General features: G+C 66.4%; 49 protein-coding genes and 1 pseudogene (1 of these 50 running past the window's edge). 31 read left to right on the top strand and 19 right to left on the bottom strand.

Annotated features, from left to right (window positions below; translation table 11 throughout):
• Positions 1-338 carry the 5' portion of a RidA family protein gene (locus tag HZB53_05385; protein ID MBI5877065.1) on the bottom strand. Its footprint begins 133 nt before the window's first position, so 338 of the gene's 471 nt are visible here — the first part of the coding sequence; its start codon is at positions 336-338; the stop codon falls past the left edge of the window.
• Between the two features lie 292 nt (positions 339-630).
• On the opposite strand from HZB53_05385, the gene HZB53_05380 reads away from it, so the two are divergent.
• The 6 genes from HZB53_05380 (at position 631) to HZB53_05355 (ending at position 9,558) form a co-directional block, all read left to right on the top strand.
• Positions 631-975 (top strand): GIY-YIG nuclease family protein, encoded by a 345-nt coding sequence (locus tag HZB53_05380; GenBank protein ID MBI5877064.1) that lies wholly within the window; start codon positions 631-633, stop codon positions 973-975.
• A gap of 482 nt (positions 976-1,457) precedes the next feature.
• Positions 1,458-3,695, top strand: coding sequence for an ABC transporter permease (locus HZB53_05375; protein ID MBI5877063.1), 2,238 nt, complete (start codon positions 1,458-1,460; stop codon positions 3,693-3,695).
• Between the two features lie 46 nt (positions 3,696-3,741).
• On the top strand, positions 3,742-4,068 hold the full coding sequence (locus HZB53_05370; protein ID MBI5877062.1) for a diguanylate cyclase: 327 nt from the start codon (positions 3,742-3,744) through the stop codon (positions 4,066-4,068).
• A gap of 11 nt (positions 4,069-4,079) precedes the next feature.
• Positions 4,080-8,141 carry a PAS domain S-box protein gene (locus HZB53_05365; protein MBI5877061.1) on the top strand — a complete coding sequence of 1,354 codons (4,062 nt, stop codon included), beginning with the start codon at positions 4,080-4,082 and terminating at the stop codon, positions 8,139-8,141.
• Positions 8,138-8,743 carry a hypothetical protein gene (locus tag HZB53_05360; GenBank protein MBI5877060.1) on the top strand — a complete coding sequence of 202 codons (606 nt, stop codon included), beginning with the start codon at positions 8,138-8,140 and terminating at the stop codon, positions 8,741-8,743. The genes HZB53_05365 and HZB53_05360 overlap by 4 nt, the downstream gene beginning before the upstream one ends.
• Before the next feature lie 14 nt (positions 8,744-8,757).
• A complete protein-coding gene (locus HZB53_05355; GenBank protein ID MBI5877059.1) occupies positions 8,758-9,558 on the top strand; it encodes an ABC transporter ATP-binding protein in 801 nt (266 codons plus the stop codon).
• A gap of 431 nt (positions 9,559-9,989) precedes the next feature.
• Here the strand turns inward: HZB53_05355 and HZB53_05350 are convergent, their stop codons facing one another.
• Positions 9,990-10,970, bottom strand: coding sequence for a diguanylate cyclase (locus HZB53_05350; protein MBI5877058.1), 981 nt, complete (start codon positions 10,968-10,970; stop codon positions 9,990-9,992).
• 295 nt (positions 10,971-11,265) lie between these two features.
• On the opposite strand from HZB53_05350, the gene HZB53_05345 reads away from it, so the two are divergent.
• The 3 genes from HZB53_05345 to HZB53_05335 all read left to right on the top strand — a co-directional run bounded on the left by HZB53_05345 (position 11,266) and on the right by HZB53_05335 (position 12,708).
• Complete coding sequence (locus HZB53_05345; protein MBI5877057.1) at positions 11,266-11,853, top strand: hypothetical protein; 588 nt, start codon at positions 11,266-11,268, stop codon at positions 11,851-11,853.
• A 278-nt stretch (positions 11,854-12,131) separates the two neighbouring features.
• Positions 12,132-12,431, top strand: coding sequence for a BrnT family toxin (locus HZB53_05340; GenBank protein ID MBI5877056.1), 300 nt, complete (start codon positions 12,132-12,134; stop codon positions 12,429-12,431).
• An 82-nt stretch (positions 12,432-12,513) separates the two neighbouring features.
• Positions 12,514-12,708, top strand: a complete 195-nt coding sequence (locus HZB53_05335; GenBank protein MBI5877055.1) for a hypothetical protein — start codon at positions 12,514-12,516, stop codon at positions 12,706-12,708.
• Between the two features lie 100 nt (positions 12,709-12,808).
• Here HZB53_05335 and HZB53_05330 read toward each other — a convergent pair whose 3' ends face one another.
• On the bottom strand, positions 12,809-13,621 hold the full coding sequence (locus HZB53_05330; protein MBI5877054.1) for a creatininase family protein: 813 nt from the start codon (positions 13,619-13,621) through the stop codon (positions 12,809-12,811).
• Positions 13,622-13,872: 251 nt separating this feature from the next.
• Between HZB53_05330 and HZB53_05325 the strand changes: the two genes are divergently transcribed.
• The 3 genes and pseudogenes from HZB53_05325 (at position 13,873) to HZB53_05315 (ending at position 16,761) form a co-directional block, all read left to right on the top strand.
• Positions 13,873-14,631, top strand: coding sequence for a hypothetical protein (locus tag HZB53_05325; GenBank protein MBI5877053.1), 759 nt, complete (start codon positions 13,873-13,875; stop codon positions 14,629-14,631).
• Positions 14,632-14,696: 65 nt separating this feature from the next.
• Positions 14,697-15,434 (top strand): hypothetical protein, encoded by a 738-nt coding sequence (locus HZB53_05320; GenBank protein ID MBI5877052.1) that lies wholly within the window; start codon positions 14,697-14,699, stop codon positions 15,432-15,434.
• A gap of 52 nt (positions 15,435-15,486) precedes the next feature.
• Positions 15,487-16,761, top strand: a pseudogene (locus tag HZB53_05315) (ATP-grasp domain-containing protein).
• A gap of 28 nt (positions 16,762-16,789) precedes the next feature.
• On the opposite strand, the gene HZB53_05310 reads toward HZB53_05315, so the two are convergent.
• Positions 16,790-17,101 carry an oxidative damage protection protein gene (locus HZB53_05310; protein MBI5877051.1) on the bottom strand — a complete coding sequence of 104 codons (312 nt, stop codon included), beginning with the start codon at positions 17,099-17,101 and terminating at the stop codon, positions 16,790-16,792.
• A gap of 91 nt (positions 17,102-17,192) precedes the next feature.
• Here HZB53_05310 and HZB53_05305 point away from each other — a divergent pair, with 91 nt between their 5' ends.
• The 4 genes from HZB53_05305 (at position 17,193) to HZB53_05290 (ending at position 22,647) form a co-directional block, all read left to right on the top strand.
• Positions 17,193-18,089 (top strand): hypothetical protein, encoded by an 897-nt coding sequence (locus tag HZB53_05305; protein ID MBI5877050.1) that lies wholly within the window; start codon positions 17,193-17,195, stop codon positions 18,087-18,089.
• Between the two features lie 21 nt (positions 18,090-18,110).
• Positions 18,111-21,542, top strand: coding sequence for a tetratricopeptide repeat protein (locus HZB53_05300; GenBank protein MBI5877049.1), 3,432 nt, complete (start codon positions 18,111-18,113; stop codon positions 21,540-21,542).
• A 126-nt stretch (positions 21,543-21,668) separates the two neighbouring features.
• Positions 21,669-22,070, top strand: a complete 402-nt coding sequence (locus HZB53_05295; protein MBI5877048.1) for a hypothetical protein — start codon at positions 21,669-21,671, stop codon at positions 22,068-22,070.
• 220 nt (positions 22,071-22,290) lie between these two features.
• Positions 22,291-22,647: a hypothetical protein gene (locus HZB53_05290; protein ID MBI5877047.1), complete on the top strand. Its 357-nt coding sequence runs from the start codon at positions 22,291-22,293 to the stop codon at positions 22,645-22,647.
• Positions 22,648-22,664: 17 nt separating this feature from the next.
• Here HZB53_05290 and HZB53_05285 read toward each other — a convergent pair whose 3' ends face one another.
• From HZB53_05285 to HZB53_05275, 3 genes are all read right to left on the bottom strand, one after another.
• Positions 22,665-24,392 (bottom strand): ABC-F family ATP-binding cassette domain-containing protein, encoded by a 1,728-nt coding sequence (locus tag HZB53_05285; GenBank protein MBI5877046.1) that lies wholly within the window; start codon positions 24,390-24,392, stop codon positions 22,665-22,667.
• Between the two features lie 240 nt (positions 24,393-24,632).
• Complete coding sequence (locus HZB53_05280; GenBank protein MBI5877045.1) at positions 24,633-25,022, bottom strand: hypothetical protein; 390 nt, start codon at positions 25,020-25,022, stop codon at positions 24,633-24,635.
• A gap of 20 nt (positions 25,023-25,042) precedes the next feature.
• Positions 25,043-25,528 carry a hypothetical protein gene (locus tag HZB53_05275; protein MBI5877044.1) on the bottom strand — a complete coding sequence of 162 codons (486 nt, stop codon included), beginning with the start codon at positions 25,526-25,528 and terminating at the stop codon, positions 25,043-25,045.
• A 223-nt stretch (positions 25,529-25,751) separates the two neighbouring features.
• Here HZB53_05275 and HZB53_05270 point away from each other — a divergent pair, with 223 nt between their 5' ends.
• The 13 genes from HZB53_05270 to HZB53_05210 all read left to right on the top strand — a co-directional run bounded on the left by HZB53_05270 (position 25,752) and on the right by HZB53_05210 (position 41,831).
• Positions 25,752-26,798, top strand: coding sequence for a BMP family ABC transporter substrate-binding protein (locus HZB53_05270; protein MBI5877043.1), 1,047 nt, complete (start codon positions 25,752-25,754; stop codon positions 26,796-26,798).
• A gap of 93 nt (positions 26,799-26,891) precedes the next feature.
• Positions 26,892-28,022: an ABC transporter permease gene (locus HZB53_05265; protein ID MBI5877042.1), complete on the top strand. Its 1,131-nt coding sequence runs from the start codon at positions 26,892-26,894 to the stop codon at positions 28,020-28,022.
• The gene (locus tag HZB53_05260) at positions 28,022-29,074 is read left to right on the top strand and encodes an ABC transporter permease (GenBank protein ID MBI5877041.1); all 1,053 of its coding nucleotides are present in this window, start codon (positions 28,022-28,024) and stop codon (positions 29,072-29,074) included. The genes HZB53_05265 and HZB53_05260 overlap by 1 nt, the downstream gene beginning before the upstream one ends.
• A 22-nt stretch (positions 29,075-29,096) precedes the next feature.
• Complete coding sequence (locus HZB53_05255; GenBank protein ID MBI5877040.1) at positions 29,097-30,641, top strand: ABC transporter ATP-binding protein; 1,545 nt, start codon at positions 29,097-29,099, stop codon at positions 30,639-30,641.
• Positions 30,642-30,651: 10 nt separating this feature from the next.
• A complete protein-coding gene (locus tag HZB53_05250) occupies positions 30,652-31,974 on the top strand; it encodes an extracellular solute-binding protein (protein MBI5877039.1) in 1,323 nt (440 codons plus the stop codon).
• Positions 31,975-32,843: 869 nt separating this feature from the next.
• Positions 32,844-33,191, top strand: coding sequence for a thioredoxin (gene trxA / locus HZB53_05245; protein ID MBI5877038.1), 348 nt, complete (start codon positions 32,844-32,846; stop codon positions 33,189-33,191).
• A 4-nt stretch (positions 33,192-33,195) separates the two neighbouring features.
• Entirely contained in the window at positions 33,196-33,528 is a 333-nt protein-coding gene (locus tag HZB53_05240; protein MBI5877037.1) for a metal-sensitive transcriptional regulator, read from the top strand.
• Between the two features lie 174 nt (positions 33,529-33,702).
• The gene (locus tag HZB53_05235) at positions 33,703-36,471 is read left to right on the top strand and encodes an AAA family ATPase (GenBank protein MBI5877036.1); all 2,769 of its coding nucleotides are present in this window, start codon (positions 33,703-33,705) and stop codon (positions 36,469-36,471) included.
• A 392-nt stretch (positions 36,472-36,863) separates the two neighbouring features.
• Entirely contained in the window at positions 36,864-37,820 is a 957-nt protein-coding gene (locus tag HZB53_05230) for a J domain-containing protein (protein ID MBI5877035.1), read from the top strand.
• A 29-nt stretch (positions 37,821-37,849) separates the two neighbouring features.
• The gene (locus HZB53_05225; protein ID MBI5877034.1) at positions 37,850-39,058 is read left to right on the top strand and encodes a trypsin-like peptidase domain-containing protein; all 1,209 of its coding nucleotides are present in this window, start codon (positions 37,850-37,852) and stop codon (positions 39,056-39,058) included.
• A 61-nt stretch (positions 39,059-39,119) separates the two neighbouring features.
• Positions 39,120-40,343, top strand: a complete 1,224-nt coding sequence (locus HZB53_05220; protein ID MBI5877033.1) for a hypothetical protein — start codon at positions 39,120-39,122, stop codon at positions 40,341-40,343.
• Positions 40,344-40,350: 7 nt separating this feature from the next.
• A complete protein-coding gene (gene yccX / locus HZB53_05215) occupies positions 40,351-40,629 on the top strand; it encodes an acylphosphatase (protein MBI5877032.1) in 279 nt (92 codons plus the stop codon).
• A complete protein-coding gene (locus tag HZB53_05210; GenBank protein MBI5877031.1) occupies positions 40,626-41,831 on the top strand; it encodes a FecR domain-containing protein in 1,206 nt (401 codons plus the stop codon). Before yccX ends, HZB53_05210 begins: the two co-directional genes overlap by 4 nt.
• 62 nt (positions 41,832-41,893) lie before the next feature.
• Here the strand turns inward: HZB53_05210 and HZB53_05205 are convergent, their stop codons facing one another.
• From HZB53_05205 to HZB53_05190, 4 genes are all read right to left on the bottom strand, one after another.
• Complete coding sequence (locus tag HZB53_05205) at positions 41,894-42,643, bottom strand: class II aldolase/adducin family protein (protein MBI5877030.1); 750 nt, start codon at positions 42,641-42,643, stop codon at positions 41,894-41,896.
• A gap of 7 nt (positions 42,644-42,650) precedes the next feature.
• The gene (locus tag HZB53_05200; protein ID MBI5877029.1) at positions 42,651-43,661 is read right to left on the bottom strand and encodes a PrsW family intramembrane metalloprotease; all 1,011 of its coding nucleotides are present in this window, start codon (positions 43,659-43,661) and stop codon (positions 42,651-42,653) included.
• 236 nt (positions 43,662-43,897) lie between these two features.
• Positions 43,898-45,223 carry a carboxypeptidase regulatory-like domain-containing protein gene (locus tag HZB53_05195; GenBank protein ID MBI5877028.1) on the bottom strand — a complete coding sequence of 442 codons (1,326 nt, stop codon included), beginning with the start codon at positions 45,221-45,223 and terminating at the stop codon, positions 43,898-43,900.
• Between the two features lie 76 nt (positions 45,224-45,299).
• Positions 45,300-47,018, bottom strand: coding sequence for a CDGSH iron-sulfur domain-containing protein (locus tag HZB53_05190; GenBank protein MBI5877027.1), 1,719 nt, complete (start codon positions 47,016-47,018; stop codon positions 45,300-45,302).
• Between the two features lie 311 nt (positions 47,019-47,329).
• On the opposite strand from HZB53_05190, the gene HZB53_05185 reads away from it, so the two are divergent.
• Both HZB53_05185 and HZB53_05180 read left to right on the top strand, forming a co-directional pair.
• On the top strand, positions 47,330-47,743 hold the full coding sequence (locus tag HZB53_05185; GenBank protein MBI5877026.1) for a TIGR03667 family PPOX class F420-dependent oxidoreductase: 414 nt from the start codon (positions 47,330-47,332) through the stop codon (positions 47,741-47,743).
• Positions 47,744-47,766: 23 nt separating this feature from the next.
• Positions 47,767-49,854, top strand: a complete 2,088-nt coding sequence (locus tag HZB53_05180; GenBank protein MBI5877025.1) for a hypothetical protein — start codon at positions 47,767-47,769, stop codon at positions 49,852-49,854.
• Between the two features lie 15 nt (positions 49,855-49,869).
• Here HZB53_05180 and HZB53_05175 read toward each other — a convergent pair whose 3' ends face one another.
• From HZB53_05175 to HZB53_05140, 8 genes are all read right to left on the bottom strand, one after another.
• The gene (locus HZB53_05175; GenBank protein ID MBI5877024.1) at positions 49,870-51,657 is read right to left on the bottom strand and encodes a HAMP domain-containing protein; all 1,788 of its coding nucleotides are present in this window, start codon (positions 51,655-51,657) and stop codon (positions 49,870-49,872) included.
• A gap of 8 nt (positions 51,658-51,665) precedes the next feature.
• A complete protein-coding gene (locus HZB53_05170; GenBank protein MBI5877023.1) occupies positions 51,666-52,346 on the bottom strand; it encodes a response regulator transcription factor in 681 nt (226 codons plus the stop codon).
• Between the two features lie 117 nt (positions 52,347-52,463).
• Positions 52,464-52,880, bottom strand: coding sequence for a putative toxin-antitoxin system toxin component, PIN family (locus tag HZB53_05165; protein MBI5877022.1), 417 nt, complete (start codon positions 52,878-52,880; stop codon positions 52,464-52,466).
• Positions 52,864-53,118 (bottom strand): hypothetical protein, encoded by a 255-nt coding sequence (locus HZB53_05160; GenBank protein ID MBI5877021.1) that lies wholly within the window; start codon positions 53,116-53,118, stop codon positions 52,864-52,866. The genes HZB53_05165 and HZB53_05160 overlap by 17 nt, the downstream gene beginning before the upstream one ends.
• Before the next feature lie 21 nt (positions 53,119-53,139).
• Positions 53,140-53,589 (bottom strand): D-tyrosyl-tRNA(Tyr) deacylase, encoded by a 450-nt coding sequence (locus tag HZB53_05155; GenBank protein ID MBI5877020.1) that lies wholly within the window; start codon positions 53,587-53,589, stop codon positions 53,140-53,142.
• Positions 53,590-53,683: 94 nt separating this feature from the next.
• Positions 53,684-54,535, bottom strand: coding sequence for a hypothetical protein (locus HZB53_05150; GenBank protein ID MBI5877019.1), 852 nt, complete (start codon positions 54,533-54,535; stop codon positions 53,684-53,686).
• A 49-nt stretch (positions 54,536-54,584) separates the two neighbouring features.
• Positions 54,585-56,369, bottom strand: coding sequence for a methionine--tRNA ligase (locus HZB53_05145; protein MBI5877018.1), 1,785 nt, complete (start codon positions 56,367-56,369; stop codon positions 54,585-54,587).
• A gap of 311 nt (positions 56,370-56,680) precedes the next feature.
• Positions 56,681-57,478 carry a glycosyltransferase family 2 protein gene (locus HZB53_05140; GenBank protein MBI5877017.1) on the bottom strand — a complete coding sequence of 266 codons (798 nt, stop codon included), beginning with the start codon at positions 57,476-57,478 and terminating at the stop codon, positions 56,681-56,683.
• Positions 57,479-57,671: the final 193 nt, after the last annotated feature.

The raw sequence follows: 57,671 nt of genomic DNA, 5'->3' as shown, positions 1-57,671 counted from the left end.
ATGACGGCGGGATGCCGGTCAAAGTCGGGCGCCGCGTTGACCATGCCGAAGACCTTGACGATGCGCGTGATGCGATCCAGGTTGCCCAGGGCTTGCTTCAGTGATGCGAGCATTAACAGCATCGTCGCGCGCGCGGCGGCATAAGCGTCGGTCTCGCCCAGGTCGCGGCCCACCTGACCCCGGTAGAGGATCCGCCCGTCCGCCAGTGGTCCATGGCCGGAGACGTACGCCGTGCGTCCGTGAAGCGCCACGGTGACGAAGTTGAACTGCGCCGGCACGTTCCACGGCGACGGCAACTCGATCGCCAGTTCTCGTATGCGTTGCTCGATGACACCCATAAAAATCCCTCCGCGATAGCGTGCAGCCAGTATAGCATAACCGCAAGGCGTCCAATCACGCCTAGAGCGATTTCCAATTGGCTTTGTACTGCCGGTACACCAACTCGTCACTCCGGCGAAAGCCAGAGTCCAGAACAGCCCGTCTGGATGCCGGCCTTCGCCGGCATGACGAACTGATCGCTCGCAGCATAACTATGAACTCAATCGGAATCTGCTCTAACGGTTGGGATTTGGAAGTTGGGAGTTGGAATTTGGGCTTTGGGATTTTACCCACTATGCTTGCCGCACTGACATGCCCCACTTCGTTTACATCGTTCGCTGCGCCAACGGCGCGCTCTACACCGGCTACGCCGCGGACGTGGAGGCGCGGGTCGCCAAGCATAACGCCGGCAGGGGCGCGAAATACACGCGCATGAACGGCCCGGTCGCGCTGGTTGCCGCGTGGGAGGCGAGCGACCGTATGAGCGCGCTCAAACTGGAGCGGCGCATCAAGGCGCTGCCGCGCGCGCAGAAGGACGCGCTGCTGGCGGGCGCGCGGGCGCTGCCTGCCATAGACGGCATGGCCGACGCAGCGATCTTCGTTCGTCGCAAGCCGCGCCGGAGCGGGCGGGCGCGAAAAGCGCGCAAGTCCGACTAGACCGACCGCTCCGGCACCTCAACCCCGCGCGTCAGCACTGCGTTCTCACCGCGCATAGGGCGTCCCCTGGAAAGGCCTGGCGAAAAAACTCCGGTGCATTTCAGTTCTGGGGCGGCTATTGGGCCAACAAGCCGTCATGCCCGCGAAAGCGGGCATCCAGAGGTTCTGTTCTGGACTCCCGCCTTCGCGGGAGTGACGATGGTGGCACCTGTGTGGCAGCTTAGTTGTTCTGCCCTACATCTGTGCACCCAAACTCCGCCCGCACTTCATTTTAGACTCCAAATGCGCTACAATTGACCATAGGCCACTTTGGATAGCGACCGCCAGGGGGACCTTTCCAACACGCGCCACGTGATGTTGCCCGATACGTTTTATGGCTCGTGCACCCCGCATGTGTCACAGGGAGAGTTTGCGGCGGCGACAAGGTCGACTGATCTCTGTACGTGCCGTGCTGTCTATCTGCCTTCACTCATGATCCACCCATGATTCTGAAGAATCTGTGGCGGCGCAAGACCCGCACCTTACTGACCGTGCTCGGCATCGCCGTCGGCGTGGCCGCCGTGGTCGCGCTCGGCGCGTTCGGCGAAGGGATGGCCGGCGGGTTCAAGACCGTGTTCACCTCGGCCAGCGCCGACCTGATGGTTGCCGAGGAAGACGCCATCCTTGCGCTGATGAGCTCAGTGGATGACGCCGTCGGCGAGGAACTGCGCGGCATGCGCAACGTGGACGCGGTCTGCGGCACGGTGGTCGGCATGCTCACCATGCCGGACATCCCGTACTTCTTCGTGATCGGCGAAGACCCGCGCGGCTTCACGCTGGCGCACTACCGCGTGATCGCCGGCGAGCCGCTGCGCACCCGGCGCGAGGTGATGATCGGCAAGCTAACCGCCGGTAATTTCAAGAAGACGGTCGGCGACCGCTTCCGCATCGGCGAAAACTCCTACACCGTCGTCGGCATATACGAGACCGGCGCCGCGATCGAGGATGGCGGCGCCGTAATCACGCTGGAAGATGCCCAGCGTTCGTTCGGCAAGCCGCGCACGGTCAACTACTACAACGTGCGGCTTAAGGATTTGCGGCAGATCGACGCGGTGCGGGCGGAGATTGAAACGCGCTGGCCGGACCTGGCCGCCACGCGCTCCGGCGAGCAGACGCGCCAGACCGAAATGCTGGATCTATACAGCAGCTTCGGCTGGTTCCTCGGTGTGTTCGGCGTCCTGGTCGGCGGGCTTGGCATGATGAACACGACGCTGATGAGCGTCATCGAGCGCACGCGCGAGATCGGCGTGCTGCGGGCGCTGGGTTGGCGCCGCCGCCGCATTCTGGCGCTGATCCTCGGCGAATCGCTGGCGCTGGCCGCGGCCGGTGGGCTGGCGGGCATTGCCCTCGGCTGGGCGCTGATCGAGGCGGCGCGCCTCTCGCCGGCCACGCAAACGATACTGAGCGGCACGCTGACGCCGGCCATGATGGGCCAGGCGATGGTGATTGCGCTGATGCTCGGCACGGTCGGCGGCATGTACCCGGCCTGGCGCGCGGCGCAGTTACAGCCGATCGAGGCGATGCGCCGCGAGTCGGGCGTCGGCGGCGAGCTTGGCCCCGCCAGCCGGCTGCTCGCGCGCCTCACCGGCAGCGCGCTGCGCAATCTCTGGCGTCGCCCCGCGCGCACGCTGGTGACGACGCTTGGCATTGGCATTGGCGTCGGCTTCATCGTCGCGCTGATTGCCATCGTCAACGGCTTCACCGTGCTCTTCACACAACTGGGCGGCGCCGGCCAGATCGACCTGCTGGCCGAGGAGGCGGGCGTCTCCGATGCGTCGCTCTCGAAGATCGATGAGCGCATCGCCGACCGGATCGCCCTGCGGCCGGACATCCGTTCCGTGTCCAAGCTGGTGATGGGCGTCACATCCGCGCCCGACATGCTGTATCTGATCGTGTGGGGCGTCGATCCAAGCGACGAGTACCTCACGCATTACCGCCTGCGTGAGGGGCGGTTGATCGAGCGCCCGCGCGAGGTGATGCTCGGCCGCTTCCTGGCGCGCAGCGCCAAGAAGAACATCGGCGACAAGCTGCAGATCGGCGGCTCCGGCTATGAGGTCGTCGGCATCTACGAGAACGGCGTGTCGTTCGAGGACGGCGGCAGCGTCATCACCCTGCGCGATGCGCAGGAGCGCTTCAACAAGACGCGGCAGGCGTCGTTCCTCGGCTTTCGGGTGGCCGACCCGGCTCGCATCGATGCGGTCGCGCTGGCGCTGGAGGCCGAGTACCCGGAGATCATCGTCTCGCGCCCGTCCAATTTCACCCAGCGCATGAACGACATGGCCGTAACCTACGCGACGCTCAACGCGCTGATCGTACTGACCGTGATCGTCGGCGGCATCGTGATGACCAATGCGATGCTGATGAGCGTCTTCGAGCGCACGCAGGAGATCGGCGTGCTGCGCGCGCTCGGCTGGAGCCGCGGGCGGGTTGTGCGCATGGTGCTGGTCGAGTCGCTGGCGCTGAGCGTACTGAGCGCGCTGGCCGGCATCGCGCTCGGCATGGGGCTGGCCGGGCTGTTCACGCTGGAGCCGACGATGGGCGCGATGCTCACACCGGCTTACTCGGCGGAGATGTTCGGGCAGGTGTTCTTGCTGGCGGTCGCGCTCGGCGTAATCGGCGGCGTGTACCCGGCGTGGCGCGCGGCCAACCTGCGGCCGATCGAGGCGCTGCGTTACGAATAGGCGCGGCCCTGCACCGGACGATGAAACGCGGCGAATCACGACGACATTGAACGCACCCACCCGCCGGCTCGCACCACCGGTCCTCCCCGGCGACGAATTCGTGCTCCTGCTGCCCCGCACGGATACGGAGCGCGCCGACCAGGTGGCGACGCGCATCCGCGCCAGCCTGACGGATGCGAACCGGGCGCAGCCGCCATTGCCGCTCGGCCTCTCGACCGGGGTCGCGACGGCGGCGTCTGGCGCGCTGCCGGACGCATTCACCCAGGCCGACGAGCGCATGGTCACAGACACGCGCGCCCGCAAGATCGTCTCGCCGGCCGCCGCGCTAACCGGCATCCACCATCGACGCCAAACGACATTGGACACAGCGTGAGGCCGCACCCCATGATCCACCGACTACGCCGCTGGCTGGCCGCACCGGTCTTCCCCGACGCCGAAGCAAAGTCCTATCGCGCGAGCATCCTCAACTATGCCTTGAATATCCTGCTGTTTACCGTGCCCGTGGCGATTGCGGGCAATCTGATCGGCGGCCGCACGCCGTGGGAGGTCAGCGCCGTCGACGCGCTGCTGGTGGTCCTGGTGCTGTTGGCGCGCTTCCTGATGCGGCGCGGGCGCGTGCAGATGGCGAGCATCATGCTGGCCGTCGCGGCGTTGTTCACGGTGGCGGCGGCCGTCGTCGCGCTGGGCACAATCCGCACGCCGGTGGCGATGGGCTTCGGCGTGCTGGTGGTCGGGTTCGGACTGCTGTTTGACCTGCGCGGCCTGGTGGTCGGAATCGTGCTGTCATCGCTAACCATCCTCGGTCTGATCGGCGCCGAAAACGCCGGCTGGCTGCCGCGCCCGGACTACACCTTGACGGTGACGCAGTGGGTGACGTTTACAGCTTTGCTGGTGGCGCAGGGCGGTCTGACATTTCTGGCGCTCCGTTCCACGCGCCAGGCGCTGGCCGAGCGCCAGCAGGCCGCTGCGCAACTGCGCCAGAGCGAAGCACGCCTGCAGTCCGTGCTCGCCACCATGGGTGATGGCGTGCTGGTGCAAGATGCCCGCGGCGTCATCACCGCCTGCAACGCCGGCGCCGAGCGCCTGTTGGGGCGCCCGGCCGACCAGATCGTTGGGCAGGGGTGTGCGACACTGTGCGTGGGTGCAATCCGCGCCGATGGATCGCCGCTGCCGCATGACGAGCACCCGGCATCGATCACCTTGCGCACCGGCGAACCGCAGCAGAGCGCGCCCATCGGCATCGAACGGCCGGGCGGCGAGTGCTCGTGGCTGCTGCTGAACACGCAGCCCATCCGCGCCTCGGGCAGCGACGCGCTGCAATCCGTGGTCACCACCCTCACCGACGTCAATGCGCAAGTGCGGCGCGAACACGCCGTGGAAAAGGAGCGCGAGCGATACGTGCGACTGATGCGGGTCGCGCACGACGCCATCCATGTGATTGACCGGCAGGGACGCCTGCGCGAGTGGAACGACGCATTTCTGTCGCAGCTGGGCTACACGGCCGACGAAGCGCGCGCGCTGACGGTTGCCGACTGGGACGTCAGGTGGAGTGGCGCTGAACTGATCGAGCAGGTCAACCGGTCCATGGATCACCCCAGCACGTTCGAAACCCGGCACCGTCGAAAAGACGGCGGCATTCGGGACGTGGAAATCACGGCGACCGGGCTGACATGGGACGGCGAGCAGCTGCTGTACGCATCCGCGCGGGATATCACCGAGCGCAAGCGCCTGGAACGCGAGTTGCAGCGCGAGCGCGACTTTGCGCTGGCCGTCGTGAACACGATGGGACAGGGGTTGACGGCCACCGACGCCGATGCGCGCATCGAGTACGTCAACCCGGCCTATGCGCGCTTTATCGGCTATGCGCCTGACGAGATCATCGGCAAATGCCCGGTCGACTTTGCCGCGCCGGGCGACGCGGGCATGCTGGCGCAGGCGCGCGCCGACCGCATGCAGGGCAAGACCACGTCGTACGAAGCGCGCTACCGCCGCCGCGACGGGGCGATCGTGACCGCGCTGGTCACCGGCGTGCCGCGCTGGAGGGACGGGCAGTACGCGGGCGCGATCGCCGTGGTGACCGACCTGACCGAGCGCAAGCGCCTGGAACAAGAACTGGAGAAACAGCGCGACTTCGCGCTGATGGTTGTAAACAACATGGGCGAGGGGCTGGCGGTGACGGATGCCCGGGCCGCGTATGAGTTCGTCAATCCGGCCATGGCGCGCCTGCTGGGCTGCGCACCAGCGGACGTGATCGGCAAGCAGCCGAGCGACTTCGTCGCATCCGGCAGCATGGCGATGCACGCGCAGCTGCGAGCCGATCTCGCGGCGGGCGGCACGGCGACCCACGAAATCAACTACCGGCGCGGCGACGGCGGCATTCTGCAAGCGCAGGTCACCGGTGTGCCGCGTTTTGTGGACGGCCAGTTCGCCGGGGCGATCTCTGTGGTCACGGATTTGAGCGAACGCAAGCGCATGGAGCAGGAACTGGAGCGTCAACGCGACTTCGCCATCGCGGTGATCAACGCCATGGGCCAGGGCGTGGCCGTCCTCGACCGCGAGGGCCGCTTCGAATTTGTCAACCCGGCCTGTGAGCGGCTGCTGGGCTATCCGCGTGCTGCGTTTCCGGGCCAGCCGCTGGCAGCCATGCTGCACTCCGCAGACCGGCGGGCGCTGGCGGACGTGCTGGCGGCGTGGCGCGCGGGCCGCGAAGCCACCTGCGAGGTCCGCTGTGTCCGCGCCGACGGGAGCCTGGTGCCCGTGCTGCTCGGCGGCGCACCACGGCATGCCGCGGGCGCCAGTACCGGCGCCATCGCGGTGCTCACGGACCTGACCGAGCGCAAACGGAGCGAGGATGCGCTGCGCGAAAGTGAAGCGCGCTACCGCCAGATGTTCACCGAGCATTCGGCCGTCATGCTGGTTCTCGACCCGGAGACCGGCGCGATTGTGGACGCCAACCCGGCGGCCAGCCGCTTCTACGGCTACCTGCTCGACCGCCTGCACACGATGAACATGAAGGATATCAACGTACTCGCAGCAGCCGAGCTGGATCAGAGTATGCAGCACGCCAAGAGCGGGTTGCTGCGACACCTCTTCGTGCGCCAACGCATGGCGTCCGGCGCGGAGCGCGATGTCGAGGTCTATACGACCCCGGTGCGCAGCGGCGGGCGCAACCTGCTGTACACCATTGTCCATGACGTGACGGAGCGCAAGCAACTGGAGCGTGAGCTGGAGGTGCAGTTCCACTTCGCCACCTCGGTGCTGAATACCATCGGGCAGGGCCTGACCGTTACGAACGCGCAGGGCTGCTTTGAGTACGTCAACCCGGCGTTCGTGCGCACCGTCGGGCGTTCGCCGGAGGAGATCATCGGCAAGCGCCAGGCGGATATCGCCGCCCCCGACTATGAGCAGGAACGGGCGCAGGCCGCCAGCGACCGCCGGCGCGGCAAGATCACGACGTGCCCGGCGGTATATCTGCACCGTGATGGCCGCCGGGTCGAGGTGCAGATCACCGGCGTCCCGCGCTGGAACGGCAAGGAGTACGGCGGCTCGGTGGCGGTCATTAGCGACATGACCGAGCAGAACCGCCTGAAGCAAGCGTTGCAGGCACAGCGCGATTTCGCCATGACCGTGGTGAACACGATGGGGCAGGGACTGTTTGTAACGGATCGCGAGGGCCGCATCGAGTTTGCCAACGCGGCGTGCGCACGCATGCTGGGCTATGCCCCCGAGTCGTTCTCGGGCCAATGGCCGGACGAGTTGGTTGCCCCCGCAGACCGCGAGCGGCTCGTCGCGGCGCGCGCGGCGCGGATGGCCGGGCAGCCCAGCACATACGAGTTGTGCTTCGTCTGCGCCGATGGCCGGCTGTTGCCCGCCCAGATTGTTGCCGTGCCGCGCGACCCGCAGGGCGGCGCCGCCGGCGCGATCGCCGTCATCACCGACCTGACCGAGCGCAAACAGACCGAAGACCAACTGCGCTATATCAGCACGCACGACGCATTGACGGGTGTATATAGCCGGTCGTTCCTGGAAGCCGAGTTGGAACGCCTGGCGACGAGCCGCGATTTTCCGATCAGTATACTGGTCGCCGACCTGGACAACATGAAGACCACCAACGACCGGCTCGGCCACGCGGCGGGCGACGAGTTGTTGAGACGCGCAGCGCGCGTGCTGCAATCGGCGTTCCGCGCGTCGGACATCCTGGCGCGGATGGGCGGCGATGAGTTCGTGCTGGTGCTGCCGGAAACCGATGCGGAGTGCGCCGCGCAAGTGATGGGGCGCATCCGCGAAAACGTGGCGTTGGCGAACCGGGCGCAGGCCGGCGTTCCACTCAGCCTGTCGCTGGGGACTGCGACGGCCATGCACGGCGATTTGCAGGAGGCGCTGAAGCTGGCCGATGCGCGGATGTACGAGGACAAACGCGCCCGCAAGGAAACACCGGGCCTATGAACACGCCAGACCGCGATACGCCGTTCGGGATCGCGCGGTTGTTGAGCGCCTACGATCGCGCCGTCATGACGCAGTTCGCCAATGCGCGGGTGCTGCTGCCGATCGGGCTGTTTGCGCTGTTCACACTGGCCGTGTTTCCGGCCCTGCGCGCCTGGGCCGGGCCGGCCGCGCTGGCCGTCGTGCTGCCCGACACGCGCTGGTCGTGGACGGCTGCCGAGGGGTATGCGGCGCTGGATGCGCTCGGCGACGACGGGCGGCGACTTTACGCGCTGTCGGTCGCCGTTGTCGATATGCTCTACCCGCTCGTGTCGGCGCTCATGCTGGGCGCGCTGATCGCGCTGGCCTGGGGCGCCGCCCGGCCGGGCCGCTGGGACCGGCGGCTGGCGCGCCTGCCACTGGTCTATCTGCTGGCCGATTACTCCGAAAACGCGGGACTGGTCGTGATGCTGGCGAACTACCCGGCGCGCATGGCTGGCATCGCCCAGACGACCGCAGCGTTCACCACTCTCAAGTGGGCGCTGGTTGGGTTGTGCGCCGTCGTGATTCTGGCGGGCACGGCGGCGGCCGTCTTCCGGCGGCTAACGAACAGGGGGCTGTCATGAGCGAGGCACGGATCATCGTCGAGACGACGGGGCTGACCAAGGTGTACGGCGACGGCGACAAGGTTTATGCGCTCAACAACGTCGACCTGGTGGTGCGGGCCGGCGAGTTTGTAGCCATCGTCGGCCCGTCGGGCTCCGGCAAATCGACCCTGCTCAATATCATCGGCGCGCTCGACCGCCCCAGCAGCGGCATGGTGGCGATTAACGGCACAGCGCTGGCTAAAGTGCGCAACCTCGACCGCTTCCGCAACCAGACGATCGGTTTCGTGTTCCAGATGCACAACCTGATCCCGACGCTGACGGCGGAGGAGAATGTCGAGGCGCCGCTGTACGAGATGCCGCTGAGCGCGGGCAAACGGCGCGCACGCGCGCGGGAGATGCTGGCGCTGGTCGGGCTGGCGCACCGTATGCGCTTCCTGCCGAACCAGCTGTCGGGCGGCGAGCGCCAGCGCGTGGCGATCGCGCGCGCGCTGGCCAACCACCCGGCGATCGTGCTGGCCGACGAGCCAACCGGCAACCTCGATTCCAAGACGACCGAAGAGATTATGAAGCTCCTGAACGAGCTCAATCGCGCGCAAGGTACCACGCTGATCGCGGTCACGCACAACCACGAGGTTGCCAGCGCCACGCGGCGCATCATCACGCTGCGCGACGGCCGCATCCAGAGCGACACGGTGGTGACCGACGCTTTTGCGCGCGACCTGATCGACTTCAAGAGTTCGCCGCTGGGGCAGGCGATCATGTCCGGCGAGGAGTTGCCGCCCGGCTACCGCGACAGCGCGGCGGCCATGCGGCGCCTGCTGGAACAGGTCTAGCGCGGGTTTCAGAAACAACCGGCCCGGCGCGCGGCACGCCCTGACGATCAATCGAATCCAACACAAAAGCACCAAGCACATCTGCAAGGTTTTTTTCTTTGTGCCTTTGTGTTGATATCCCAGCAATTCTCATTTTGGCTTTGGACGGGTACTTTCCAATGCCGGCTTGCTATGAACTGGCCCTCCTGGTGCTTATCACGCAAGCTGGCTCGACAAGAAAGCGGCGTTGCCCTCCCCGTTAGCTTTTCCCCTTCTCCCCCGCGCGCGCGGGGGAGAAGGGGCCGGGGATGAGGGGGCAACCTGGTGGACAGACTCCAAATTGAGAATTGCTGTTGATATCCTGTGCACCGCGAAATGGTTGAGCGTGCCCGCTATGCCTGAAGGTTGCTGTAAGCCGTCCGGCCTGGCGCTGTAACGGGAGCCACGCGTGCCTACGGCGCCGGTATGACCTGATTGCGGCCGCGCTGCTTGCCGCGATAGAGCGCATTGTCGGCGGCAGTTATCATCTCGTCGGTGCTGTCGCCCTTCTGCGGCTGCCGGGTTGCCGTGCCCACGCTGATTGTGACGTAGCTGCTGATGACCGATGCCGGGTGCATGATCGCGAGCGACTCAATGCGGCGGCGCAGCCGCTCGCCGACGAAGTACGCGCCGCGATCGTCGGTGTCGGGCAGCACGACCGCGAACTCCTCGCCGCCGAAGCGACTGGCGAGGTCACCCGGGCGGTTGAGGCTGTCGGAGAGCGTGGTCGCGATGCGCCGCAGGCAGATATCGCCGGCCTGGTGGCCGTAATGGTCGTTGTACGCCTTGAACCAGTCCACATCGACGATCAGCAGAGAGATGGATGCGCGGTTGCGCACGGCGCGCCGCCACTCGACCTCCAGAAAATCCTCGAACGTGCGCCGGTTGGCAATCCCGGTCAGCGGGTCGAGCGTCGCGAGCAACTGCAGTTCGCGGTGAGCGGCTTCCAACTGGCGCGTCTTTTCCAGCAGTTCGCGCTCGCGCTGCTTGCGTTGCTCGCGCTCCGCGTGCAGGTTCAGCGCGGCGCGCGCACGCGCCAGAAATTCGTCCGGCCGGAGCGGACCGGCCAGGTAGTCGGTGACGCCGGCTTCGAACGCGTTCCGAAGAATCGCGGTGTCGTAATCGGTGTTGAGCACGATGATGGGGATATCGGCCAGGCGCGGTTCGCCTTTGATGCGCCGGCACACTTCCAGTTCATCGGTCCCCGGCGGCGTGAACTCGATCACGATCAGCGACACGTCCTCTGCCGGCGTTGCCTGGCCGGTAATGCCAAGCTCCTCCAGTCCGGCCTGCGGGCCGCCAACGAGCCGTACGCTGGAGTAACCGGCCTGCTCCAGCATAGTTTGCAGCGGCTCGCCGCTGCCCGGCTCGTCACAAATGATCAGAATGTTCATGGATAAGAAAACGCACCGATATGTCGATTGGTATTGTGCTATTCTACTTCAACATCGGCGCGGCAGGTATAAGACATCTGTCCCGCTCGTCATAACGTGCAATGCAATTGTTACAACGCTGTAATGTTTCGTTAACAAAATCACTCTTGAACTTTGGCGCCGATCGGCATATAGTGATACCAACGCGTTGGTCATTGCCCGTCCGGGCTGTGCACGTACTACGGGAGGCGTCTGACATACTTGGGTCTGGCAATCCACGTCACAGTCACCTGATACCCGATGCGAGGAGCATCCAATGATCCGTCCAACAATCATCCTGATGCTGGTTCTGTTGCTTGCTGCGTGCGGGCCGCTGGCGCCCGCGCCGACGGCGACCCCCGTGCCGCCAACCGCTACGCCGGTTCCGCCTACGGCGACGCCGGTGCCGCCGACCGCCACGTCGACTAACACGCCGACGGCCACCGCAACCAACACGCCGCTGCCGACGGCCACGCCGACGAGCACGTCCACGCCAACGCCGCTGCCGCCAACCGCCACGCCAGTGCCGCCCACGGCAACACGGGTACCGCCGACCAACACGCCGCGCCCGCCCACGGCGACGCCGACGTCGCCTCCGCCGGTGAACACGCCGGTCAACCCGTACTATATTCCGCCCGGCAAGAGCGGCCTGCTGGTTCGCAATTATACGGGGCGCCCGCTGAACTTCAATGTCAACGACAGGGAGTTCGTGGTTCCGGCTTCGCCCGGAACCGGTGTCCCCGGCGAGCAGTTCATCATCCTGAATCCGGGCAAGTACACCTACTCGGCCAACATCATCGCCGGTTCCACCTCCGGCGAGGTGACGCTGCAAGTCGATCGCGGCACCATCCTGGGCTTCCGCTAACAGTCGCTTGCCGGGCATGGTCAACGAATGCGGGGGCTGCGTCAACCTGACGTGCCCCCGCGTTTCCCGCTTCCACGCGATGTAGTATATCTATCCATGAAGGTCGACGCGCGTGCGCACCGGCATCTGCCGGTGCTCGCGCAGCAAGTCGACTGGGCGACGAGTGCTGTCTCGACAGGTAACGTACCCCAAAGTGACGCGGCGTTGATCGGCACAACGGCTTTGCATTCTTGAAATAGTATGATATATTCAAGGCGTAGCCAGCCGAGACCATTCGTATGAGTCAGGACGACTTCTCTTTCGAGTGGAACGTTGCCAAGGCGCGGGCCAATGTGCGGAAGCACGGCGTCAGCTTTGAAGAAGCGGCAACCGTGTTTGACGATCCGACGGCCTACACACAGGCGGATGAGCGCCACTCCGACGACGAGCCGCGGGAATGGCTCATCGGCTATTCATACGACAATCGCCTGCTGGTGATTGCATTTGTCGAGCGTGCCGCGCATCGAATTCGCATCATCAGCGCACGGCGCGCCACGCAAACGGAGCGAAGCATCTATGAGGAACGTTTCCACCCGTAAGCGCGCCCCAAACCGGGCGCGAGCGACGGCCAAGTTGGACGCATACGAACTGCCGCTGGAAATTCCCCTCGACCCCGCCAAGATGAAGCCCAACCGCTTTGCGGGGCGGGTCAAGGTGCCACACGGCGGCAAGCGCGCGGGCGCAGGGCGTAAGCCCGCCGTTGAGACGGTTGAGCGGCACACGGTCACGCTATTCAAATCGCAAGCCGACTACCTGCGCACGCTCGACGCTAACTTATCGAAGGCGATCCGCGCACTGGTTGAGCGCAGCCGCTAGCGGCCACCGTCTCCAAGCGCCTCGCTTTGACGAAAGTTCTGCGTGACCCGGACTGCATGTATCCCATCCGCCTGATGGGTTGAAGTGCTGACCGTCCCCATCAGTGATGATCGACGCGCGGCCGCACCGGTATCTGACGGAACTCGCGCAGCAGCTCGACCATGCGGTTGCACGTCTCGTCGTACATGATGCGCCCGAACTCGGCGGTCGCTACGGTTGGGTCGCCGGCGATGCCGCTCTGTGAGAAGCGGCTCCACCAGTCCATCCATGCATAGGCGGCCGGCTCCGGCTGGTCACCCCAGTTGAAGTATTTGGTCGCCAGTTGGCCCGTCTCGCGGACCGCCTTGTCCATCTGCACGAGCTCGGGTCGCAGGTGGAGCATCATCGCCGTCTCGTACTCGCAGGCGTGGCCGATGCCGCCGGGGGCGCTGGCGCGGTGCTGCGCCAGCAGGTCGCGCACGAGCGCGTCGTTGACGGCGGCGTTGCCGGCCATCGCGCCGACGATGGCGCCGGTCGCCAGCACGGCCTTGCGCGTGGCCAGTTCGCAGACGCTGGCGTTGCTGCCGTGCCCGTTGACGATCATGATGTGCTTGAAGCCGTGGCGGGCGAGGCTGATCGCGCACTGCGCCAGGTAGGCCAGCAGCAGTTCCATGTCCACGCTGACCGTGCCGGGGAAGTCCATGTGGTGCTCGTCGAGCCCGACCGGCACGACCGGCAGCGAGAGCACGTCGCCGCCTGAGCGCCGCGCCGTCTCGAAGCAGACCGCTTCGACGATGACGTTGTCGGTGTTCAGCGGCAGGTGCGGGCCGTGGTCTTCGATGGCGCCGACCGGCACCAAAACGACCACGTCGCGCGCGACCGCCTCTTTGACTTCCGGCCAGGTGAGATCATCATAACGGTGAGTGAACGCCATAGCCACCTCGCATGGTAGGGATTGCGCCGATTATAGGACGGGACGCCGGCTGGCACAAGGCCGCGCAGAGCAAGCCATCACACCACAAAGACACAGAGACACAGAGAAAACCATTTTGGTGCTCTGTGCCTCTGTGACTCTGTGGTGGATTCGTCTTCTGACTCGTCGTCCCGCGATATGGGCGACTCCGCGCTATAATGAGCGTGGACGCTTTCGTTACGATGCCGCGCCGCTCAGCCAGGAGTCCCATCGTGAACACCGTAGACGCTTTCACCGCCGTCGGTCAGTGGCTGGCACGGCCGTTCGGTTTCGCGCTCTACCGCTTCGTCAACGGCCGCATCGGCCGCTGCCGGTTCGACGTGCGCGGCGGCGAGCACCTGCGCGCCTGCGGCGGCGCGGCGTTCATTCTCGCGGCCAACCACGTGCAGGTGCCGAACACCGGCGCGGCGCGCTGCGGCCCCAGCCCCGACACATTCATCCTCGAGCGGCTGGTGCGCGAGACGACCGGGCAGACGATGCGCACGACGCCGCTCAACCGCATCGACGACAACACCGACATGGCCTGGCTGCGTTCGCCGTTCGCGCGCGACGTGATCGACGGCACGCGCAAAGGGCTGGTGCTCGGGCTGGGCCACGTCCCGTTCCAGCACGGCGATCCGGCCAGCGTGCGCGCCATCTTCCGCGCCATTGAGCACGACATTATCCCCGGCAAGCGGTTCCTGCTGATCTACCCGCAGGGCCATTGGGCGCCCGACCTGCTGCCCGACGAGCCGCTGCAGGACGGCGCGGCGTTCCTGGCGATCCAGTTCCAGTTGCCGATCCTGCCCGCGTTCCTGCGCGGCTGCGACACGTGGGAGCTTCCGGCACGGCGCGAGCCGGTCGTCGTGGCGTTCGGCCCGCCGCTGATACCGCCGCCGAAGAACAAGCGCACGCTGCATGGCGACACGGCGACGCTGATGGCGGCGCTGCGGGCAAGCTTGATGGAATCAAGGGCGAGCATGGCGACGTAGGCCGTGCGGCCGGCGTGCCAATGGCTGCTGCGGTGCCACACGACCGGCAAATCGAAGGAGAGTTGATGCCTGCGTCCATTACGCGTTGGTTTGAAACGGAAGATCTGCTGCTCACCGCCTGGCTCATCGTGGTCGAGCCGCTGGCGAACCGGCTACTTGGCGGCGCATTGCACAGCACAAGCGCCGGCGCGCCGCTGCTTTCCCGCCTGTTCGTTGCGGCGTTTTACCTCGTGGCCGGGCTCGGCGCGGTCGCCTGCCTGCTCACACGGTCGCGCAGCGCGCCGCCTCCGGAACCGACCGCGGGCGGCGACCCGGATGTCAGCACGCCGTCGGGTTACGCGCGCCTGCCGATGATCGTTGTGCTCGGCCTGCTGTTCGACTCGGCCGGCAGAGCGCTCCAGTTGCCATTCGGTGATTGGTTGTTTGCGGGGTCGATGCTGGCATGGGGCGTGTCGTTCTTCCTGCAGGCGAAGTTACCGCCCGCGCCGGACCTGCTGCGGCGGGTGCTGATGACCCCGGCCATCATCGCCATGTCGACCGAATTCACGGGCGCCATGAACGGCGGGCTGGACGGCTTTAACCTCGGCAGCGTGCTGGCGGCCTACGGCACGCCGGAATGGTCGATGGTCTCGTTCGTGGCGTGCATGGGTTCTGCTGCCGTGCTCGTCATGTACGTTATGTTCGTATTTGCGCCGCGGCAGATCGCCGGCTCGGGCGGCTCGTGGCGGCACTGGGCGTTGCGCTTCTTGCTGTACGTTGTGGGCGTATTGCTTAACATCGGGCCGCTGAAGGTCGTAGGATAAGCCAGGGTGCAAAACTGCTTGACACGCCCCGCCAGCCTTGTACAATAGAGCCATGTCTGCCGAATCGCAGAGCAAGCGCGTCATCCTGCTCTCCTCGAGTCTGTCGTACCGCGCCGAGCCGTTTCGCGCAGCCGCCGAACGACTGGGCCTGCGCGTCACGCTGGGCCTCGACATGCCGGACCCGCTGGCCGAGTACTGGAGCCCGACGCTGCCGGTTGATTTCAAGCTGCCGCAACCGGCTGCACAGCGCATCTTCGAGCAGGCGCGCGCAGACCCGATTGCCGCAATTATCCCGGTGGACGACGGCGCGACCATCATCGCCGCGCTGGCGAGCGAGATGCTCGACCTGTCGTATAACTCACCCGAGGCGGCGTACAACGCGCGCAACAAATACGCCATGCGCCAGGCGCTGACGCGCGCCGGTGTGCCCTCGCCGCACAGCACACTGGTCAGCGTGGACGACGACCCGCACGCATTGGCGGCGCAGGTGCGCTTCCCGTGTGTCGTCAAGCCGACGATGCTCTCCGGCAGCCAGGGCGTCATCCGCGCCGACAACGCCGAGGAGTTTGTGCGTGCTTTCCAGCGCGCGGGGCGCATCGCGCGCAACAGCGGCGGCGCGAACGACGAGAACGCCGACCGCGAGTACCTGCTGATCGAAGAGTATATCCCCGGCTTTGAAGTCGCGTTGGAGGGGATTCTACTGCACGGGCAGATGACCGTGCTTTCGCTATTCGACAAGCCCGATCCGCTGGACGGCCCGTACTTTGAGGAGACGATCTACGTCACGCCGTCGCGCTTGCCGGCAGCGACACAGGACGCCATTGCGGACTGCGCCGCGCAGGCGTGCCGCGCCATCGGGTTGCGCGAGGGGCCGGTGCACGCCGAACTGCGCGTCAACGAGCGCGGGCCGTGGGTGGTGGAGGTGGCCGGCCGATCAATCGGCGGCCTATGAGCGAAGACGCTGCGCTTCGGTTCGAAGCGCACCACGCTCGAGGAACTGATCTTGCGCCGTGCGCTCGGCATGGATATCGAGTCGTTTCAGCGCGAGCAGACGCCCGGCGGTGTCATGATGATCCCGATTCCGGGCGCGGGCATCCTGAAGAAAGTGGAGGGGCTGGCGGAGGCGCAGGCAGTGCCCGGCATCGAGCAGATCGACATCACGATCCCGCTCGATAACCGGGTGACGCCGCTGCCGGAAGGCAACGCCTATCTCGGCTTCATCTTTGCGCGTGCGGAGACGATCGCCGCCGTCGAAGCTGCCCTGCGCGAGGCGCACCGGCGGCTGTCGTTTACGATTGTGCCGGACTTTTTCCTGCGCGCGCCGTAGGCGGCGCGGGCGTTCAATTGAACGCCCCCTACTTCTTGCGTGGCGCGGGGCCGCCGCCTTTGGTCGGTGTAGCGCCTTCGGGCGACCAGCCTTCCGGCATCTGCACCGCGTCTTCAAAAAGGAACTTTTCCATCTGCTGGCGCAAGAACTTCTGCGCCTCCGGATCGAGCATGTTCAACCCGTAGTGGTTGATCAGCAGGGTCGATTGCTGCTTCCACATCTCCCACGCCTGCTGTGAGATGTTCTCATAGATACGTTTGCCCATTTCGCCGGGAATCGGCGGGCGCTCCAACCCGGGCAGTTCCACGCCGAGTTTCGCGCACTTCACCATGCGAGCCATAGCCTGTCAGTCTCCCCATCCATGATCAAAGGTCGCCACAATGCCGCCGCGGCGCGGCAGTCAGCATAACAGCACCACGAACGGATGTCAATTGGCGCTCAACGTCCTGTACTTTGGCATGCTGGGGCCGCTGTCGTCCATCCCGCTAGCGCGCCTGATTGAAGCGGGCGTGCCGGTGCGCGCCGTCGTGCTGCCGGACGAAGACGCCGCCGCGCCGGCGATGGTCATCGCACCGCCGCCGGCCATGCCGCGCGCCGCCATCGTGCTGCAACCGGCGCAGCCGGATATCGCCCGCCTCGCGCACCAGGCGCGCATCCCGCTGGTGCAGGCCGGCGACCTACGGCATGCACACACGCTGCGCCTGCTGGGCAGCTACACGGCCGACGTCGCGCTGGTCTCCTGCTTCGCGCGCCTTATCCCGCGCGCGCTGCGCGACTTGCCCCGGCACGGCTTCCTCAACCTGCATCCCTCCCTGCTGCCGCGCCTCCGCGGCCCGGCGCCACTCTTCTGGGTCTTTCGCGAGGGGGCCGGCGCGGGCGTGGCCGTGCATGCGATGAGCGGGCGGCTCGATGCCGGCGATATTGTGGCGCAGTTGCCGCTGGATTTCCCGGACGGCGCGACGTACGCCGAGGCCGAGCGTATTTGCGCGCAGCACGGCGTGCAACTGATGCTCGATCTACTGGCGGCGCTTGCACGCGGCGCGTTGGCGCGCCAACCGCAGGATGAGCTGCAGGCAACGTACCGTCCCGCGCCTGGCCCGGCCGATTTCGTCGCGCCGCCGGACTGGCCGGCGCGCCACGCGTTCAACTTCATGCGCGGCGTCGAGGGCTTCGGCCATGCGCGCGCCATGGTAGACCACATGGAACGCACTGTATTGCATGCGATCGAATGGCGGCCGGATGCGGCGGCCGGCCCGGAACCTGGCGACACGCGCTGGCTGCGGTTCGCGGACGGCGCGGTGCGCGCACAACTGGCGCCCGTCGGCTGAGGCGCGGCACGGGATACTCATATGAACGACACAAACGATACGGTTGGTCGCTACACGCTCACGACGAAGCTGGGGCAGGGCGGTCTGGCCGAGGTGTACCGCGCGCACGATCCGCAGCTCGATCGCGACGTGGCGGTCAAGCGGGTGAACCCGCCACTGGCCGGCGATCCCGACTTCGCCGCGCGCTTCGCGCGCCAGGCCGCCGCGGTCGCGCGCCTGCGCCATCCGAACATCGTGCAGGTGCACGATGTCGGCGTCAGCGACGGCCGGCCGTACATGGTCATGGAGCTGGCCGCCGGCCCCACGCTCAAGGACCGGCTCAAGGCCCTGCACGATGCCGGCGGCGTAATGCTGCCCATCGAGATCATCCGCGTCGGCACGGCCGTCGCCGATGCGCTCGACTACGCGCACGCGCAGGGTGTCGTGCACGGCGACATCAAGCCGTCCAACATTTTGTTTACGCCGCAGGGCGAGCCGCTGCTGGCCGACTTCGGGCTGGCGGCGCCGGGCACGACGCCGGCCTACAGCGCGCCGGACCCGGATCAACCGACTGCCGCCGCCGACCGCTATGCGCTGGCTATCGTGCTGTACGAGATGCTGGCCGGGCGGCCGCCGTTTACCGGCGACTCGCCGGATGAGGTACGGGCCAGCCACCAGACCGAGCCGCCGCCCTCGCCGCTCGCTTTCCGTCCCGAACTGCCGCCGGCGGTCGCCGAGATATGCGCGAAGGCATTGGCCAAAGCGCCCGCGGAGCGCTTCCCGTCCGCGAAGGCGCTGCTTGCTGCGCTGCAAAGCGCGCTGTTGCCCGCCCCACTGCCGACGCCTGGTTCGGCTGCGCCGGCCGAAATCCGTAAGCCGGCGGCCGGGCATGTGCCCATCGCCATCGAGGCGCTCGGCTCGGCGGCGGCGGTGCTGGCGCCGTTGATCGGCCGTGAGCGCCTACCGCTCAACACCAGCGCCGAGAACCGCCGCACCATTGCCGCATCGCTGATGGCGATTCTGGGCGTCTTCCTGGCCGCGCTGCAATTCATCGCCAGCGCATTCGATCTCGTCTCGCGCACGTTCGCGCCGCTGTTCCAACTGCTCCCGCTGGCAATCATCACCGCGCTGGCGCTCGGCGGGCTGGCCACGTTCAACCTGCGGCGCCGCTCGACGACGCCGCGTCGCCGCCGGCAGTCGGCGCTGCTGCTCGGTCTCGTGGTCACGGGCGCGCTCGGCTGGGGCGGCTGGCAACTGTATGACCGCACGCGGCCGCCGGCCGGGCCGATCGTCGTCGTTGCCGATTTTGCGCCCTGCAAAGGCTGCGCCGAGATCGATTTCGGCAAACGCATCTTCGAGCGCGTCAAGACCGAGACCGACCGGCTGAAACTGCCGAACCTCGAAGTGCGCCACGTGCTGGAAACCTACACCGACATCAACACCGCCCGCGCGCGCGGCGCTGACTACAAGGCGACGCTCGTCATCTGGGGCACCTACGACAGCGCGGGCATCATGCCGCGCATCGAGGTCTTGCGCGGGCCGGACCTGTCGCTCGCCAGCGGCATTCTGCCGGGCGGCAGCCCGCAGCAGGTGCCGGGCGCATTGCCCGCGCGCATGTTGCGGCCGGATGAGCTCTCGACGACCGATTTTCACCTGCAGGGCGGCGACCGCGAGACGGCGTTCCTCACGCTCGTCGCGCTTGGACTGATCCGGTTCGCGGAGGAAGATTTCGCGACGGCGTTGAGCGTGTACGATGCGGCGCTGCTCACGATCGGCGACGACCCCGCGCGGCCCGCGCCCAATGCCGAGATCGCCTACTTCTATAAGGCGCTGGCGCAGTACGCCAGCGGCGAGCAGTGGACCGACATCACGGCCAACCTGAACCGCGCGGCGGCGCTCAAGCCGAACTGGTCGGAGCCGCACTACATGCTGGCGCTGGCGTCGCTCTGGAGCTGCAAGCCCGACGGCTCGAACGCGCTGGATGTCGCGCTGGCCGAAAGCGAAGCGGCCGTGCGCCTGCGCGCCGACGCGGACAACCTGTGGATACGCGGCGCGGCGCTGGCGCAGTTGCATCGCTGGGCCGACGCGGCCAAGTCCTACGAGCAATCACTCAAGCTGCGCGATGACTCCGGCGTGCGCAGCGATCTGGCGACTGCCTTTCGCAAGCTCGGCCGCGATGCCGAGGCGGACGCGCTGTTGAGCCGCACCGCGCCCCCGGCCGCGACCACGCTCGACGAGATTGACACGCTGCGCGAGAAGGCCGGCGCGTTGTACGTGCAGGGCGACTATGCCGCAGCCGCCGCCGGCTATCAGCAGGCGATCACGCGCGCCGTGGCGCTGAATGCGCCGCCGCTGCGTCTCGCCGGGCTGTATATAAACCTCGCCAGCACGCAGAGCGCGCTGGGACAGTACGACGCGGCGATTGCCAGCTACCGGCAGGCGGAAACGCTGTGGGGCAAGAACTGGCTCGGCTATTACGGTCTGGCGTATGCCTACAACGGCGCGGGCCGCACCGATGACGCGATTGCGGCGTACCGCAAAGTGCTCGAGAACATCCCGTGCGACGCCACGGCGCGCAACGCGCTGGCGCAGCTTTACCTGACGCAAGGCCAGACCGCCGCCGCGCTGGAGCAGTATCGCCGGGCGGCCGCGATCGACCCGTCCGACGGCATGGTGCTGGTCAGTATCGCAGGCGTGCTGGAGATGCAGGGGCAGAGCGCAGAGGCGCTGACGGCCATGCGCCAGGCGGTGCCGCTGCTGGAGGAGCAGGCGCGGCAGGAGCCGGCCAACACGCGCCTCGTGTTCATTCTCGGGCTGACCAGTTACCGCCTGCACGACTATACCGCCGCGCTGGCAGCGATGCAGAAGTATACTGCGCTGGCGCCAAGCGACGCGTCGGGGCACGAGTGGGTGGCGCGCACATTCGAATCGCTGAACCGCCATGCCGATGCGGTGCCGGAATGGCAGAAGGCGGCGGCGGGCTACCAGCAACTGCTGTCCAAAGACCCGAAGGATCGCAAGGCACTGCAGGGCCTGGCCGCGGCGCAGGACATGCTGCAGAATTACGCCGAGTCGGTAAAGGCGTGGGAGGCGCTGGTCAAGCTCGACCCCACTGACGCGCAGTCGCACACGCAACTGGCGTTCGCGTATGCCAACTTGAGCCGCACCGCCGAGGCGCTGGCCGAGTTTCGCGCGGCCGTCGCCGCCGCACCGGGGCAGGCGTACTACCAGACGAACCTGGCGCTGGCGCTCGTAACACTCGGTCAGAATGACGAGGCGATCACCGTCGCGCGCGCGGCGTTGCAGGCCGACAGCAGCCAGTTGCTGGCGCACTACGCGCTGGCGCTGGCCTACCGTGCGAAGGGCGATGCTGTGTCGGCCGTCGCCGAGTATCGCATTCTCGCGCAGAGCCCGGCGTCGAACCCGGCGCTGCGCGCAGCGGCGGAGCAGGCGCTCAAGGAGATGGGGCAGTAGTGCGCCGCGTGTAACCTCGCGCCGCGCCGGCGCATCTAACATATAGAGCGACGGGCGCGCCTCCGGTCTGGGACCGTCCGGCCGCCGGGGCCGCGCACTATCTTCCCTCCTGGAGTATCTGGCCGTATGAACGTCCTGACCTCGTTGCGAACCCTCGTCTCGGCCGCCCTTTTGGGGCTTTTCGCCGTTCTCGTGCTTTCGGCCTGCGATGCGAACACATTCACATACGTCGCGCCGACGCCGACGCCGGCCCGCTCGCGGCCGCCCGACCTGTCGTGGAACGGTTCGGTCGGCGCGCTCTTCTTCAACAAGTGCAAGTCGTGCCACGGCGGCGTGGCCGGCATGTTCCTAACGTCGTACAAGGACGCGATGAAGGGCAGCATGCGCGGCCCGGTGATCGTCCCCGGCGACCCGGTCAACAGCAAGCTCGTCATCAAGCAGTCGACCGGCAGCCACCCGGGGCAGTTGAGCGACGATCAACTGGCGCGTGTCAAGGCGTGGATCGCCTGGGGTGCGCCGGAGAACTGAGGCTTGTGAAACCCGCCGGCTTTGACGAACCGACATGGGCACATCTCGGTTTGAGCAGCGTTGAAGTCGATACCACCGCTTGTCGGGTTTGTCATACGATTTCATCAAGACGCGCGTATAATGACGGATGAAAAGAACTCTCTGCCACTGACTTGATACATGTCAGCATTACAAATTCACGGGGACGCTATCAAATCAAAACAGTATTAGGAGAGCGATTATGCCGCTTTATAGTCTTGACGACAAAGAGCAAAGGGCCATCGGGCAACGGGACCACTGGGATCTATTTCGTATCTTCCAAGGCTCACCATTTCATTTGGCCATCGTCCGGGAACTAGAGCCCTATCTGAGTGGTGAAAAGATTTACTCGGTGGAGGCAGGAAGTAGCATACTGGCAAAGCTCGAAACCGAAGTGCCCCACGTGGTGGAAGCCTATCCCCACGATGTAAGAGGTGGCTTGTTTGGAATGACCCTCTGGAATCTGTTGGCGCAACGTCAAGAGGACTGGTACTTTTCTGGTATGACAAATGCTTTGGATGAACCATGGGGCTACGCCTACTTCCGTAGAGGTAGATAGCTTGTCTCCATGACAACTTACACACTAGTGCGTTTAGGGGTTTTCTTTTTCGCCGCTTTGGCCTGCCGCGCCAGGTCGGCCTGCCGTTCGCGCTCCAGCGCGAGCACCCGGCGGCGTTCCTTCTCCTCGACGTAGTACGTGTAGTTGCCGAGGTACTCCGTGAGCGCGCCGTCGGCCAGTTCGACCACCCGCCCGACGATCCGGTCGAGGAAGTAGCGGTCGTGGCTGATAATCAGCACCGTGCCGCCGTAGTCGTCGAGCGCGTCTTCCAGCACCTCGGCCGACGGGATATCGAGGTTGTTGGTCGGCTCGTCGAGCACCAGGAAGTTGGCGTTGCCCATCATCAGCTTCAGCATCTGCAGGCGCGCCTTCTCGCCGCCCGACAGGCTGCCGACCTTCTGGTTCCAGCGTTCCGCGCCGAACAGGAAGCGCCCCAGGATGCCGGCCGCCTCGCGCTCGCTCATCGGCTTCAGCTTGCGCACCTCGTCCATGAGCGTCGCGTTGTAGTCGAGCGTCTGGTGCTCCTGCGCGTAGTAGCCGGTGACGTTGCTGGGCCCCAGCTTAATCTCGCCGCTGGTCTGCGCCTCCTGCCCTAGCACCGCGCGGAAGAAGACCGACTTGCCCGCGCCGTTCGGCCCCACCAACCCGACGCGCTCGCCCTGCCAGATCAGCAGGTTCACGTCGCGCAGCACCTCGGCGCCGTCGAACGACTTGGCGAGGTGCTTGACCTCCAGCACCTTGTTGCTGCCGCGCCCGGCCGCGTTGAACGCCAGCCCCATCGTGCGGCGCTCGAGTATCGGCTTGTCGATTCGCTCGATGCGGTCGATGCGCTTCTCGATGTTGCGCGCGCGGCGCACGAACTTCTCGCTCTGCCCCTTATTCCAGCCCATCAGCCGCCGCATCGACATCTCCAGGCGGTTGATCTCCTTCTGCTGGATCTCAAACATCTGCTGCTGGCGCATCAGCGTGGCGCGTTTGGTGTATGCGTATTCGGAGTAGTTGCAGTTGGCCCAGAAGGTGATGTGATGGTCTTCGACCTCGGCGATGTCCTCGACGACGACGTCAAGCAGGTAGCGGTCGTGACTGATGATGACGACCGCGCCGGGGTAGTCGGCGATGAACTGTTCGAGGAACTGCTTGCCGGCCAGGTCGAGGTGGTTGTCCGGCTCGTCGAGCAGCAACAGGTCCGGCTGGGAGACGAGCAGTTTGGCCAGCCCGACCAGCTTCTTCTGCCCGCCGCTCAACGCGGCGCACGAGAGCGCGAAGTCGGCGTCGCTGAAGCCAAGCCCGCGCAGGTTGGCGGTGACACGGTTCTCGTGCGTCAGCCCGCCCTTGTGCTCAAACTCGTCGACCAGCGCGGCGTGCTGCTCCAGCACGCGCGCGAGCTTCTTCTCGTCGCCGTGAACCGCCGGATCGTCCATCTGCACTTCGAGTGTCCGCATCTCGTGCTCGATGCGCTGCAACTCGACCCCCGCGCCGCTGCGCACTTCCTCGATGATCGTGTAGCGCGGGTCGGGGCGCGGCTCCTGCTCCATGTAGCCGATCGTCAGACCGCGCTTCTTCGAGATGAAGCCGCCCTCGGGCTCGTACTCGCCGGCGATGATCTTGAACAGCGTCGATTTGCCCGCGCCGTTCGGGCCGACCAGGCCGATGCGCGCGTAGGTCTGGATGTCGAGCGACACCTTGTCGAGCACGACCGATGCGCCCCAGTATTTCGATACGCCGTCCAGTGTGTAGATAATCATGCAGTCCAATGTCCCGCGACATTATCAGCGGAGGCCGCAGGTTTGTCAAAACAGTTCCCGACAAGGGTATACCGCTAAACTGTCGGTATCCATTCCATTCGCAGACTCGAAGGGTTTACGGCATGATCGCCTGGCGCGAATAGTGCCGGGTCCAAACCCTTCGGGTCTGATCCCCCGACACTTTTGCGGTATACGCCCCGACAAAGACCTCGCGGGCCTTCAAGACCCGCGAAGTCTGGGTCACGCCGGGTAGTTGCCAAAGTTCGCGTGCGCGATGCGCCAGCCGTCCGGCGCGGCGACGTACACCAGCGTCACCGGTCCGCGCTGGACGCGCTCGGACCCCGCGCGCTGGAAGCACCATATCGCCGTGACGACGGCGCTGCCGGCGAACGCATCGTGCTGGGCGTCTTCCAGCCAGAGACGGTTGCCGCTCGTCTTGCCGCCCGGCACGAAGCCGAACCCGGCATGGTGCTTCAACAGCGCGTCATGGCCGCGCACGATGCCCGGCTTCTCCGACGAGAAGTAAGTCGCGTGCTCGTCGGTCAGGAACAGGCGGTCCATCTGCGTCAGGTCGTACGTGTTCCAGAACGTCACCCATTCGTCAATCAGGCGCGGATCGAAAGCGGTCATGAGCAAGCCTCCTTGCGGGGTTAGCGCGCGACCCGGTCGGGGTACGCGAAGACGGTGAAGATCAGCTTGTGTTTGGGTGTGACGGCGCTGACCGCCCAGCAGCCGCCGAGCGGGATGGTCAGCGTCGAGGGGTAATACGGCGGACGGGGGGCCAGGAACGCGACCGTCGCGATGCGCGTCTTCTCGCTCTCTACCATCGAGGATGTGACCTCGGGCTGGCCGTCGATGCTATACCAGGTGACGCTGTTTTCGCCCTTGTGCCAGGCGATGCTGTCCGTCAACCCGGCCAGGATGTTATCTTTGCCGATCCAGGCATTGGTGAGCTGCATGCGCTCGTCCGGCAGCGCGGACGGCGGCAGGCTGTTCGTCTGCGGGCACGCGCCGGGGATCGGGTAGAGCAGGCGCGGGTCGGGCGTCGGCGCACGCGTTTCGGGCGAATCTTGCCCCGAGAAGCCGCAGCCGGCGATGGACAGCAGGGCCAGCAACCATATTAGTCGCTTCAACATGCATAAAACCTCGATCGTCGAACTCTGGCTGTAAGTATAGGCCGATTCCGGCAAACGCCGAACTGCGCCGCGAAAATTGCGCCATCCATGGCATTGGTCTATAATCATTCAAGGGGAGGTGTGCATTCTAACCTCAAAAGGAGGTGGTGCGCGCCCGCAGATTCTTTCCGAACGCTCACGGCACGTCCGACTTACACTGAATACCGGAGGAGAAACCCCGATTATGCGCAATCGAATACTGTTGGCTGTCTCTGCGTTGTTGGCGCTGACCCTGCTGGTCGGCGCCTGTGGCCCCACACCCGCAGCCCCGGGCGGTACCGGCCTCAAGGTCGGCGTCGTCACCGACGTCGGCAAGGTCGACGACAAGTCGTTCAACCAGTCGGCGTGGGAAGGCGCGCAGTGCGGCGCTAAAGCGCTCAACGCTGGCGAGATCAAGTTCATCGAAACGACCGACTCGAAGGACTACGCCAAGAATATCGCCCAATTCGCCGACAACAAGTACGACGTGATCATTACGGTCGGCTACGCGCTCGGCGAAGCGACCTATGCCGCCGCCAAGAAATACCCGAACATCAAGTTCGTCGGCGTTGACCAGTTCCAGGCCAATGACAAGGACCACGCGGACGTTCCGCTGAAGAACCTCGCCGGGCTCATCTTCGATGAGGACAAGTCGGGCTACCTGGCGGGCGTGCTCGCCGCGTCTATGTCGAAATCCAACAAGATCGGCGCGGTGCTCGGCACCGACGCCGTCCCGCCGGTCTGGCGCTTCGGCGAAGGCTACCGGGCCGGCGCCAAAGCCACCAAGCCGGGCATTGACATCAGCGTCGTCTATCACAGCGATGTCGGCTTTGACAAGACGTTTGACGACCCCGAATGGGGCAAGATTACGGCCATCTCGATGATCGATAAGGGCGTGGATGTCATCTTCGGTGCGGGCGGCAAGACCGGCAATGGCGCGCTGGGCGGCACCGTCTCGAAGGGCAAATACGCGATCGGCGTGGACACCGACCAGTATCTGACCGTGCCCGAAGCCCAGAAGGGCTTGCTCTCGTCGGCGATGAAACTGATCGTGCCCGGCGTGTGCGATCTCGTGAAGGCCGCGCCCACGAGCAGTTGGAAGGGCGGCAACGTCGTCGGCCCGGTCGGCCTCGCGCCGTACCATGACCTCGACAGCCAGATTCCGGCCGACGTTAAGAAGAAGATCGAGGACACGGACAAAGGCTTGAAGGACGGCTCGATCAAGACCAACGTTCCTCCAGCCAAGCCGTAACAGTTTTCGCTCGCTCCAGACCTGACAGGCCCGCGCGCCGTGCACCACCGACGGAATCAGGGCCTGTCCGGTCTGTTGTCCCCCCTCAATGCTATGACCTCATCCGAATCGAACCGGCGCGCGCATCTGCTGCCAGTACTGCGCAAGCTCTTGAGCGCGATCGCCCTTCCGGTGCTCGCCATCTTCACCGCGATGGTCGTCGGCGCGTTCGCGATCATGCTCGCGAACGCCAACCCGATTGTCGCGTATGTCAGCCTGATTGAAGGCGCGTTCGGCTCGCCCCAGGCGCTCAGCGAGACGCTCGTTTGGGCCACGCCGTACATCCTGGCCGGACTGGCGGTGGCACTGGCGTTCAAGGGCGGCCTGTTCAACATCGGCGCGGAGGGCCAGCTTGCGATCGGCGCGCTGGTCAGTGCCTGGGTCGGCTATGCGCTGCCGGCTGTGCTGGGCATGCAGTTGCCCGCCGTCATTCATATTCCGCTGGCCGTGCTGGCCGGCTCGCTGGGGGGCGCACTGTGGGGGGCCATTCCGGGCTGGCTCAAGGCGCGCACGGGTGCGCACGAAGTGATCAACACGATCATGATGAACTACCTGGCGCTGCTGCTGGCCGGGTTCCTGCTGAACGGCCCGATGAAAGACCCCAACCCGTTGAACGTGGTCGCGCGCACGCCCGGCATCGCGTTGAGCGCGCGCATTCCGCCGCTGTTCGCCGACTACCGCGTGCACTGGGGCTTCATCCTCGCGCTGCTGATGGCGCTGGTGGTATGGTACCTGTTGTTCCGCACGACCATCGGCTTCGAAATCCGCACGGCCGGCCAGAACCCGGACGCGGCGCGCTACGCCGGCATCGGCGTGTCGCGCATGCTCGTGCTCACGATGGGCTTGAGCGGCATGCTCGCGGGGATGGCGGGCACCATCGAGGTCACCGCGCTGAACTATCGCCACGAGTTGTCGTTCGCGCTCGGCTACGGCTTCGACGCGATCACCGTCGCGCTGCTGGGCAAGAACCACCCGCTCGGCATCATCTTCGCCGCGCTGCTGATGGGCGCGATGCGCAACGGCGCGACGCGCATGCAATTTGCGACGCAGGTGCCGGTCGATATCATCTCGGTCATCCAGGCGCTGATCCTGATGTTCATCGCCGCCGACCAGATTATCCGTTACCTCTATCGTCTGCGCGCGCCCCAGGAGCAGATTACGCTCACGCGCGGGTGGGGTGGATAATGGAACGTCGCCGCTTCGGTTTCATCATTGCCATGATCGTCGCGATTATCGGTACGGCGGTCGCGTTGGGCGGCCAGCAGGTGGCGCCGGCGCTCATCGCTGCGAGCATGCTGGCGACGACCCTGCGCGTGGCGACGCCGCTGACGCTGGGCGCGCTTTCGGGCATCTACTGCGAGCGCGCGGGCGTCGTAAACATCGCCATCGAAGGCATGATGCTCGGCGCGGCGTTTTTCGGCTACATCGCTTCGGTCTACACGAATGCGGCCCTGCCGCCCGAGCTGCCCGAAGTCGCGCGTGCGGCGCTCAGCATCGGCGCCGGTCTGTGCGCCGCGTTGCTGAGCGGCGGGCTGTTGAGCCTGCTGCACGCGATGCTGTCCATCACGTTCAAGGTGGACCAGATCATCAGCGGCGTGGTCATCAACGTGCTGGCGGTCGGTGTGACCGGCTTCCTCAATCGCGCGTTGTTCTTCGGGGGTAGCGTGCCGCATGCGCCAGGCGTCCTCCCGACGATCGCGGTGCCCGGGCTGGCGGACCTGCCGGTGATCGGCCCCATCTTCCAGCAGCAGCCGATCGCGATCACCGCCATCGGGCTGGTCGTGCTGACCCATTTCGTGCTCTTCTACACGCGCTGGGGCTTGCGCACGCGCGCCGTCGGCGAACACCCGCGCGCGGCCGACACAGTCGGCATCAACGTAACGCGCATGCGCTATGCCAACGTCTTCATCGGCGGGCTGATCGCCGGGCTGGGTGGCGCGTACTTCACGCTCGAATCGGTGCCGTCGTTCGAGCCGCTGATGACCAACGGGCGCGGCTTTATCGCGCTGGCGGCGATGATCTTCGGCAACTGGTCGCCGTTCGGCGCGTGGTCGGCCTCCCTGCTGTTTGGCGCGGCGCAGGCGCTGCAGATCAACGCGCAGGCGTTCGGCATTCCGGTGCCCGCGCAGTTCGTCGGCATGCTACCCTACCTGCTGACCATGCTGGCGCTGACCGGCATCGTGGGGCGCACCACGCCGCCCGCCGCCGACGGCCAGGCCTACGATAAGAGCGGCTAGGCCGCCCACACGGACGCAGTGCATGACGACGAACTTTGTGCTGGAAGCGCGCGGTATCACCAAGGGGTTTCCCGGCGTGCTCGCCAACGACCAGGTGGACTTCACGCTCGCCGATGGCGAGATTCACTGCCTGCTCGGGGAAAACGGCGCCGGTAAGACGACGCTCATGAACGTCCTCTATGGGCTGTACCACCCCGATGCCGGACAGATCCGCATGCGCGGCCAGCCGGTCAGCCTGCACAACCCGAACGATGCGGTGCAGCGCGGCATCGGCATGGTGCACCAGCACTTCATGCTGATCCCCGTCTTCAGCGTGGCCGAGAACGTGATGCTCGGCATCGAGAGCGTGCGCCGCGGGCGGCTCGATATCGAGCGCGTCTCGCAGCGCATCGAACAATTGTCGAAGCAGTACGGCTTGCAGGTCGATCCGCGCGCCACGGTGAAGGACCTGCCGGTGGGCGTGCAGCAGCGCGTCGAAATCCTGAAGGTGCTGTACCGCAACGCGGACATCCTGATCCTCGATGAGCCGACCGCGGTCTTGACGCCGCAGGAAGTGGACGAGTTGTTCGGCGTCCTGCGCAGCCTCAAAGCCGAACGGAAGTCGATCATTTTCATCACGCACAAACTGCGCGAAGTGATGGATGTGGCTGACCGTATCACCGTCATGCGCGACGGTAAAGTGGTTGGCACGACCGCGCCCGCGCAGACCGACCGCGCCGAACTCGCGCGCATGATGGTCGGGCGTTCGGTCTTGCTGACGGTAGACAAGCGACCGGCCAAGCCGCTCGATCTCGTCCTGCGCGTGCGCGACTTGAAGGTGGCGGATCAGCACGGACTGCCCGCCGTCAACGGCGTCACGTTCGACGTGCACGGCGGCGAGGTGCTCGGCGTGGCCGGGGTGCAGGGCAACGGCCAGTCGGAACTGGTCGAAGCGCTGACGGGGCTGCGGCGGGCGCAATCCGGCGTCATGGAGCTGTATGGGCGCGACGTGACGCACGCCTCGCCGCGCCACCTGACGGAAGCGGGCGTCGCCTACGTGCCGGAAGACCGCCAGCGCTTCGGGCTGGTCGCGGCCTACTCGGTGGCCGACAATCTGATATTGTCCACCTACTATCAGGAGCCGTTTGCGCACGGCCTGACGGTCGACAACCGCGCGATCGAAGCTAACGCGGTGAAACTGATCGCGGAGTACGATATCCGCACGCCGTCGCCGTGGCTGCCGACGCGCAACCTGTCGGGCGGCAACCAGCAGAAAGTCATCGTGGCGCGCGAGTTCTCACGTCCGAACCGCCTGCTGATCGCCAACCAGCCGACGCGCGGGCTGGATGTCGGCTCGATCGAATACATCCACAAAGAGCTGATCGACATGCGCGACCAGGGCTGCGCTGTCGTGCTGGTTTCGGCCGAGCTCGACGAGATCATGTCGCTGTCGGACCGCATCGCCGTCATGTATCGCGGGCGCTTGGTGGCGATCATGCCGGCGGAGCAGGCCACCCGCGAGCAACTGGGGCTGCTGATGGCGGGCGTGTCGCCCGACGCGCAGCACGCCCCGGATGGCACGCGTTAGCGCATTGGCTATGACCGCATCCATGCGCGCGCTGGTCTGGGTGTTCGTTCTGGCCATGCTCGCATCGCTGGTGTCGTGCATGCCGGAGGGCAACGCGCCATCGCCCGGCGGCCTGACACCCACGCCGCCGCCATTGACGCCGCGCCCGACCGCCCCCGCCAGCCAGCCGACGCCTGTGCCGAGCCTGCCGGCGCCGGCCGGCTCCAACGACCTGGTGGTCTGGATCGGGGACGACTTCCCGCTCGATTCGGCCGGCGGCCAGGCGCTCTGGAATGCGCGCAGTGCTTTCCAGAACGCGAATCCGGCAGTGCCGGTCGTGCTACTTCAGAAGAAATCGGAGGGTAAGGGCGGCATCGAAGACCTGCTCGCGACCACCCAGGCCGCCGCGCTGCAGTCCCTGCCTGATGTCGTGACGATCGATCTGCGCGACCTGCCGCGCTACGTGCGCAACGGCATCATTCAGCCGCTCGATGCGACGTCGTCGCAGACGCTGCAAAACGACCTCTACCCGTTTGCCCGTACGGCCGCGCAGGTGGACAACCGTATGTACGCCGTGCCGTTCACGGCCGACTTTCTGCACCTCATCTATGACAGCACTCAGTTCAAGACGCCGCCGCTGACCTGGACGGAGCTGATTTCAAGCGGCGCGCGCTACGCGTTCGCGGCCGGCGGCGATAATGGCGTTGTCGGCGATGCGTTCCTCGCGCAGTATGTGGCGCTTGGCGGCCGCTTTGCGGATGCGCGCGGCCGCCCGGCGCTCGACCGCACGCCGTTCATCGACGCGTTGGAGTTCTACCGCGTGGCGTTCGCGAAGGGTACCACGGTGACGAACACGCTGTCGCTGCGCAACGAGGAAGACACGCTCAAGCTGTATACTGCCGGGCGCGCTCCGCTGGCCGATGCCACCGCGCGCGCGTTCCTGCGCGACCGCGTCTCGCTGCGCGGGGCCGGATTCGGCGCCGTGCCCACCCGCGACGGCAATCTCTCCACCATTGCGCGCGCCTGGGGCTACGCCGTCGTTACGCGCGATGCCCCCCGCCGCGCCGCCGCCCAGCGCTTTGTCGAGTCGCTCGTCAGTTCGGAGGCGAATGCCGCCTGGAACCGCGCGGCGGGCCGCCTGCCGGTGCGCCGCAGCGCGCTGCCCGCCTGGGCCAGCGACATTCTGTACCGCGACTTCGCCAACCAGATGTTGAGCGTGGCGGTCAACCGCCCAACCCCGGCCGCCAGCGGGTCGCTGGACGTGGTCATGCAGTTGGCCATCGTCGATGTGCTCGCGAACGGCGTCAGCCCGGCCGAGGCCGCCGATAAGGCGATTGCCGCGCTGAACCGCTAGCACCGCAGACAACCGGCCAGGTCGTCGATTGGGCGTCTTGCCCGGTGGATTTACACGTGAATCATGCCCTCTGTAGGGGGGCAGGGCGATTCAAAAGTCCCTTGACAAAGCGTGAGACCGTGCCCTGAGAATTCCATCCCGCCACGCAGGATGCGTGAGTGCAGAAACTGATGCGCCGCACATCCAAGCCGTCATTCCAGCGAAGGCCGGAATCCAGGCGGGCGTAACACGGGCCAGTATGCGCGCCAGATGCTGGCGTGGATGCCGGCGGTGGTCAGCGGCTTCGTTGCGCCTGGGCCTCCAGCCCAGGCGTGCTTAACGTCCAGCGGCGCGAAGCCGCTGGACAGCACCGCTGACCGTTAACCGTCCGCTGGCATCGGGCCAGCGGACAACGACATGCCGGCATGACGGGCCAAAATGAATAACCAGTCTATTTGCCCGCCAAGTTTCTGAACAGCTTGTCGAAGGGCAGGGATATGTGCGCGCTTCGACGGCGTCGTTTACCGCTCAGCGCCCGTCTCGTCCGATGCTCATCATGCACTACGACTTTCAAATGACCCAGTGCAGCAATTCTCATTTTGGAGTCGGCCGCCAGTATGCCCCCTCATCCCCTGGCCCCTGCTCCCCCGCGCGCGCGGGGGAGCAGGGGAAAAGCTAACGGGGAGGGCAACGCCGCTTTCTTGTCGAGCCAGCTTGCGTGATAAACACCAAGGGGCCAGTTCATAGCAAGCCGGCATTGGAAAGTACCCGTCCAAAGCCAAAATGGGAATTGCTGGACCCAGTGGAGGGGGCTTGACAACCGGCGCACTCTGACTATAATAGATTAGGTACGGATACCCCCTAGGAGTATACTTAATAAGGAGCTTGAAATGGCTGCAACTCCCGTGCATGTGACGGATCAGGACTTTGAGCAAACGGTGCTGGGCGCGTCGCTCCCCGTGCTGGTAGATTTCTGGGCCCCGTGGTGCGGTCCCTGCAAGATGATTGCGCCGTCGGTCGAGGAACTGGCCCGCGAGTTTGACGGCAAGGCCGTCGTCGCTAAGGTCAACACCGACGAAGAGCAGATCTGGGCCTCGCGCTTCGGCATCCAGGGCATCCCGACGCTGATCTTCTTCAAGGGCGGCAAGGAAGTCGGCCGCGTGGTGGGCGCCGCGCGCAAGGACGTCCTGAAGAGCAAGCTTGAGGCTGCGATGGCCGTCAAGCAGAGTCAGAACTAGCGGAATGGCACGCACGCTGCGCGCGCGCGTGACGGATGACGCCCCGGCACGCAAGCCGGCGCTCGATCCCGAGCTTTCCATCTTCTCGGTGGAGGCGCAGGCCGATCTGGTCGATCGCCTGAAACGCATCGAGGGACAGGTGCGCGGCATCCAGCGCATGGTGGAGGAGGGGCGCGACTGCCGCGCCATCCTCAACCAGTTGACGGCGGTGCGCGCGGCCGCGTACCAGGTCAGCCTGCTGTTGGTGCGCGACTATGCCACCCACTGCCTGCGCGACTCGGAAGAGTCCAAGACGATTGACGAACTGGTGCAGACGCTGAACCATCTGCCGTATTAGCGGCCTTGGTTTTATCCGCTGACTCCGCGCGGGGCGCTCTACAAGGCGCCCCGCGATTGCATATGCGCATAACGGCCAGCGGGCGGGGCACAGAACTGACCTCCGCCTGTCGGCCCATCATTCCGGCATGACGGCCGCCGTGCCGCATGGCCCGACGATGGTATAATTGCCTCCATGATTGCGCCTGCCGGCACGGTCACCTTCCTGTTCACGGACATCGAGGGCAGCACCGCGCTTTGGGAACGCTATCCTGATGCCATGCGAATGGCGCTCGCGCGCCATGACTCACTGGCGCGCGAAACGGTAGAATCGTCCGGCGGCCACATCTTCAAGCTCGTCGGCGACGGCGTATGCGCCGCCTTCACCGGCGCGCGCGCCGCGCTCGACGCTGCGCTGGGGTTCCAGCGCGCCCTGCTCACCGAGCCGTGGGGGCCGGCAGCCATCAAAGCCCGCACGGGCCTGCACACGGGCGAGGCCGAGATGCGCGACGGCGACTACTTCGGCACGGCGGTCAACCGCGCGGCGCGCGTGATGGCGCTGGCGCACGGCGGCCAGGTGCTGCTCTCCGCCGCGACGACCGAGTTACTGCGCGGTAACCTGCCTGAAGCCGCGCAGTTGGTGGACATGGGCGAGCACCGCCTGAAGGGATTGCTCAACCCCGAGCGAATCTGGCAGGTCAGCGTCCCCGGCCTGCGGTCCGAGTTCCCCCCGCTCGTCTCGCTGAATGCGCATCGCAACAACCTGCCGGTGCAGTTGACCAGTTTCATCGGCCGCGAGAGCGAGATCAAAGCGGTGAAGCGGCTGCTGGAGACGGCCCGGCTCGTCACGCTCACGGGGCCGGGCGGGACCGGCAAGACGCGCCTCTCCCTCCAAGTCGCCGCGGAGCTGCTGGACACATTCCCCGACGGCGTCTGGTTTGTGGAACTGGCGCCGATCAGCGACCCCTCGCTCGTGCGGCCCGCCATCGCGCACGTGCTGGGACTGAGCGCGCCATCGGATGAGGCGCTGCGCGATGAGCTCAGCGGCTATCTGCGCGACAAGAAGATACTGCTCGTGCTCGACAATTTTGAGCAGGTGGTCGCGGCTGCCACCGTCGTGCGCGACCTGCTGGCGGCGCCGGATGTGCGCGCGCTGGTATCGAGCCGCGAGATGTTGAGCATTGCCGGCGAGCAGGAATATGCCGTGCCACTGCTCAGCCTGCCCGACCCGGGCCGCCCGACCTCGCTGGCACAGCTCACGCAGTGCGAATCGGTGCGTCTGTTCATCGAGCGCGCGCAGGCGGTCAAGTCCGATTTTGCGATCAACTCCGACAACGCGCCCGCCGTCGCCGAGATCTGCTACCGGCTCGACGGTCTGCCGCTGGCGATCGAGCTGGCGGCCGCGCGCGTGCGCCTCCTGCCGCCGCAGCACATGCTCCCGCAGTTGAGCAACCGCCTGCGCTTCCTCACCAGCAGCGCGCGCGATCTGCCGCGCCGCCAGCAGACGCTGCGCGGGGCCATCGACTGGAGCCATGATCTGCTGAGCGCCGATGAGCAGGCGCTCTTCCGGCGCTTCGCGTGTTTCGCGGGCGGCGCGACGCTCGAAGCGGTCGAGGCGGTCTGCAACCCCGACGGCGCGACCAACGTGCTGGCCGGCGTCGAATCGCTGGCTAACAAGAGCCTGCTGCGCCAGTACGAGGCGCACGGCGAACCGCGCTTCACCATGCTGGAAATGGTGCGCGAGTACGCCCGCGAGAAACTCGAGCAGTCCGGCGAAGCGCTGCGCCAGCGCGAACTGCACCTCGATTGTTACCTGGCGGTGGCCGAGCGGGCCGAACCGCTGGTGTATGCCGGCCCGCAGGCCGAGTGGCTAAACCCGCTGGACGCGGAGCGGGACAACGTGCGCGCCGCGCTGGATTGGGCGCTGGCGCACGACCCGGCGCGCGCGCTGCGGCTGACTGGCGCCGCCATGCTCTGCTGGAGCAGTTGGGCGCTGGCTGAAGCCGTCGACGGGCGCCGCTTGCTGACGGCGGCGCTGGCAGCCGCCCGTCCGCTGGCGGCCGCGGCCGCGCTGCAGCGGGCCCGCGCGCTCGCACTGATGACACTGGGCATCGCCGCCGGCGAGCAGGGCGATAACGGCTTTGCGCGCGTGTGCGTGACCGACAGTATTGCGATTTTCCGCGCGCTCGGCGAGCGGCAGCGACTGGCGTTCGCATTGTCCGTGCTGGGGCTCTCGTGCATGCTGAACGACGACCAGCCCGCCTCGCGCGACGCGCTCGAGGAAAGCATCGCCCTATCGCGCGCCTCCGGCGACACGTGGCTGCTGGGGCGCGCGCTGAGCTTCCTCGGCGTAACGACTACCCTGAGCCCCGGGTCGTACGCAGCGGCGCGTGATCTGTTTCTGGAGTGCATCCGCCTGTTTCAGCAGCTTGACGACCAGCTTGCCGTGGCGATTGCGTACCAGCATCTGGGCCGCGCTGCGTGCGACGTGGGCGACTATGGCCCGGCTCGGGAATACTATGCGCTGGCCTTGCCCGTCATCCGGGCCTCCAACAAGACGCTGTTCCTCAATATGGCCGTCACCGGCCTGGCCGATATTGCGCGGCATACCGACGACTTTGCCGAAGCACGCGGCCACTACCACCAACTGATCGGCGAATGGCAGCGCCTGGGCAACCGCGGCGCGATCGCCCGCGTGCTGGAGTGCCTGGCATTCGTCGACATGCGCGAAGGCCGCACGCGGGGCGCGACCGGATCGGCCGTGCTCTTCCGTCATGCCGCGCTCCTCCTGGGCGCAGCCGAGGCGCTGCGCGAGGCCGCCGCCTCGCCGATGAGCGCCAACGAGCGCGTTGAATACGGGCGCGAGGTCATGGACCTGCAGGCCCTTGCGGGCGAATCGGCAGTGCGCGCCGCGTGGGCGCTGGGCCGCACGCTGACGCCCGCGCAGGCGCAGGCGGCCGCTTGAGCGGGCTGCGCGGGTCGCGCGCTTCGACCCCATCGCGTTCTGCCGCGTACTAGTGCCGTTCCAACTATTAAAACAGGAAATCGTCGATTCCGAATCCCCCTGTCTTAGAGGGGTTTCGTGCGACACTCGTTTCTCAATCTGATAGTTGGAACGGCATTAGGTCAGGCTGCTGCTGGTGCGCGATGATGCCCGCACTGCTTGCGCAACCGGAGCGAGTCCAAGACAATTGATGAACTGGTGCAGACGCTGAACCATCTGCCGTGTTGTTGTTGAGCGTCGTGCCAACAGATTCACGCGGGGCGCCACGGGGCGCCCCGCGCCGCGTTCAAAATGCCATTGGGGCGCGTATCATGGTAGCGGTATAATGGGCGTATCCGGCAAGGAGCGCGGGCATGGATTATAAAGACTACTACAAAGTGCTGGGCGTAGACAAAAAAGCGACCGGGGCCGAGATCAAGAAGGCCTATCGCAAGCTCGCGCAGCAGCACCACCCCGATCGCAACCCGAACGACAAGGCCGCCGAGAGCAAGTTTAAGGAAATAAACGAGGCGTATGAGGTGCTCGGCGACGCCGAGAAGCGCCAGAAGTACGACCAACTCGGCGCCAACTACCAGCAGTGGCAGCGCAACGGCGGCCCCGGCGGCCCCGCCGGCTTTGACTGGAGTCGCTATGCCGGCCAGGGCGCGCCGGGCGGCGGCGCGCGCGTCGAGTACGGCGACCTGGGCGATCTGTTCGGGCAGGGCGGCGATTTCTCCGACTTCTTCCAGACGATCTTCGGCGGGCCGGGCACGGCTCCGCGCGGGCGCGGCGGCGGAACCCGCGCGCGCCGCAGCCGCGACATCGAGCAACCGGTCACCATCACGCTCGAAGAAGCCTGTAATGGCTGCAAGCGCGTCGTCAGCCGCGGTGGCCGCCGCATCGAGGCGAGTATTCCGCCGGGCGTACAGGAAGGCTCGCGCGTGCGGTTGCGCGGCGAAGGCCATGCCGGCGCCAATGGCTCAGCCACCGGCGACCTGTTCCTCGTCGTCAATATCTCGCCCGACGCGCGCTTTGAACGGCAGGGCGACGACCTGTTTGTCGACCTGACCGTGGACGTGTACACGCTCGTGCTGGGCGGCGAGGTGCGCGTGCCGACGCCGCGCGGCAAGGAGATCCTGTTGACGATCCCGCCCGAAACGTCGGCGGGGCGGCAGTTCCGCCTGTCCGGTCAGGGCATGCCGAACGTCAACACGCCCGAGCACCGGGGCGATCTGTATGTGCGCATCAAAGCCGGGCTGCCGCAGAACCTGACGGAGCCCGAGCGCGCGCTGTTTCGTGAACTGGCCGCCCTGCGCTCGAAGCGGCATTGATACGGGCGACTGCGCCAGGGAGAAATGTTATGAACCGATTAACCCGCTGGATGCTGGCGCTGATGGCCGGCGCGCTATTCAGCGTGAGCTGCGGGATGACGTCCGTGCTCACCGATGTCACGCCGAGCGCGGCACCGCAGGCAACCGCAACCGCCGCCGCCGCGCCGACGATCGAGCGGCCGACGCCGACCGCGCCGCCGGCCGCGCCCGCCGCGCCGCTTCCGACCGCGGCCGCATCTGCCTCCGGTCTCGACAACGAGGAGTCGGTGCTGGTCAATGTGTATGCGCGAGTCAGCCCGTCGGTCGTCTTCATCACGGTCTTCTCGTCGGGCACCGGCACCAGCACCACCGGCGAGGCGACCGGTTCCGGGTTCGTGCTCGACACGGCGGGCAACATCGTCACCAATAACCACGTCATCGACGGCGCCAATCGCATCCTGGTTCGCTTCTCCAGCGATCTGGAAGTGGAGGGCCGCGTCGTCGGCGCCGACCCGGACACAGATCTGGCTGTCGTCTCGGTCAATGTGCCGGCGGGCACACTGCGCCCCGTGACGCTGGGCGATTCGAACACGCTGAAAGTCGGCCAGCGCGCGCTGGCAATCGGCAACCCGTTTGGCTTCGAGCGTACCCTGACGGTCGGTTTCATCAGCGCGATGGGCCGTGTCATCCGCCTGTCGGACAGCGGCTACTCGCTGCCGGAGCTGATCCAGACCGATGCGGCGATCAATCCGGGCAACTCCGGCGGCCCGCTGCTGGATTCGCGCGGGCAGGTGATCGGCGTCACCACGCTGATCTTCTCGCGCAGTGGCGTCAACTCCGGCGTCGGGTTGGCCGTGCCGGTCGATTCGATCAAGCGCGTCGTGCCGGAACTGATCAAGAACGGCCGCTACGCGCACCCGTACCTCGGCATCACCGGCGAGACGATCACGGTCGACATGGCGACTCAGCTTTCGCTGCCGGCGCAGCACGGCGTGCTGGTCGTCGAGGCGCGCGCCGGCGGACCGGCTGTCAAAGCCGGCATCGTCGGCGGCAGCAAACGCGCCACCTACAATGGGCGCGCCGTACTGCTCGGCGGCGACATTATCACGGCCATTGACGGCCTGCCGGTCAAGAGTTTCGACGATGTGATTGTGTACCTCGCCAAGCAGACGAAGGTCGGCCAGATCACCGAATTGACCATCGTGCGCGATGGCAAGGAGCAGAAGGTCAAGTTGACGCTTGGCGAGCGTCCGCGCTAGAATGCGTCAGACGCTGAACGCCTGGCGTCGGTCGCTACGGTTCACCTGCAACGGAGAATCCATGAACTCCCCACATCGAACATGGCTGTCATTGGCGCTGGCCGCTCTCATGCTCGGACTGGTCGCCTGCGACTCCGGCGCGGCTGCGCCGACGCAGACACCCTGGATCATCGTCGTGACGAACACGCCGGGTGCGCCGGTGTCCACTACCACGCCCGTCATCCCGCCAACGCCAACGGTCGCACCGACCGTGGCACAGGCGGCGGCGACGCCAACGACTGCGCGCACTGCGACGGCGCCCGCGCCCGCGCGGCTGGCGACCTACCAGGGCGCTGGCGCGCCGTTCAGCGTACAGTACCCGTCGAACTGGGCCGTCAACGACCAGGAAAAGGACCAGCGCCTCGTGACGATCCTCTCGCCCGACAGCGCCGCCTACCTGCTGGTGGTCTACGGTCCCGGCAGCGGGCTGTCGCCGGAGGAGGCGACGACGACGTTCTTGCAGAGCCTCAACTTGCCGGACCTCAAGTTCGGCAGCCTGAAGAAGAACGCCGACGGCAGCGTCGGTCTCGACCTGGAGTTTAACGACCAGTCGACCAAGGCGCCGTGGCAGGGCCAGATGCGCGTGGTCAAGCAGAGCTCATCCAGCCTGTTCTATGTGATCATGTTCGCCGCGCTGCGCGAGTCGTACGACGGTCTGAAGCTGACCGGCGGCAACCTGCTGGCCTCGTTCCAGGAGCGTGCCAGCATCGCCCGCACGCCGCCGCCGATCGTCTCTCTCCCGACGGCCACGCCGACGACGCGCCCGCCGCTGCCCACCGACACGCGGGCGCCAACCGAGACGCCCGCGCCGACCGAGACGCCCGCGCCGCCCACCAACACGCCGCGCCCGTCAGCTGCATTCCACACCGACGTGGGCGGATACACGGGTTACGAAAAATGGGGCGCGCCCAAAGATGGTTGTGCCTCTGGAGACACTCAGCAATGGGATAACACGCATCCGATGAGGCGTCTGACGTTTGATCTGACCATCTATAATGACTCAAGCAGGGTGATCAATCCATCGGATATCTATGTGTCGATGGTTGACACCGCTGGACGTGATCTGCTCTGGTGCAGGTATTCAGGCGTGCCAACAATAGCAGCGCGGGGAAACGGCATGGTTAGGCTCGTTACGTTTGTTGAAATGGACGCCTGGCTGAGCCAGGTTCGTACCACGATCTTCGGCGCGACGGTGCGCGACTGCTTCGCGGCGCAAAACAGCGCGAGTGTGATCGCGTGCCGCTAGGCGGCGGATGCGCATGGAACGGCTGGCTGCGGTTGTGAGCGGGCGTGTGCAAGGCGTCTACTTCCGCGCGCACACCCGCCGCGAGGCGCAGCGGTTGGGGCTGCGCGGCTACGCGCTCAACTGCGCCGATGGCCGCGTGGAAGTAATTGCGGAAGGCGAGCGCGCCGCGTTGGAGTCGCTGCTGGCCTGGTTGCAGCGCGGCTCGCCGGAGGCGCGCGTCGATCGCGTGTCGCCGGCGTGGCTGCCGGCCACCGGCGAATTCGCCGCGTTCGAGGTGCGCCCGTGAGCGCGCCAGCCATGCCGGCCGAGCGCGACATGCAGCGCATCGCGTGGACGGTGCTGCTGGCGTCGTTCAGCGCGTGCATGCTGCTGTTCTTCGGCACGCCTGCGCTCGCCTACTGGTATTTCAACACCGCAACCGACCCGCAGGAGTCGGAGTTGACCGTGCTGTCGGGCACGGCGATCGTCGAAGTGCCCGGGCGCGAGCCATCGGGCGAGCGCGCCACGCGCAAGGTGCCGGAGGGCGCCGTCATTCGCACCGACGCGAACACGCGCGTGCGGCTGTTGACCTTTGACGGCAGCACGCTGACCGTCCTGCCCGACTCGCAGGTGCGCCTCGCGGCCATGCGCAAGGCGTCGTTCAAAATCTCGTCGCTCGTCAACCAGGTGCAGGTCGACCTGCGCGCCGGCCGCCTGCGGCTGGCGATCGCTGGCAACGGCGAGCCGCACGAGGTGCATCTCGCCATGCCGCAGAGCGAGGCGCACCTGCAGGATGGCGAGTACCTGGCCGAAGTCGTGGAACCGCAGAGCGACCTGATCGTGCGCAACGGGCAGGCGTTACTGCGCGCGCGCGACACGACCGTCGTGCTGGGCGCGCGCCAGCGCGCGCTGATCGCCGCGAGCGGCAGCCTGACGGGGCCGCTGCCCGCCCAGCAGGACCTGTTGGCCAACGGCAGCTTCGATTCACCGCTGTCCGACAGTTGGACCGTCTACAACGACCAGGGCGGCGATGGCGGCACGGTCAACGGCACGGTGAGCATCGTGCAGGAGCAGGGCCGGCCCGCCGTGCGCTTCGTCCGCGCCGGCAGCAACGGCAACCACATCGACACTGGCATCGAGCAGGCCATCGACAAGGACGTTACCGACTTCGAGTCGGTCCGCCTGCGCGCCGACGTGATGGTGACCTTCCAGTCGCTGTCCGGCGGCGGCTACCTGAGCAGCGAGTTCCCGCTGATGGTGCGCGTCAAGTACCTGGATATCCGCGGCGGGCAAAACTTCTGGGTGCATGGCTTTTACTATCAGAACGACGCGCGCAACCCGACCGCCAACAGCGAGCAGGTACCGCAGTCGCTCTGGTACCCGTACGAAAGCCCGGACCTTCCCCTGGTGCTGAACCCGCGCCCGGCGCGCATCCTCTCCGTGCAGATCTACGCCTCGGGCTGGGACTTCGACAGCCTGATCTCCGATATCGGTTTGATCGTGCAGTAGCGCAACGAAAAGGCCCGCGTCGATGCTCGGATCGACGCGGGCCTTTTCGCGTGTGAGCGGCGCTACGCCAGTTGTTTCATCACGGCGGCGACGACCTGCCGGACGAGCTCCTCCGGCACCTCTTCGGTCGCGGCGGCGTGCAGGCCGGTCTGCCGCGCGCAGACGCCCATCGCGCAGATCTTCTCGAACTCCTCGCGCGGCAGTCGCTTCAACTCCCCGACCTGCCGCGCGGCCAGCAGGATCGCCGCGGAGTGCTCCACGCGTTCCAGGCGCATGTACGCCTCCGTCAGTGTTGCGCCGACGGTCAGCGTGCCGTGATGGTCGAGCAAAATCGCATCGTGCTTCTGGACGAGCGCGCGGATCGCGTTCTGCCCGTCGGGAGTGCCCGGCGTCACGTACGGCGCAGTCGGGATGATGCCGACCGAGTAGATGACTTCCGGCAGCACGTCGGCGTCGATCGGCAGCCCGGCTACGGTCAGCGCGATCGAGAGCGGCGGGTGCGCGTGGATGACCGCCTGCACATCGGCGCGCTGGCGGTACGCCTCCAGGTGCATCATCGTCTCCGATGACGGCTGCAGGCCGCGCGCGCGCGGGTGATTCGACGCGATGACGCGCCCGTCCAGATCGACGCGCAGCAACTGGTCGGGCGACAGAAAGCCTTTGCCCAGCCCGCTCGGCGTGATCAGGATGCGCTCCGGTCCGAGGCGCACGGAGATGTTGCCGTCGGCGGCGGCGAGAAAGCCTTTTTCCCACATGCGCTTGCCGATGGCGACGATCTCTTCGCGCAGGCGGGGCTCGTTCACAATTGCCATGCGTCTATTATAGCGCGGCTCCACGCAGCGCCCGCAGTCGCTCGCGCAGGCGCGCGATCTCCGCGGAGTTGCCGCGCTCCTCGCCATACGACCTCAACTGGTGCTTGGTAAACGCAAGGTCGGTGGCGGCGGCGAAGAACTTGCCCAGCCGCCGGTACGCGCCCCAGCCCTGCGTGAACAGCGCCGAGAGACGCGCCGACGCGCGCTTGCTTGAGGAGACGACCACGGCATACTCGTCCGCTGTCAGCAGCCCACTCGCGAGCTCCGGCCGCAGCTCGTCGACCAGCCAGCGGCGCTGGCGCGACAGAAACCAGAGCATCAGCGCCAGCATCGCCAGAATGCCGATCCAGTCGCTGAAGAACGCGCCAATGAACGAGAGGCAGGCGGTCGCCTCGGCCAGCGAGGCGCCCAGGTTGTGCAGGCCGTGGAATGTGACGGCGGCCAGCCACCCCGCCACCGGCGCGCCCACGCGGGCGAACAGCCCCACGTGCGAGCGCGCCCAGCCGAGCCCCAGCCCCGTGCACGCGGTGAAGAACGCGTGGTTGAAGCCGAACAGCACATTGCGCAGGATGATGTTGACGAGCAAGCCGCCCACGCCGCCGTCGCCATACGCCCCGGCAAAGTACAGCACATTTTCCGGCAGGGCGAAGCCGAACCCGACCATCGCGCCGTAAACGATGCCGTCCAGTGGATCGTCCACCTGCTGCCAGAAGAGTAGCAGCAGCCCGATCAGGAAGATGCCCTTGGCGGCTTCCTCGGTGAGCGGCGCGGAGACGGCGTAGGTCAGTGCATCGGCCGCGCGCCCCTTGCCGAGCGCGCCGACGATCAGGCTGTCGAGCGCCATCTGCGGGATGATCGCCAGCACGATGGCCGGTACCGCGCCCCACAGGAAAGCGAGCGTCAGCAGCCAGAGCGGCTCGCGCTCGTAGCGATCGAGCCAGTACACCAGATAGACGTACATGACCGTGGGCACGACGGCACCGGCGAAAGCCAGGCAGGCGAAGATGAGCACGTCCATAGGCGGTGTCCTTTGGGCGCGTATTTTACACCCGAACGGTTGATCGATCAATGTCTCGCGTCTGCCACCAGCAATTCTCATTTTGGAGTCGGCTGCCAATATGCCCCCTCATCCCCTGGCCCCTGCTCCCCCGCGCGCGCGGGGGAGCAGGGGCCAGGGGATGAGGGGGTGACAGCCACACTTACCATCAGGTATGGGGACATAATCAAACTGAAACAGTAGTAGTAGATATATCTCTACGGCCCGAGGGTCTGCCGGAGAAACCCGGTGACTTTGGACAGCATGTCCAGTTCGTCCGGCCCGATATTGACCAGGTCGAGGTAGTGCTGCGCGGTCGGGTACAAAACCAGGCTGTGTGTGATGCCGCGCTCTGTCAGCCGGCGATCGAAATGCTCCGCCTGCTCGACCGGCACCGTGACGTCGCCGCCGCCGTGAATGATCGCCAGCGCTGTGCCGGCCAGCGCGTCGAGGTGGTAGACAGCCGAGTAACGCACATAGAACTCCGGGCTGAGATTCGGCCGCCCCAGCCCGATCAACCCGTAATACAGGGCGTCGGCGAACTGCGGCTCCAGCGTCATCTGCCCTGTATCGTAGCGCTGGCGCACCAGGAAGATGTCGCTGACGCCGCCGAGCACCACGGCCGCGCTCACGCTGCCCGGTGGCGACAACTCCACCGTGCGCCACAAGTGCAGCGACGAGATGCTGCCCGCCATCAGCGCGATGCGCGCGGGATCGCCCTGTGCCGATGCCTCGCCGGCGCGCAGGTGCACCAGCAGCGCCTGGATGTCGCCCATGTCGCCTTCGAGATCGAGCGCGCGCTGCGGCGCGAATGCGATGACGACCAATCCCTGCGCGGCCACCGTCGCGCTGAGCGTATCCCAGAAGTCGGTCGTGCACGGGTACTCCCAGCACGGATAGAGGATCAGTACCATCGGGTAGCGCCCAGCGGGCAGCGGTTCGTAGACGTACGAGCCGCCGAGCGTTCGCCCGTTAGCCTCGAAGGTGAACGGGCGGCGGCGTACGTCGGACGGGTGTGGCTGCTGCACATGCGAGATCGCCGCCGCGCCGAACCGCAGCGGCGCGCCCGGAGTGGCCGCCACGCGCGGCGCCGGCCGCAGGGCGAAATCGCCGCTCACGATCTGCCCGGGGGCGATCATAACGCTGCGCCGGAACGGTCCGAAGCGCAGTGTGATATCGGCGTAGCCGGCACGGGTCGCCATCGGCACGTACGCGCCGGGCGGCAGTGACAACCGGTAGCGCCCGTCGCCGTCGCTCGTTGTGCTGAAGGCGCGGCCATCGGCCGCCGCAGCGACTACGGTTGCACCGGCCAGAGAGCGGCCCTGCTCGTCGAACACCGCGCCGACCAGTTCCCCGGGGGAGCCCGCCACAGACGCCGGCCGGTACCATAGCATTTCGAGGCGGTACAGCAAAAGGTGGCGCGCAAAGACAATCTCGTTCTGCTCGGCCGCGCATAGGAATACGATAGCGGCCAGTATGAGGAGCGCCGCGACCGACCGTACCCAGCGCAGCAACCGCCGGAACACGTTCATCAGTTCCATCATAGCACAAAAGACCTCGCGGGTTTTGGAAACCCGCGAGGTCTTGTGTCAGCGTGTCTATCGCCGGAGTGTGCCGGCGCTATTGCGGCGTCTGCGCCGGTGCATTCTCGCGCCAGCCGATCTCCGCGTGCGTGCTGTCGCACAGCGGCTTGTTGTTCGAATGCCCGCAGCGGCAGAGCGTCATGCGGTTGCGCGTTTCCAGCGGCTTGCCGTCCGAGCGCTCGACCGGGATGCCGCCCGTGACCCAGTACGGGCCGTCGGGTGTGACCGCGATCTCGCGCGGCAGATCCGGCTCGATCGTCTGCCCGTCGATCTTGTACGTCAGGCGTCCCGACGGGCAGCGCTCGCACATCGACATGAGCTGGAAGCGCACGATGCTATCGTCGGTGCGCTCGATCAGGTTCCAGACCTTCTCGATGCGGTTGCCGCAGAAGCCGGCATCCGCGCACAACGTGGTGTCGTCTTCCATCACGATGCGCGTGCCAGGGAACGCCTGGGCGCGGTTCGCGCGCGGCCCACTGTCGGCCGTCTCGGTGCCATTAAATCCGTTGCCCAGGTGCGAGCTGTCGCAGAACGGCTTGTGCTTGGACTGTCCGCAGCGGCACAGGCGGTACGTCTCATCGGTCGGGATCACCTCGTCGACGCGCCACGTCAGCGGCTCGCCGTGCTCCGAGTAGACGATCGACTTGCGCACCAGGCGCACGCCGCCTTCGACCTGATACGGCCCGTTCTTCTCGATGACGATACGCTGGCGCTTCTCCTTTGCAGCCTGCGGCTCGTCCGCCGGCACATACTCGAACGCCGGGCCGGCCGTGGTCACGCCGTCGCCAGACGGCATCTGCATCAACTCGATCGCCATGTTGCGGATCTGGTACATGCCGCCGACTGCGACCGCCAATTGCTGGGGCGCGCCGTTGAACGCGGTATGCAGTTGGCGCAACAAGCCAGAGTAAGCGCGGTTGTACTCCATCATCTTCGCGTATATCGGGCTGTCTTCCGGGTAGTCGCCGGAGCGCGGGTTGCTGCGCATCGGGTACACGGCGTCCCAGTCCACCGTGAACTTCTCCCCGGACGGGCCCGACTGCGGCGTGTCGCCCCGTTTATACGACCGGCCCAGCTTGATCTCCTGATAGCGGAAGTAGTGTGCCACTTCCTCGCGCTCGTGGTGGAAGATGTTGCGGTCGCCGTCCCAGACCTCGGCGTGCTTTAGGCCCTCGCCCTGCTCCTCGATCTCGTCGATCGCCTTCAGCGCGGACGCGAGATCGGTCACGGCGACGATGCGCCCACCGCCGTCGTAGTCGAGCGTGGTCGGCTGGATCTGGCGCGCGGGGTCGCCGGTGAAAACGGCCGCCTCGCCGAGCGTGGTACACAGGGTTTTCAAGCCTTCTTCGATCGCCTGGTAGAACTGGCCGAGCGTGTCGTAATGATCTTCCTCGGGCAGCGCGTCCCCGTCTTCCGGCTTCTCGATCAGCATGAAGATGTCCAGCGCCTCGGGCGAGAAACGCGACAGCGGCACCATGTAGGCATCGCTGCTGTGCGGCAGATAGAGCGGGTACTGGCGCAGGAAGCCGGGCTTGTCGATCTGGGGTTTGCCGCCGACGGCGTTCAGCACGTTGCCGGCCAGCGTCAGGTGCAGCATCTCTTCCAGGAAGACGCTCAGGATGACCTCGCGCGCCTCGGCGTTGTGGCCTGGCCTAAGCGAGTACAGCGCGCAGAGATACGGTGGAATCGTGCAGTGCTCGACTTCCATGGCCCACTGCAGATGGTCGCGGAGGCTCTCAATAGTGGTGATCGGCATGAATCCCTCCCCAGGGAAAATAGTATGCCGGGCGCGTAGGTGTGCACTCCCAGCCAAAACTGTGGCGGCAAGTATAGCACCGTCGCGCAAGCGCCGCAACATGGCCGGCCCACGCCGCCGTCGCCCGTCGCAGGCGAGCGTCATGCACATTGCCCTTCGACAAGCTCGGGGCACGAAGCCAGGGTACGCGCCGCCGTCGCCTGAGCCTGTCGCAGGCGAGTATCTCGCTCAACCTGGCGTCCCATTGGCAACGAGGCTCGTCAATCGCCCGCCCATGCTATAATCGTTCCAATTCCTGACTGGAGGGACTCATGCCACTCGATTTCTCGACCGAATTCGGCCAGCGCGCCGAGCGCCGCCTGCGCGAAGAATCCGTGATCTGGCTGACGACCGTCAGCACCGACCTGACGCCGCAGACGCGGCCAGTCTGGTTCCTGTGGGACGGCGAGACGCTCCTGATCTTCTCGCGCGAAGGATCGTTCAAGCAGAGGCACTTGGAGCAGCGCCCGCGCGTTTCGCTGAACTTCGATAGCAACGGGCGCGGCGGCGACATCGTCGTGCTGACAGGCGATGCCGAAATGGCGTCACCCTCGGCGGAGGCCATGGCGGCCTTTGGCGCGAAATACGCCGAAGGCTTCAAGCAGCTCGGCATGAGCGCCCACGCGTTCACGCAGGCGTATCCGGTCGCCATCCGCGTGCGCCCGGCGCACCTGCGCGGCCACTAATCGCGGCGGCCCTCCCGCCTTTCATGCACTCGCTCCCTCGCGCCGCCAGGCCGGCGCTTGTCCTGGCCGTCCTGACGACGCTAGGGCTTTTCTTCTTCCTTGACCACGCCCTGCGCGGCCCCGACTACGAATCGTACCTCGCGTACGCGCGCTCCATGCTCTATGACGGCGACATCCTGCTCGTCAACGACCTGGAACTGTTCGGCAAGGCGGTATTCATCGCGCCGACCGGCTACGCCAGCGTGCTCGCGAACATCGGCGCGGCGTTCTTCTGGCTGCCGTTCCTGGCGCTGGCGCGCCTGACGCATGCGGCCGGCGCGGGGTTGCCGCTGCCGTTGTCCGGCGACGGCACCAGCCGGTATGACAGCCTGTGGGTGAACTATGGCAACTGGCTGTACGGGTTGGCCGCGCTCGCGGTCGCCGTGCGCTGGGCGCGGCGGTACGTGTCGCTGCGCGCCGCCCTGCTCGGCGCGCTCTTCGCCGCCGTCGCCACACCGCAGTTCTACTACATGACAAGCTATACGCCGAGCACGAGCATGCCCTCCGTGTTTATGGGCGCACTGCTGGTGGCGTGGTGGGACGGCGCGCGCCACCGCGATCGGGCGGCCGACTGGTTGCTGCTGGGCACGCTGGGCGGGCTGTCCGTCGCGGTGGGGTTTTACAGCGCAGGCTTCTTCGCCTTCCCGTCCGTGTCACTCTTCGTGCTCGCGCTCGCGGGACGCGTGCGCCGCGCGCTGGCGCTGGGCCTGTGTGTCGCGGCGGGCGCGCTGGCGGGCTTCACGCCGCAACTGGCGGCGTGGCAGATCCAGTTTGGCGCGCTGGGCAACCCGTACGCGCGGCAGGTCGGCGCTGCCGACCCGGCATGGTGGGAACCGCTGTTCTCGACCTATCACGGCGCGCTATTCTACGCGCCGTTCCTTCTGGTCGCCGCCGCCGGCTATTTCTTGCTGGCGCGGCGCGATCGTGTGCTGGCGGTGGGCGGTGGGTTGGCGTTCGGCTTGCACTGGCTGGCTGTGGCGCTGAGCCTGGCGTGGTGGGCGGGCGCGTCGTTCGGCATGCGCTACTTCATCGGCCTGACGCCGCTCGTTGTGCTCGGCGGCGCGCGGCTGTTTGACGGCGCGCGGGCGCGCTGGGTGGTCGTACTGGCGGCGTTGTGCGCGGGCTGGACCTACCTGCTATTTCTGGGCGCGTACGCCAACGGCGTCAGCATTTCTGACTATTACCCGCTTGATGCGCAGTGGGCCAATGTCGCCGGTGCCGCGCGCGACCTGCCGCGCCTGCTGGCCGCGCACTGGCAGCCGCTGAAGTCGCCGCTCGTGCTGCCGATGCTGGCGCCGTTTGGCATCGGCGCGTTCCTCGCGTGCGCCACCGGCGCATGGCTTGTCTTCGCACCACAACTTCGCCGGCCGCGTGCCGTGGTTGCGCTGGCGCTCGCGCCACTCCTCCTGACAGCATGGCTCGGCCTGGCCGCCGGCGCCGGCGCCGCGCATCTGCGCGAGTTGCAAGCACAGAGCGATTATCAGTCGCTGCCGCGCGGCGCCGGCGACCCGCTCGACCTGTCGTCTACGTGGGCCGAGCGCGGCGTGTATCATTTGCGCAATGGCGACCTTGCCGCCGCCGACCTCGACTTCCGCCGCGCGCAGGAGATCGTGCCAGACAATGCGTACGTACGCCTGATGGCTTCCGATGCCGCGTTCGTCCCCAACCGGCTGAACTGGCAGACCGCATCCGGCCTGCGGCTGCTGGGCTACGGTATCACCCCACGCGTCGTGTCAACGCGCGCGCCCGTCTATCTGTCGCTGTACTGGCAACCGGCCGCCGGGGCGGTGCCGCCGTTCAATACACGCATCGCGTGGCTCGATGCGGCGGGCAACGTGCTTGCATCGACGGATGAAAAGCCGACACGCGGCCAATGGCCATTCGACCGCTGGACCACCGGACTGCTGCTGCGCGACCAGTATGCACTGGCCGCGCCCGACTTGCCGCCTGGAGCCACGGGACTAACGTTGCGCGTGCGTTTGATCGCCGCCGGCGGCGGGCGCATTGCGGTGACGCATGATGGTGCGCAAGTAGACGGTGTACTGACTGTCGTGTCTGTTGAAGTGAGGTGATAACCGCATCGCTGGCTACCCCAGCGGTAGGGTAAACAGCATCGTCGTGCCCTGCCCCTCGACGCTTTCAGCCCAGATGGCGCCGCCGTGCAGTTCGACGATGTGCTTGGCGATCGCCAGTCCCAGCCCGGTGCCGCCGCCTGCGCGCGACTTGTCGGCTTTGTAGAACCGCTCGAACACGCGCGGCAGATCCTGCGGGCCGATGCCGACGCCGGTGTCGCGCACGCTGATCGTCACATGATCGGGGTGGACGGCGACGCGGCAGTCGATCCGGCCGCCGGCGGGCGTGAACTTGATGCCATTGTGTATTAGGTTCAGCATGACCTGCTCGATGCGCGCGCTGTCAATCTGCACGATCACGTCCGGCGCGCTGCTGATCTGCAACGCCACCCCTGCGCGCCGCGCCTGCGGCTGCAGGCGCTCCGCCGCCCGCGTGACCACGGCGCTAACGTTGGCCGGCACGCGCTGGATCGGCGCGCGGCCCGACTCAATCGACGACAGGTCGAGCAGGTCGTTGACGAGACTCGTCAGTTGGTGCACCTCGCCGGCGATCCGATCGACGAAGCGGCGCGCCGCCGGCGGATCGTCCAGCGCGCCGTCGGCCAGCGTTTCGGCCAGCGCCAGCAGGGATGCCAGCGGCGTGCGCAGTTCGTGCGAGATATTGCTGACGAAGTCGCGGCGGATCGTCTCCAGCCGCCGTACGGTTGTCAGGTCTTGCAGGAGGATCAGGCAGGCATCCGCAGCCGTGTCGCCCCGCTGCGGCGTGGCGACCATGCGCAGGAAGCGCCGCGAGCCGCTCTGCTCCACGACGCGCGATTGCTCCTGCCCGGTCGTCCGCGCGGCGCGCAGGCAGGCCGTCATCTCGTGGTCGCGCGCGACCTGTGTGAACGTGCGCCCCAGCGCGTGCGCCGGCGGCGCGCTGAGGATGCGCTGCGCCTCGTCATTGATCTGCGTGACGGTGTCCTGCGCGTCCACAATCAGCAACCCGTCGGCCATGCGCGTCAGGATCGCGTCCAGCCGGGTGCGCTCCTGGTTCAGCGTGCGGATCGTGGCGCTCAACTGCTCCGCCATCTGGTTCATGGTCACGGCCAGTTGGCTGGATTCGTCGGGCAGGTCTTCGCGCGCGCGCGCGTTGAGATCGCCGGCCGCTAACCGGATAGCGATGCGCCGCAGGTGCGCGAGCGAGTTGGTGGTGCGCCGCGCGATCAGGATGGCCAGGCCAACCGCCAGCAGCGAGATCAGCAGTCCGGCCGGCACCATCACCGTGGCCACCTGCGCGCGCGCGGCGTCGGCCCGGCTGAGGGGCACGGCGACCCGCACAACCCCGACGGTCATGCCCGCGCGCTGCAGCGCGACCGCCGCATAGACCGTATCCGCTTGCAGTGTGGTGCTGAAGCGTGTTGCCTCACCGGTGCCGGTCGCCAGCGCCTGCGCCACTTCGGGGCGCCCGGCATGGTTGTCCATCAGCGCGGGTGACTGGTCCGAGTCGCCCAGCACGACGCCATCGGCACGGATAATTGTAAGGCGCGTGTCGGTGTCTCGGCCGATACGCTTCGCCAGCGCATCGAGCGCCGACGGATCGCCATCGAACAGCGGATTGACCAGTTCGAGCGCGAGGCGGCTCTCGGTGGCCAGTTCGCGGTGCAGCGCTTCGATCGCGTACGACTGCGCTACACCGACCAGCACGGCGGTCAGCAGAGCCAGCGCGGTGAGGATCAGCGCCACATAGGCGGCGGAGAGGCGCGCACCCAGCGAGCGGGGCAGCATAAGCAGGCGTCGCTGGGCCGGTGGTCGCGGAGCCACTGGCACGGCTACTCGAGATCCAGCCGGTAACCCACGCCGCGCACGGTGATCAGGTGGCGTGGCGCGCTTGGTTCGGCCTCGATCTTCTCGCGCAGGCTGCGCACGTGTACGTCCACGGTGCGTGTATCGCCCGCGTAGTCGTAGCCCCACACTTTTTCGAGCAGGGTGTCGCGCGAGAAGGTGATGCCGTGGTTGCGCAGGAGGTAGGCGAGCAGGGAGTATTCGAGCGGCGGCAGCGGCAGCGGCTGGCCGCCCTTGCGGATCTCGTGGCGCAGATCATCGAGCGCAAAAACGCCGTACGCATGCGGGCGGCCGGTGGCGGAGGCGGGTTGGCGGCGCAGCATCGCCTTGACGCGCGCCATCAGTTCGCGCATGCCGAACGGCTTGGTCAGGTAGTCGTCGGCGCCGAGGTCCAGCCCGGCGACCTTGTCGGCCTCGGTGCTGCGCGCCGTCAGCATCAGCACCGGCACGGCGGAAGTGCGGCGCAGGGTGCGGCAGACGTCGAGGCCGTTCATCTTTGGGAGCATGATGTCGAGGATGACCAGGTCGGGCGACTGCGTCTGGGCGGCCAGCAGTCCCGCTTCGCCGTCGCCGGCGCTCAGGACGTCATAGCCTTCCCGGCGCAGGTTGTAGCCGATCGTTTCGACCAGCGTTGGCTCGTCTTCGACGATGAGGATGCGGTGGGGCATGAGGCTATTGTAACACAGGGGGATTTGTTTTGTTCGTCATTCCCGCGAAAGCGGGACTCCAGGGTTAGGCTTGCGTACGCGACGCGCACGCCGGATTGCACCGCCATCGCCCAATGATCAGCTTTCGAGTTGCGCTGCAAAATCGTTAGCGGAGACGATCAAGATGCCCCGGTATGCTTTCATAGCTCGCAGATCATTGTCGCCAGACACGATGTACTCTACGCCAGCTGCGACAGCACATTCGAGTACGATGTTATCGTCGCGGTCTCGCGAAACCGGCGATGTTATTGTTTCCGGGCTTACAATGGTCGCCAGGGCCGCATAGCCAAGCACCAGGTCGCGAGCCGCCACGTCGGCACTATGTAGCCGCACGCTAAACTTGGGCCTGGCCAGAACATCTTGAAGCTCTTCCAGCAGAGCAAAGCTTGTGAAAAGAGCAATGCGTCCGCTTCGCGCCGCATCCAGCACGTGCCGGGGCGCACCGTGCCACAAAAGCGCTGAGATCACCGTATTGGTGTCAGCGACGACCCGAATCGTCACGCTTCCTCGCCGCGCGCGCCGCATCAATCTCTGCTTCAATCTCGTCGTCGCTCATGGCAACGCCGGGTAGGTCGGCGAGCCGGTCTGCCGCCGTGAAAAGATGGGCTACCTTGCGGCGCTGCACCTCTTCCCGCAGCAGCCGTTCAATTTCGGCGGCCGTTAGCAGGCCGGCCTTTTCGGCTTCGCGCGCCAGCGCGTCGGACAAAGCCAGCTTGAGCTCGATTTGTGTCATATTTATTGCTCCCTTTCGCCATCACCACTCCGCCGTATCCAGCATGATCGTCACCGGGCCGTCGTTGACGAGCTCGACGGTCATGTGTGCGCCGAACACGCCGGTCTGCACATCGCGCACGCCGGCCGCGCACAGCGCCGCGATGTAGGCGTCCACCAGCGGGGCGGCCTGCTCCGGGCGGGCGGCCGCCATGAAGTCCGGACGCCGGCCCCGTTTGGCGTCGGCGAAGAGCGTGAACTGCGAGATGACCAGCGCACCGCCGCCGGTGTCGAGCAGCGAACGGTTCATCTTGCCCGCCTCGTCGGCAAAGACGCGCAGATAGGCCGTCTTCTCGGCCAGCAGTTTCGCCTCGGCCATGCTGTCGCTATGCGTCACACCGAGCAGAACGACGAAGCCGCCCGCGATCTGGCCGGTGACGCGTTCCGCCACTGTCACCGCGGCGCGCGTGACGCGCTGCAACAACGCTCTCACGAGCGAACTCCCAAATCCCAAGCCCCAAATCCCAAACGGTCGGGATCCGGGCAACAGGGAGTTGGGATTTGGAATTTGGGGTTTGGGATTTGTTTCACTTGTTCTTCAGGAACAGCGCGCCGAGGCCCATCTCGACGTTGATCGTCAGCGTCGGGCCGCTGCCGGCCAGCGTGTAGGTGTCGCCGCTCTTCTGCCACGCGCCCTCGGCGTTCGCCGCGCGCAGGCCGCCCGACAGAGTCGCCTTGGCGGGGATGCCCTCCGGCACGATGAGCGTGATGTTGCTGACGCCCGCTTTGACCGTCGCCGTCGCGCTGCGCTGCAGCTTGCCGCTGAAATCGAGCGTGTAGTTGCTCGCGCCGCCGCTGAACGTCAGCGACTCCAGGTTGGCGCTGGCAAGCCCGGCCAGCGTGATGCTCGCCGCGCCCGCGTTGACGGTCAGGTCCTTCAGCACCTCGGGGTTGGCGCTCGACCAGCGGATCTCGGTCGCCGATGCGCCCTGCTCCACGCGCAGCGACTGCAGCGGCACGCCGCCCAGTTCCAGCTTGCCGGTCGTGGCGCCCGCGCCGATCTTCAGCCGCATCGGCGTCTTGCCCAGCTTGAGCGTCCACTTGTTGACCGTGTCGGTGCTGTCGGTGATGGGGCTTTTGGATATGCCTTGCGCCACAATAACCATGCCGCTCGTCGTCGTCACCGTCGGTTTCCACTCGGCGACGTTGGTCTGCACGGAGCCCTCGACCAGCGCGGTAGCGCCGCCGGTCACGTCGAGCGAGCCGCCGCCCATCGTAATCACCAGGTCGACCGGGCTGCCGGCCGGCGCGGCTGCGCTGATCGGGTAGGTCACGGTCGGGCCGGTCTTGGCCTGCGGGACGTTGCCAAAGGAGATGTCGCAGGCCATCACAAACAGCGCGGCCAGCGCCAGCCATGCGAGTACAGTGCGTTTGCTCATCGGGGCCTCCGCAGGCCAAAAGGGCAGGCGCGCGGCCTGCCGCCGTGCATTACGACGCGCCGAGGCGCGCCTTCTCCTCGTCCACGATCTTCACGTCGAGCTTCTTGAACAGCGCCTGCGGCTCGCGCAGCGCCTGCCCCGGCTGCAGTTCGCTCGGCTGCCAGCGATCGCCTGCGCCGCTGGCGCGGTTCACGAGCGCGCGGTGGGTGGAGTGCGACTCCGCGAACTCCACGATCTCCAGCGCGCCGAACCAGTCGTCCGCATAACCGAGCTGGACGTGCAGCGACTGTGCCGAGAACGGCAGGAACGGGCTGAACATCCGATTCAGCGAGTCGATCACGCGCAGCGCGACGTAGATTGTCGTCGCGGCACGCGCGCGGTCGACCTTGATCTCTTTCCACGGCTCGCGCGCGTTCAGGTATGCATTGGCGTCGCGCGCCAGTGCCATCACGGCGGCCTGCGCCGAGCGCAACTGCACCTGCTCGAGCAATTCAGCCACGGGGCCGAAGCCTTCTTCGACGTTGGCGATGAGCGCGCGGTCGGTTTCGTCCAGTTCGCCCGGCTGCGGCACCTGCTTGTCGAAGTTGCGGTACGCGAACGTCAGCACGCGATTGGCCAGGTTGCCCCAAGTGCCGACCAGTTCGTCGTTGTTGCGGCGCAGGAAGTCCGACCAGGCGAAGTCGCTGTCGCGCGTCTCCGGCGCCACCGCCGTCAGGTAGTAGCGCAGCGGGTCGGGATCGTAGCGCGCCAGCGCGTCGGGCAGCCAGACCGCCCAGCGGTCACCCTTGCTGAACTTGCGCCCTTCGAGATTCAGGAACTCGTTGGACGGGATGTCGTGCGGCAGGTTGAGTGTACGCCCGCTGTCGTCGTAGAGCGAACGGGCGCCCATCAGCATCGCCGGCCAGATGATCGCGTGGAACGGGATGTTGTCCTTGCCGATGAAGTAGTACGCGCGCGCCTCGGGGTTGTACCACCACTCCTTCCAGGCGTCGGGCGTGCCCTGGTTGTGGGACCACTCGATGCTGGCCGACAGGTAGCCGATCACCGCCTCGAACCAGACGTAGAGCCGTTTGTCGTCCCAGCCGGGCACCGGCACCTTGATGCCCCATTCGAGGTCGCGGGTGATCGCGCGCGCCTGCAGGCCGTTGGCGACGTAGTTGTGCGCGAAGCGCGCCACGTTCGGCCGCCACGAGGCGCTCTGCCGCTCGAACCAGCCCAGCAGCGGTGCGGCCTCGGCCGGCAGGTCGAGGTAGAAGTGCGCGCTGTCGCGCACGATGACCTTGTGCGGCGGGTCGCCCGGCTTGGCCAGCTTGCACTGCGGGTCGCCCAGCTCGAGCGCATCGAGCACGCTGTCGCAGTTCTGGCACTGGTCGCCGCGCGCGTTCGGGAAACCGCAGACCGGACACTTGCCATACACGTAGCGGTCGGGCAGGAACTTCTGGTCGTGCTCGCAGAACAACTGCCGCGTCGGCTCTTCAAAGATGAGCTCGTGCTCGCGCAAGCGCAGGAAGATGTCTCGCGACACCTTATGATGGTTCTCCGTGTCGGTGTGCGTGAACAGGTCGAACGAGACGCCGAGCTTGCGCAGGCCGTCCAGGAACGACTCGTGATAGCGTAGGAACAGCTCGCGCGGCGTGACGCCTTCCTTGTCCGCTTCGAACGTCACAGGCGTGCCGTGCGAGTCGCTGCCGGAGACCATCAGCACGCGGTTGCCGCGCAGGCGATGGTAGCGCGCGAAGATGTCGGGGGGCAGGTACGCGCCCGCCACGTGGCCCAAGTGCATGTGATTGTTCGCGTAGGGCCACGCGACCGAGACGAGAATGTGCTGGTTCATGAGGTCTTCTCCTATCATTTCATTCTATCACAATCCGCGCGATGGGCTGGGCATACCGGCAAACTGTCAGAGCGCGCCTGTCTGGTGCACCCGTGTAGGGGCGCATCGTGATGCGCCCGCGGGCGGCTCGCGAGCCGCCACTACGTTGACATCGATATTCGGCAGTTCTGACAGTTTTGCGCTATACCCTTGTGGCAGGCTGCCCGTCACGGGCCGCGGGCTGACGCAGCCCTTCGAATCTGCGCCGCGTGTTGAACGACGAAAAAAGCCACTCGCTGCGAGTGGCTTCGACCGAACGGCAGGGCTGAGGCTTACTTTGTGTTGTACTTGCCCCGCCAGTCGTTGATGCGCACGCGCAGCACGTCGCCGAAGTTGCGCATGGAATCGGTGAGCGGGTTCACTTTGGTCGCCGTGCCGTACCGCCACTCAGTCGGCACCTCTTTCACCTTGTAGCCGAGTTTGACGGCGAGGAAGATCACCTCCACGTCATAGGCGGTCACCGCGGCGCCGCGCACCACGGCCGCGTTGTCGCCGTACAGTTGCACGCGCCCGAAGATGTCGCGCGCCGCGCCGGCCTCGAACATCTTGAAGCCGCACTGCGTGTCCTCGAAGCCGCCGATGGCGATCAGGCGCGTGATCAGGTTGAACACGCGGCCCATGATGTGCCGGTAGGCCGGCTCGCCGATGCGCCGCGCGCCGAGTCCCTCGCGCGACGCGATGGCGACCGCGTAGCCGTCGTCCAGCCAGTGCGACAGCTTCTGTTCCTCCTCGATCGGCGTCGCCAGGTCGGCGTCGCAGACGAGCACGCGCGCGCCGGTTGCCCCGAGCACGCCGGTGCGGACGGTGTAGCCCTTGCCGCGGTGCGGGTTGCGGATCAGGCGCACCTCCGGGTTGGCCTGCGCGAACGACGCCACGAAATCGGCCGTGCCGTCGCTGGAGCCGTCGTCCACGACGAGGATCTCGATCGACGCGGCATGCGCGCGGAAATACGCCGCGACGCGCGCGAGCGTGTCGGGCAGGCGTTTTTCCTCGTTGTAGGCCGGGATGACCACGGTCAGTGCGGGGCGCACGGAGTCGTTAATGGCGGCAAGCTCCTGACTGGAATCCATCCGATAATACAATGACGGCGCGGCTTCGTCAAAAGTTGCCGCGCGCCGGGGCCGTGTAGCCTAATATAAAAATCTTACTTTCAGCTGATTCGTGGCCTAGCCACAAAACCTTACCGCAGCGGTGATGGTTTGAGTTCGTGCAGCAGTTCAAGGACGGTGCGATGCAACTGGACGACATCCAACTGGGCATGCT

The organism is Chloroflexota bacterium (assembly GCA_016235055.1).
Taxonomy (GTDB): Bacteria; Chloroflexota; Anaerolineae; order JACRMK01; family JACRMK01; genus JACRMK01.
This window is presented reverse-complemented; position numbering and strand designations above follow the sequence as displayed.

What these genes read in the sequence shown, in the direction of transcription:
- HZB53_05380 (MBI5877064.1), top strand. Translation starts at nt 631, where the DNA reads ATGCCCCACTTCGTTTACATCGTTCGCTGCGCCAACGGCGCGCTCTAC.
- HZB53_05375 (MBI5877063.1), top strand. Translation starts at nt 1,458, where the DNA reads ATGATTCTGAAGAATCTGTGGCGGCGCAAGACCCGCACCTTACTGACC.
- HZB53_05365 (MBI5877061.1), top strand. Translation starts at nt 4,080, where the DNA reads ATGATCCACCGACTACGCCGCTGGCTGGCCGCACCGGTCTTCCCCGAC.
- HZB53_05360 (MBI5877060.1), top strand. Translation starts at nt 8,138, where the DNA reads ATGAACACGCCAGACCGCGATACGCCGTTCGGGATCGCGCGGTTGTTG.
- HZB53_05350 (MBI5877058.1), bottom strand. Translation starts at nt 10,970, where the DNA reads ATGAACATTCTGATCATTTGTGACGAGCCGGGCAGCGGCGAGCCGCTG.
- HZB53_05345 (MBI5877057.1), top strand. Translation starts at nt 11,266, where the DNA reads ATGATCCGTCCAACAATCATCCTGATGCTGGTTCTGTTGCTTGCTGCG.
- HZB53_05340 (MBI5877056.1), top strand. Translation starts at nt 12,132, where the DNA reads ATGAGTCAGGACGACTTCTCTTTCGAGTGGAACGTTGCCAAGGCGCGG.
- HZB53_05335 (MBI5877055.1), top strand. Translation starts at nt 12,514, where the DNA reads ATGAAGCCCAACCGCTTTGCGGGGCGGGTCAAGGTGCCACACGGCGGC.
- HZB53_05330 (MBI5877054.1), bottom strand. Translation starts at nt 13,621, where the DNA reads ATGGCGTTCACTCACCGTTATGATGATCTCACCTGGCCGGAAGTCAAA.
- HZB53_05320 (MBI5877052.1), top strand. Translation starts at nt 14,697, where the DNA reads ATGCCTGCGTCCATTACGCGTTGGTTTGAAACGGAAGATCTGCTGCTC.
- HZB53_05310 (MBI5877051.1), bottom strand. Translation starts at nt 17,101, where the DNA reads ATGGCTCGCATGGTGAAGTGCGCGAAACTCGGCGTGGAACTGCCCGGG.
- HZB53_05300 (MBI5877049.1), top strand. Translation starts at nt 18,111, where the DNA reads ATGAACGACACAAACGATACGGTTGGTCGCTACACGCTCACGACGAAG.
- HZB53_05295 (MBI5877048.1), top strand. Translation starts at nt 21,669, where the DNA reads ATGAACGTCCTGACCTCGTTGCGAACCCTCGTCTCGGCCGCCCTTTTG.
- HZB53_05290 (MBI5877047.1), top strand. Translation starts at nt 22,291, where the DNA reads ATGCCGCTTTATAGTCTTGACGACAAAGAGCAAAGGGCCATCGGGCAA.
- HZB53_05285 (MBI5877046.1), bottom strand. Translation starts at nt 24,392, where the DNA reads ATGATTATCTACACACTGGACGGCGTATCGAAATACTGGGGCGCATCG.
- HZB53_05280 (MBI5877045.1), bottom strand. Translation starts at nt 25,022, where the DNA reads ATGACCGCTTTCGATCCGCGCCTGATTGACGAATGGGTGACGTTCTGG.
- HZB53_05275 (MBI5877044.1), bottom strand. Translation starts at nt 25,528, where the DNA reads ATGTTGAAGCGACTAATATGGTTGCTGGCCCTGCTGTCCATCGCCGGC.
- HZB53_05270 (MBI5877043.1), top strand. Translation starts at nt 25,752, where the DNA reads ATGCGCAATCGAATACTGTTGGCTGTCTCTGCGTTGTTGGCGCTGACC.
- HZB53_05265 (MBI5877042.1), top strand. Translation starts at nt 26,892, where the DNA reads ATGACCTCATCCGAATCGAACCGGCGCGCGCATCTGCTGCCAGTACTG.
- HZB53_05260 (MBI5877041.1), top strand. Translation starts at nt 28,022, where the DNA reads ATGGAACGTCGCCGCTTCGGTTTCATCATTGCCATGATCGTCGCGATT.
- HZB53_05255 (MBI5877040.1), top strand. Translation starts at nt 29,097, where the DNA reads ATGACGACGAACTTTGTGCTGGAAGCGCGCGGTATCACCAAGGGGTTT.
- HZB53_05250 (MBI5877039.1), top strand. Translation starts at nt 30,652, where the DNA reads ATGACCGCATCCATGCGCGCGCTGGTCTGGGTGTTCGTTCTGGCCATG.
- trxA (MBI5877038.1), top strand. Translation starts at nt 32,844, where the DNA reads ATGGCTGCAACTCCCGTGCATGTGACGGATCAGGACTTTGAGCAAACG.
- HZB53_05240 (MBI5877037.1), top strand. Translation starts at nt 33,196, where the DNA reads ATGGCACGCACGCTGCGCGCGCGCGTGACGGATGACGCCCCGGCACGC.
- HZB53_05235 (MBI5877036.1), top strand. Translation starts at nt 33,703, where the DNA reads ATGATTGCGCCTGCCGGCACGGTCACCTTCCTGTTCACGGACATCGAG.
- HZB53_05230 (MBI5877035.1), top strand. Translation starts at nt 36,864, where the DNA reads ATGGATTATAAAGACTACTACAAAGTGCTGGGCGTAGACAAAAAAGCG.
- HZB53_05225 (MBI5877034.1), top strand. Translation starts at nt 37,850, where the DNA reads ATGAACCGATTAACCCGCTGGATGCTGGCGCTGATGGCCGGCGCGCTA.
- HZB53_05220 (MBI5877033.1), top strand. Translation starts at nt 39,120, where the DNA reads ATGAACTCCCCACATCGAACATGGCTGTCATTGGCGCTGGCCGCTCTC.
- yccX (MBI5877032.1), top strand. Translation starts at nt 40,351, where the DNA reads ATGCGCATGGAACGGCTGGCTGCGGTTGTGAGCGGGCGTGTGCAAGGC.
- HZB53_05205 (MBI5877030.1), bottom strand. Translation starts at nt 42,643, where the DNA reads ATGGCAATTGTGAACGAGCCCCGCCTGCGCGAAGAGATCGTCGCCATC.
- HZB53_05200 (MBI5877029.1), bottom strand. Translation starts at nt 43,661, where the DNA reads ATGGACGTGCTCATCTTCGCCTGCCTGGCTTTCGCCGGTGCCGTCGTG.
- HZB53_05195 (MBI5877028.1), bottom strand. Translation starts at nt 45,223, where the DNA reads ATGATGGAACTGATGAACGTGTTCCGGCGGTTGCTGCGCTGGGTACGG.
- HZB53_05190 (MBI5877027.1), bottom strand. Translation starts at nt 47,018, where the DNA reads ATGCCGATCACCACTATTGAGAGCCTCCGCGACCATCTGCAGTGGGCC.
- HZB53_05185 (MBI5877026.1), top strand. Translation starts at nt 47,330, where the DNA reads ATGCCACTCGATTTCTCGACCGAATTCGGCCAGCGCGCCGAGCGCCGC.
- HZB53_05180 (MBI5877025.1), top strand. Translation starts at nt 47,767, where the DNA reads ATGCACTCGCTCCCTCGCGCCGCCAGGCCGGCGCTTGTCCTGGCCGTC.
- HZB53_05170 (MBI5877023.1), bottom strand. Translation starts at nt 52,346, where the DNA reads ATGCCCCACCGCATCCTCATCGTCGAAGACGAGCCAACGCTGGTCGAA.
- HZB53_05160 (MBI5877021.1), bottom strand. Translation starts at nt 53,118, where the DNA reads ATGACACAAATCGAGCTCAAGCTGGCTTTGTCCGACGCGCTGGCGCGC.
- HZB53_05150 (MBI5877019.1), bottom strand. Translation starts at nt 54,535, where the DNA reads ATGAGCAAACGCACTGTACTCGCATGGCTGGCGCTGGCCGCGCTGTTT.
- HZB53_05145 (MBI5877018.1), bottom strand. Translation starts at nt 56,369, where the DNA reads ATGAACCAGCACATTCTCGTCTCGGTCGCGTGGCCCTACGCGAACAAT.
- HZB53_05140 (MBI5877017.1), bottom strand. Translation starts at nt 57,478, where the DNA reads ATGGATTCCAGTCAGGAGCTTGCCGCCATTAACGACTCCGTGCGCCCC.